Annotated in this window: 49 protein-coding genes (2 of these 49 cut by a window edge); 34 read left to right on the forward strand and 15 right to left on the reverse strand. The window is 57.6% G+C overall.

Translation table 11 applies throughout. The features are described 5' to 3' along the window. The 4 genes in view from ACHH0Z_RS05995 to ACHH0Z_RS06010 are tightly spaced (each overlapping or abutting the next) and all read left to right on the forward strand, a layout consistent with a single transcriptional unit that may run on beyond the window. Nucleotides 1-858 carry the 3' portion of an ABC transporter permease gene (locus ACHH0Z_RS05995; RefSeq protein WP_045410267.1) on the forward strand. Its footprint begins 165 nt before the window's first position, so only the last 858 of its 1,023 coding nucleotides appear in the window; the start codon falls outside the window, past its left edge; its stop codon occupies nucleotides 856-858. Beyond that, nucleotides 855-1,748, forward strand: coding sequence for a D,D-dipeptide ABC transporter permease (gene ddpC, locus ACHH0Z_RS06000; protein ID WP_008501703.1), 894 nt, complete (start codon nucleotides 855-857; stop codon nucleotides 1,746-1,748). The genes ACHH0Z_RS05995 and ddpC overlap by 4 nt, the downstream gene beginning before the upstream one ends. Next, a complete protein-coding gene (locus tag ACHH0Z_RS06005; protein WP_045370926.1) occupies nucleotides 1,748-2,734 on the forward strand; it encodes an ABC transporter ATP-binding protein in 987 nt (328 codons plus the stop codon). Before ddpC ends, ACHH0Z_RS06005 begins: the two co-directional genes overlap by 1 nt. After that, complete coding sequence (locus ACHH0Z_RS06010; protein WP_045410268.1) at nucleotides 2,727-3,656, forward strand: ABC transporter ATP-binding protein; 930 nt, start codon at nucleotides 2,727-2,729, stop codon at nucleotides 3,654-3,656. Before ACHH0Z_RS06005 ends, ACHH0Z_RS06010 begins: the two co-directional genes overlap by 8 nt. On the opposite strand, the gene ACHH0Z_RS06015 is transcribed toward ACHH0Z_RS06010, so the two are convergent. Continuing rightward, nucleotides 3,653-4,402: an SDR family NAD(P)-dependent oxidoreductase gene (locus ACHH0Z_RS06015; protein WP_039266458.1), complete on the reverse strand. Its 750-nt coding sequence runs from the start codon at nucleotides 4,400-4,402 to the stop codon at nucleotides 3,653-3,655. The genes ACHH0Z_RS06010 and ACHH0Z_RS06015 overlap by 4 nt on opposite strands. Nucleotides 4,403-4,518: 116 nt before the next feature. On the opposite strand from ACHH0Z_RS06015, the gene ACHH0Z_RS06020 reads away from it, so the two are divergent. Beyond that, nucleotides 4,519-5,424, forward strand: a complete 906-nt coding sequence (locus ACHH0Z_RS06020) for a LysR family transcriptional regulator (protein WP_044596480.1) — start codon at nucleotides 4,519-4,521, stop codon at nucleotides 5,422-5,424. 23 nt (nucleotides 5,425-5,447) lie between these two features. On the opposite strand, the gene ACHH0Z_RS06025 is transcribed toward ACHH0Z_RS06020, so the two are convergent. Further along, nucleotides 5,448-5,876: an OsmC family protein gene (locus ACHH0Z_RS06025; RefSeq protein ID WP_008501708.1), complete on the reverse strand. Its 429-nt coding sequence runs from the start codon at nucleotides 5,874-5,876 to the stop codon at nucleotides 5,448-5,450. Between the two features lie 115 nt (nucleotides 5,877-5,991). On the opposite strand from ACHH0Z_RS06025, the gene ACHH0Z_RS06030 reads away from it, so the two are divergent. After that, the gene (locus ACHH0Z_RS06030) at nucleotides 5,992-6,951 is read left to right on the forward strand and encodes a hypothetical protein (RefSeq protein ID WP_045410270.1); all 960 of its coding nucleotides are present in this window, start codon (nucleotides 5,992-5,994) and stop codon (nucleotides 6,949-6,951) included. Between the two features lie 19 nt (nucleotides 6,952-6,970). Here the strand turns inward: ACHH0Z_RS06030 and ACHH0Z_RS06035 are convergent, their stop codons facing one another. Then, complete coding sequence (locus tag ACHH0Z_RS06035) at nucleotides 6,971-7,846, reverse strand: LysR family transcriptional regulator (RefSeq protein ID WP_045410272.1); 876 nt, start codon at nucleotides 7,844-7,846, stop codon at nucleotides 6,971-6,973. Between the two features lie 110 nt (nucleotides 7,847-7,956). Between ACHH0Z_RS06035 and ACHH0Z_RS06040 the strand changes: the two genes are divergently transcribed. The 4 genes from ACHH0Z_RS06040 to ACHH0Z_RS06055 all read left to right on the forward strand — a co-directional run bounded on the left by ACHH0Z_RS06040 (nucleotide 7,957) and on the right by ACHH0Z_RS06055 (nucleotide 11,362). Continuing rightward, nucleotides 7,957-8,808, forward strand: a complete 852-nt coding sequence (locus tag ACHH0Z_RS06040; protein ID WP_025911005.1) for a Vmh family MBL fold metallo-hydrolase — start codon at nucleotides 7,957-7,959, stop codon at nucleotides 8,806-8,808. A 231-nt stretch (nucleotides 8,809-9,039) separates the two neighbouring features. After that, a complete protein-coding gene (gene bdm, locus ACHH0Z_RS06045) occupies nucleotides 9,040-9,255 on the forward strand; it encodes a biofilm-dependent modulation protein (RefSeq protein WP_013096534.1) in 216 nt (71 codons plus the stop codon). Nucleotides 9,256-9,350: 95 nt separating this feature from the next. Beyond that, on the forward strand, nucleotides 9,351-9,488 hold the full coding sequence (gene sra / locus ACHH0Z_RS06050) for a stationary-phase-induced ribosome-associated protein (protein ID WP_008501714.1): 138 nt from the start codon (nucleotides 9,351-9,353) through the stop codon (nucleotides 9,486-9,488). Nucleotides 9,489-9,664: 176 nt separating this feature from the next. After that, nucleotides 9,665-11,362 carry an NAD-dependent malic enzyme gene (locus ACHH0Z_RS06055; protein ID WP_044596484.1) on the forward strand — a complete coding sequence of 566 codons (1,698 nt, stop codon included), beginning with the start codon at nucleotides 9,665-9,667 and terminating at the stop codon, nucleotides 11,360-11,362. A gap of 586 nt (nucleotides 11,363-11,948) precedes the next feature. Here ACHH0Z_RS06055 and ACHH0Z_RS06060 read toward each other — a convergent pair. Continuing rightward, a complete protein-coding gene (locus ACHH0Z_RS06060; RefSeq protein WP_032622941.1) occupies nucleotides 11,949-12,476 on the reverse strand; it encodes a YrhA family protein in 528 nt (175 codons plus the stop codon). 3 nt (nucleotides 12,477-12,479) lie between these two features. Next, the gene (locus ACHH0Z_RS06065) at nucleotides 12,480-13,625 is read right to left on the reverse strand and encodes an HNH endonuclease signature motif containing protein (protein ID WP_039025266.1); all 1,146 of its coding nucleotides are present in this window, start codon (nucleotides 13,623-13,625) and stop codon (nucleotides 12,480-12,482) included. Between the two features lie 546 nt (nucleotides 13,626-14,171). Between ACHH0Z_RS06065 and ACHH0Z_RS06070 the strand changes: the two genes are divergently transcribed. From ACHH0Z_RS06070 to ACHH0Z_RS06105, 8 genes are all read left to right on the forward strand, one after another. Then, a complete protein-coding gene (locus ACHH0Z_RS06070) occupies nucleotides 14,172-15,881 on the forward strand; it encodes an ABC-F family ATP-binding cassette domain-containing protein (protein ID WP_008501718.1) in 1,710 nt (569 codons plus the stop codon). Between the two features lie 197 nt (nucleotides 15,882-16,078). Then, nucleotides 16,079-17,089 (forward strand): alcohol dehydrogenase AdhP, encoded by a 1,011-nt coding sequence (gene adhP / locus ACHH0Z_RS06075; protein WP_023327537.1) that lies wholly within the window; start codon nucleotides 16,079-16,081, stop codon nucleotides 17,087-17,089. Nucleotides 17,090-17,238: 149 nt separating this feature from the next. Further along, nucleotides 17,239-18,858 (forward strand): TIGR04028 family ABC transporter substrate-binding protein, encoded by a 1,620-nt coding sequence (locus tag ACHH0Z_RS06080; protein WP_045410274.1) that lies wholly within the window; start codon nucleotides 17,239-17,241, stop codon nucleotides 18,856-18,858. 10 nt (nucleotides 18,859-18,868) lie between these two features. Further along, nucleotides 18,869-19,813: an ABC transporter permease gene (locus ACHH0Z_RS06085; RefSeq protein ID WP_023327539.1), complete on the forward strand. Its 945-nt coding sequence runs from the start codon at nucleotides 18,869-18,871 to the stop codon at nucleotides 19,811-19,813. Continuing rightward, nucleotides 19,810-20,661, forward strand: coding sequence for an ABC transporter permease (locus ACHH0Z_RS06090; protein WP_023344202.1), 852 nt, complete (start codon nucleotides 19,810-19,812; stop codon nucleotides 20,659-20,661). Before ACHH0Z_RS06085 ends, ACHH0Z_RS06090 begins: the two co-directional genes overlap by 4 nt. Beyond that, on the forward strand, nucleotides 20,658-22,265 hold the full coding sequence (locus ACHH0Z_RS06095) for an ABC transporter ATP-binding protein (protein WP_045410276.1): 1,608 nt from the start codon (nucleotides 20,658-20,660) through the stop codon (nucleotides 22,263-22,265). The genes ACHH0Z_RS06090 and ACHH0Z_RS06095 overlap by 4 nt, the downstream gene beginning before the upstream one ends. After that, nucleotides 22,262-23,251, forward strand: a complete 990-nt coding sequence (locus tag ACHH0Z_RS06100; RefSeq protein ID WP_045410278.1) for a putative FMN-dependent luciferase-like monooxygenase — start codon at nucleotides 22,262-22,264, stop codon at nucleotides 23,249-23,251. Before ACHH0Z_RS06095 ends, ACHH0Z_RS06100 begins: the two co-directional genes overlap by 4 nt. Nucleotides 23,252-23,261: 10 nt before the next feature. Next, nucleotides 23,262-24,353, forward strand: a complete 1,092-nt coding sequence (locus ACHH0Z_RS06105; RefSeq protein ID WP_045410280.1) for an alkylhydroperoxidase domain protein — start codon at nucleotides 23,262-23,264, stop codon at nucleotides 24,351-24,353. Between the two features lie 6 nt (nucleotides 24,354-24,359). Here the strand turns inward: ACHH0Z_RS06105 and araJ are convergent, their stop codons facing one another. The 3 genes from araJ to ACHH0Z_RS06120 all read right to left on the reverse strand — a co-directional run bounded on the left by araJ (nucleotide 24,360) and on the right by ACHH0Z_RS06120 (nucleotide 26,599). Then, the gene (gene araJ, locus ACHH0Z_RS06110; RefSeq protein ID WP_045410281.1) at nucleotides 24,360-25,535 is read right to left on the reverse strand and encodes an MFS transporter AraJ; all 1,176 of its coding nucleotides are present in this window, start codon (nucleotides 25,533-25,535) and stop codon (nucleotides 24,360-24,362) included. 189 nt (nucleotides 25,536-25,724) lie between these two features. Then, the gene (locus ACHH0Z_RS06115; protein WP_045410283.1) at nucleotides 25,725-26,231 is read right to left on the reverse strand and encodes a YbjP/YqhG family protein; all 507 of its coding nucleotides are present in this window, start codon (nucleotides 26,229-26,231) and stop codon (nucleotides 25,725-25,727) included. After that, entirely contained in the window at nucleotides 26,231-26,599 is a 369-nt protein-coding gene (locus tag ACHH0Z_RS06120) for a hypothetical protein (protein WP_021240196.1), read from the reverse strand. The genes ACHH0Z_RS06115 and ACHH0Z_RS06120 overlap by 1 nt, the downstream gene beginning before the upstream one ends. A gap of 252 nt (nucleotides 26,600-26,851) precedes the next feature. Between ACHH0Z_RS06120 and ppk2 the strand changes: the two genes are divergently transcribed. After that, entirely contained in the window at nucleotides 26,852-27,670 is an 819-nt protein-coding gene (gene ppk2 / locus ACHH0Z_RS06125) for a polyphosphate kinase 2 (RefSeq protein WP_008501727.1), read from the forward strand. A gap of 58 nt (nucleotides 27,671-27,728) precedes the next feature. Here ppk2 and fdnI read toward each other — a convergent pair whose 3' ends face one another. Genes fdnI through fdnG form a run of 3 tightly spaced genes read right to left on the reverse strand, consistent with a single transcriptional unit; the run spans nucleotide 27,729 to nucleotide 32,321 of the window. Beyond that, nucleotides 27,729-28,385: a formate dehydrogenase-N subunit gamma gene (gene fdnI / locus ACHH0Z_RS06130; RefSeq protein WP_008501728.1), complete on the reverse strand. Its 657-nt coding sequence runs from the start codon at nucleotides 28,383-28,385 to the stop codon at nucleotides 27,729-27,731. Continuing rightward, on the reverse strand, nucleotides 28,378-29,262 hold the full coding sequence (gene fdxH / locus ACHH0Z_RS06135; protein ID WP_045410286.1) for a formate dehydrogenase subunit beta: 885 nt from the start codon (nucleotides 29,260-29,262) through the stop codon (nucleotides 28,378-28,380). Before fdxH ends, fdnI begins: the two co-directional genes overlap by 8 nt. An 11-nt stretch (nucleotides 29,263-29,273) precedes the next feature. Further along, entirely contained in the window at nucleotides 29,274-32,321 is a 3,048-nt protein-coding gene (gene fdnG, locus ACHH0Z_RS06140) for a formate dehydrogenase-N subunit alpha (protein ID WP_120256991.1), read from the reverse strand. Between the two features lie 220 nt (nucleotides 32,322-32,541). On the opposite strand from fdnG, the gene yddG reads away from it, so the two are divergent. Both yddG and ACHH0Z_RS06150 read left to right on the forward strand, forming a co-directional pair. Continuing rightward, a complete protein-coding gene (gene yddG / locus ACHH0Z_RS06145) occupies nucleotides 32,542-33,420 on the forward strand; it encodes an aromatic amino acid DMT transporter YddG (RefSeq protein WP_023292335.1) in 879 nt (292 codons plus the stop codon). Between the two features lie 629 nt (nucleotides 33,421-34,049). Continuing rightward, nucleotides 34,050-35,159: a porin OmpC gene (locus ACHH0Z_RS06150; RefSeq protein WP_008501733.1), complete on the forward strand. Its 1,110-nt coding sequence runs from the start codon at nucleotides 34,050-34,052 to the stop codon at nucleotides 35,157-35,159. Between the two features lie 52 nt (nucleotides 35,160-35,211). Here the strand turns inward: ACHH0Z_RS06150 and ACHH0Z_RS06155 are convergent, their stop codons facing one another. Beyond that, nucleotides 35,212-36,156 carry a LysR substrate-binding domain-containing protein gene (locus ACHH0Z_RS06155; protein WP_008501734.1) on the reverse strand — a complete coding sequence of 315 codons (945 nt, stop codon included), beginning with the start codon at nucleotides 36,154-36,156 and terminating at the stop codon, nucleotides 35,212-35,214. Between the two features lie 170 nt (nucleotides 36,157-36,326). Here ACHH0Z_RS06155 and ACHH0Z_RS06160 point away from each other — a divergent pair, with 170 nt between their 5' ends. From ACHH0Z_RS06160 to ACHH0Z_RS06190, 7 genes are read left to right on the forward strand one after another with little or no spacing between them, the layout of a single operon-like run. Beyond that, a complete protein-coding gene (locus tag ACHH0Z_RS06160; protein WP_025910974.1) occupies nucleotides 36,327-37,277 on the forward strand; it encodes a branched-chain amino acid ABC transporter permease in 951 nt (316 codons plus the stop codon). 8 nt (nucleotides 37,278-37,285) lie between these two features. Beyond that, entirely contained in the window at nucleotides 37,286-38,392 is a 1,107-nt protein-coding gene (locus ACHH0Z_RS06165) for a branched-chain amino acid ABC transporter permease (RefSeq protein WP_045410290.1), read from the forward strand. Further along, nucleotides 38,389-39,156 (forward strand): ABC transporter ATP-binding protein, encoded by a 768-nt coding sequence (locus ACHH0Z_RS06170; protein ID WP_045410292.1) that lies wholly within the window; start codon nucleotides 38,389-38,391, stop codon nucleotides 39,154-39,156. Before ACHH0Z_RS06165 ends, ACHH0Z_RS06170 begins: the two co-directional genes overlap by 4 nt. Continuing rightward, complete coding sequence (locus ACHH0Z_RS06175) at nucleotides 39,149-39,868, forward strand: ABC transporter ATP-binding protein (protein ID WP_025910970.1); 720 nt, start codon at nucleotides 39,149-39,151, stop codon at nucleotides 39,866-39,868. Before ACHH0Z_RS06170 ends, ACHH0Z_RS06175 begins: the two co-directional genes overlap by 8 nt. 28 nt (nucleotides 39,869-39,896) lie before the next feature. After that, nucleotides 39,897-41,054 carry a branched-chain amino acid ABC transporter substrate-binding protein gene (locus ACHH0Z_RS06180; protein WP_023344215.1) on the forward strand — a complete coding sequence of 386 codons (1,158 nt, stop codon included), beginning with the start codon at nucleotides 39,897-39,899 and terminating at the stop codon, nucleotides 41,052-41,054. 17 nt (nucleotides 41,055-41,071) lie between these two features. Then, the gene (locus ACHH0Z_RS06185; RefSeq protein ID WP_045352491.1) at nucleotides 41,072-41,554 is read left to right on the forward strand and encodes an L-2-amino-thiazoline-4-carboxylic acid hydrolase; all 483 of its coding nucleotides are present in this window, start codon (nucleotides 41,072-41,074) and stop codon (nucleotides 41,552-41,554) included. Next, entirely contained in the window at nucleotides 41,551-42,777 is a 1,227-nt protein-coding gene (locus tag ACHH0Z_RS06190) for a Zn-dependent hydrolase (protein ID WP_045410294.1), read from the forward strand. Before ACHH0Z_RS06185 ends, ACHH0Z_RS06190 begins: the two co-directional genes overlap by 4 nt. Nucleotides 42,778-42,843: 66 nt before the next feature. Here ACHH0Z_RS06190 and ACHH0Z_RS06195 read toward each other — a convergent pair whose 3' ends face one another. Beyond that, nucleotides 42,844-44,331: an MFS transporter gene (locus ACHH0Z_RS06195; RefSeq protein ID WP_021240210.1), complete on the reverse strand. Its 1,488-nt coding sequence runs from the start codon at nucleotides 44,329-44,331 to the stop codon at nucleotides 42,844-42,846. Between the two features lie 117 nt (nucleotides 44,332-44,448). Here ACHH0Z_RS06195 and ACHH0Z_RS06200 point away from each other — a divergent pair, with 117 nt between their 5' ends. The 6 genes from ACHH0Z_RS06200 to narI all read left to right on the forward strand — a co-directional run bounded on the left by ACHH0Z_RS06200 (nucleotide 44,449) and on the right by narI (nucleotide 53,301). Further along, nucleotides 44,449-45,024, forward strand: a complete 576-nt coding sequence (locus tag ACHH0Z_RS06200; RefSeq protein WP_395149504.1) for a TetR family transcriptional regulator — start codon at nucleotides 44,449-44,451, stop codon at nucleotides 45,022-45,024. Nucleotides 45,025-45,231: 207 nt separating this feature from the next. Next, nucleotides 45,232-46,620, forward strand: a complete 1,389-nt coding sequence (locus tag ACHH0Z_RS06205; protein ID WP_025910957.1) for a NarK family nitrate/nitrite MFS transporter — start codon at nucleotides 45,232-45,234, stop codon at nucleotides 46,618-46,620. A gap of 27 nt (nucleotides 46,621-46,647) precedes the next feature. Beyond that, nucleotides 46,648-50,388, forward strand: a complete 3,741-nt coding sequence (locus ACHH0Z_RS06210) for a nitrate reductase subunit alpha (RefSeq protein WP_045410295.1) — start codon at nucleotides 46,648-46,650, stop codon at nucleotides 50,386-50,388. Further along, on the forward strand, nucleotides 50,385-51,929 hold the full coding sequence (gene narH, locus ACHH0Z_RS06215) for a nitrate reductase subunit beta (protein ID WP_023327561.1): 1,545 nt from the start codon (nucleotides 50,385-50,387) through the stop codon (nucleotides 51,927-51,929). Before ACHH0Z_RS06210 ends, narH begins: the two co-directional genes overlap by 4 nt. After that, nucleotides 51,929-52,624, forward strand: coding sequence for a nitrate reductase molybdenum cofactor assembly chaperone (gene narW, locus ACHH0Z_RS06220; protein ID WP_045410297.1), 696 nt, complete (start codon nucleotides 51,929-51,931; stop codon nucleotides 52,622-52,624). The genes narH and narW overlap by 1 nt, the downstream gene beginning before the upstream one ends. After that, nucleotides 52,621-53,301 carry a respiratory nitrate reductase subunit gamma gene (narI, locus tag ACHH0Z_RS06225; RefSeq protein WP_014883923.1) on the forward strand — a complete coding sequence of 227 codons (681 nt, stop codon included), beginning with the start codon at nucleotides 52,621-52,623 and terminating at the stop codon, nucleotides 53,299-53,301. The genes narW and narI overlap by 4 nt, the downstream gene beginning before the upstream one ends. Before the next feature lie 81 nt (nucleotides 53,302-53,382). Here the strand turns inward: narI and ACHH0Z_RS06230 are convergent, their stop codons facing one another. Further along, nucleotides 53,383-54,822, reverse strand: coding sequence for an anion permease (locus ACHH0Z_RS06230; protein ID WP_045410299.1), 1,440 nt, complete (start codon nucleotides 54,820-54,822; stop codon nucleotides 53,383-53,385). Between the two features lie 96 nt (nucleotides 54,823-54,918). Further along, on the reverse strand, nucleotides 54,919-57,131 hold the 3' portion of the coding sequence (gene acnB / locus ACHH0Z_RS06235) for a bifunctional aconitate hydratase 2/2-methylisocitrate dehydratase (protein ID WP_045410300.1). 382 nt of this gene lie beyond the right edge of the window; only the last 2,213 of its 2,595 coding nucleotides appear in the window; its start codon lies beyond the right edge, outside the window; it ends in the stop codon at nucleotides 54,919-54,921.

Here is a 57,131-nt window from a genome sequence, read left to right on the forward strand (position 1 = left end):
CAGCTGGGGCTGGATCAGCCGCTCTACGTTCAGTTTGGCCGCTACGTGGACGCCCTGGCCCACGGTGATTTAGGCACCTCCATCCGTACCGGACGCCCGGTTGCGGAAGACCTGAAGGCCTTTTTCCCCGCCACGCTGGAGCTGGCCTTTTGTTCCCTCCTGCTGGCGCTGGTCATCGGCGTGCCGCTGGGAATTTTATCGGCGGTGTACCGCAACCGCTGGCTGGATCACCTGGTGCGTTTGATGGCGATGACCGGGATCTCCACCCCGGCCTTCTGGCTTGGGCTGGGCGTCATTGTGCTGTTCTACGGGCACCTGCAAATCCTGCCGGGCGGCGGCAGGCTGGACGACTGGCTCGATCCGCCGACGCACGTCACCGGCTTTTATCTGCTGGACGCGCTGCTGGAAGGCAACGGCGAGGTCTTTTTCAATGCGCTGCAGCACCTGATTTTACCCTCGCTGACGCTGGCATTTGTGCATCTCGGCATCGTGGCGCGTCAGGTCCGTTCCGCGATGCTGGAGCAGCTTAGCGAAGACTACATCCGCACGGCCCGCGCCAGCGGCCTGCCCGGCTGGTATATCGTCCTGCGCTACGCCCTGCCGAATGTGATGATCCCGTCAATTACCGTGCTCGGGCTGGCGCTGGGGGATCTGCTTTACGGGGCCGTGCTGACCGAAACCGTCTTTGCCTGGCCGGGCATGGGCGCCTGGGTGGTGACGTCCATTCAGGCGCTCGATTTCCCTGCCGTGATGGGCTTTGCCGTCGTTGTTTCGCTGGCCTACGTGCTGGTTAATCTGGTGGTCGATCTGCTTTACCTGTGGATTGACCCGCGAATCGGGCGCGGAGGTGCCGAATGATGTTAACGCAGGAAACGCCCGTCCCGGTGAAAACCGCCAGACAACGCATCAACTGGGCAAAGCTGTTCTGGATGCTGCGCCAAAGTCCGCTCACGATGGTTGGCGGCGTCATTATGCTGGTGATGCTTTTCATTATGGTGGCCGCACCGTGGATCGTGCCGCACGACCCGAACGCGCTGGATCTGACCGCGCGCCTGCAGGCGCCGTCCGCGCAGCACTGGTTTGGTACCGACGAGGTGGGCCGCGATCTGTTCAGCCGCGTGCTGGCGGGCAGCCAGCAGTCCATTACCGCCGGGCTGGCGGTGGTGGTAATTGCGGGCGGCATCGGTTCGCTGCTGGGCTGTCTGTCCGGCGTGCTGGGCGGGCGCGGCGACGCCGTCATCATGCGGGTGATGGACATTATGCTCTCGATACCTTCCCTGGTGCTGACCATGGCGCTGGCCGCCGCGCTCGGGCCAAGCCTGTTTAACGCCATGCTGGCGATTGCGATTGTCCGCATTCCGTTTTACGTCCGCCTGGCGCGCGGCCAAACCCTGGTGGTGCGCCAGTTTACCTACGTGCAGGCGGCCCGCACCTTTGGCGCATCCCGCTGGCATGTGATCCGCTGGCACATCCTGCGCAACGCCCTGCCGCCGCTGATCGTGCAGGCGTCGCTGGACATCGGCAGCGCCATCCTGATGGCCGCCACGCTGGGGTTTATTGGCCTGGGCGCGCAGCAGCCGACCGCCGAATGGGGCGCGATGGTGGCCGTCGGCCGTAACTACGTTCTGGACCAGTGGTGGTACTGCGCGTTTCCCGGAGCGGCGATTTTGATTACCGCCGTGGGCTTTAACCTGTTTGGGGATGGCATCCGCGATCTGCTGGATCCGAAGTCAGGAGGTAAACAGTGATGACCGACCCGGTTCTCAAGATTGAAGACCTGCATCTGAGCTTCCCGATTTTCCGCGGCGAGGTCCACGCGCTGAACCACGTCTCGCTGGAGATCGGCAGGGGTGAAATTGTCGGCGTGGTGGGCGAATCCGGTTCGGGTAAATCCGTGACCGCCATGCTCGCCATGCGTCTGCTGCCGGAAGGCAGCTACCGCATTCATCATGGTCAGGTGAAATTACTCGGCGAAAATGTCCTGACGGCGTCCGAGAAACAGCTTCGCCAGTGGCGCGGCGCAAAGGTCGCGATGATTTTTCAGGAGCCCATGACCGCCCTCAACCCGACGCGGCGGATTGGCAAACAGATGGTCGAGGTGATCCGCCAGCATCAACCGCTTTCCCGGCGTGAGGCGCAGCAGAAGGCGATTACCCTGCTGGAAGAGATGCAAATCCCGGACGCGAAAGCGGTCATGGCGCGCTATCCGTTTGAACTCTCCGGCGGCATGCGCCAGCGGGTGATGATCGCCCTTGCCTTCTCCTGCGAGCCGGAGCTGATCGTCGCCGACGAACCAACCACCGCGCTGGACGTCACCGTTCAGCTGCAGGTGCTGCGACTGCTGAAGCACAAGGCGCGGGCCAGCGGCACCTCGGTGCTGTTTATCAGCCACGATATGGCCGTGGTGTCCCAGCTCTGCGACAGAATGTACGTGATGTATGCGGGCAGCGTGATCGAGAGCGGCACCACGCAAACGCTGATCCACCAGCCCGTGCATCCCTACTCTATTGGCCTGCTGCAGTGCGCGCCGGAAAACGGCCAGCCGCGCGCCCCGCTTCCCGCCATCCCCGGCACGGTGCCCAACCTCAGCCAGCTTCCGCAGGGATGCGCATTCCGCGAGCGCTGCTTTGCCGCCGGGGCGAAATGCAGCGAAACGCCGCGCTTAGCGCCCACCGGCGCAGAGGGCCAACAGGCCGCCTGCTGGTATCCACAACGGGAGAAAGCCCATGTCTGATGTACTGCTGGAACTGGATAGCGTGCACGTGAACTTTGCGGCGCGCAAAAACTGGCTGGGCCGCGTGACGGAACGGGTCCATGCGCTCAACGGGCTCGACCTTGAGATCCGTCGGGGAGAAACGCTTGGCATTGTCGGGGAATCCGGCTGTGGGAAAAGCACCCTCGCCCAGCTGCTGATGGGCATGCTTAAGCCCAGCACCGGCGCCTGCCAGCGGGCGCACCACGCGGGCGGCATGCAGATGGTGTTTCAGGATCCGCTCTCCTCGCTTGACCCGCGCCTGCCGGTCTGGCGAATCATCACCGAGCCGGTGTGGGTGCAAAAGCGCAGCAGCGAGCGCGACCGCCGCCAGCTGGCTGAAAACCTGGCGCTGCAGGTAGGCATTCGCCCGGAATATCTCGACCGGCTTCCGCACGCCTTCTCCGGCGGGCAGCGCCAGCGCATCGCCATCGCCCGGGCGCTCTCGTCCGATCCGGATATCATCGTGCTCGATGAACCCACCAGCGCGCTGGATATTTCCGTGCAGGCGCAGATCCTCAACCTGCTGGTGACGCTACAACAGCAGCGTAATCTGACCTACGTGTTGATCTCGCATAACGTCTCGGTGGTCCGGCACATGAGCGACCGCGTGGCGGTGATGTACCTTGGGCAGATTGTGGAGCTGGGCAGCGCCGCGCAGGTGCTTGGCGAGCCGCGCCATCCTTACACCCGCCTGCTGCTCGATTCGGTTCCGCGCACTGGTGAACCGCTGGATGAGAAGCTGGCCTTACGCAAAACGGAGCTTCCCGGCAACCGCCGTCTGCCCGAAGGCTGTTTTTTCCGCGACCGATGCCCGATGGCCGCGCAGGGGTGCGAACGTCCTCAGCCGTTACAGCCCTCTCGCGAGGGCCGTGACGTCCGCTGCTGGCGCAGTCTGGGTTAGATTTGCGCCATCCCGCCGTCCACGAACAGCTCGATGGCGTTAATAAAGCTGGCCGCATCGGAGGCCAGAAACGCCACCGCTTTACCCACCTCACCCGGCGCGCCTAAACGGCCCAGCGGCACCTGAGCGGCCAGCGCGTCGTACAGCCCCTGGCGGTGTTCTTCCGGCACGAGGTCGCCGAGGCCAGGCGTTTTGATTGGGCCCGGGCTTACCACGTTGACGCGGATCCCACGGCCCTGCAAATCCAGCGCCCAGGAGCGGGCAAAGTTGCGCACGGCGGCCTTGCTGGCGCTGTAGACGCTAAAGTTTGCCGTCCCCTTAATGGACACCGTCGAGCCGGTCAGAATAATCGAGGATCCGGCGGAGAGCAGCGGCAGCGCCTTCTGTACCGTAAACAGCACCCCGCGGACGTTAGTGCCGAAAATCCGGTCAAACTGCTCTTCGGTGATCGCGCCCAGCGGCAGCATATCGCCGCCACCCGCATTGGCGAACAGAATATCGAGGCGGCCTTCTTCTTTGGCTATCCGGGCATAGACCTCGTCCAGGTCCGCCAGTTTTGACACGTCAGCGCGAATGCCCACTGCCGTTGAAGCGATTTCAGCCACCGCCGCGTCCAGCTCGGCCTGACGTCGTCCGGTGATGTACACCTTCGCGCCCTGTGCCGCCAGCTCCTGCGCCGTGGCAAGACCGATGCCGGTGCTGCCGCCGGTGACCAGTGCGATTTTTCCTGAGAGAGTCGTGTTCATGTCATTTACCTTTTGTTGGGTTTGCGTTGGACAAACTTTAGCCCTTGCGGGATTAGTGAAAAACCAGCAAAAATGAAAATGACTATTCACATACAGAAATAATCAGAGGGAGTCTCATGGATCAGCTCATGGCGATGCGCGCCTTTACCCGGGTGGTGGAAACCGGCAGCTTTACCCGCGCGGCGGACTCGCTGAACATGCCCATCGCCACGCTGAGCAAGCTGGTGAAATCGCTTGAGACGCACCTGGAGATACGCCTCCTGCACCGAACGACTCGCCGGGTGGTCGCGACGCCGGAAGGGATGGAATACTATGAAAAAGCGCTCAGGGTCTTGATAGATATCGAAGACATCGACACCGCGTTTCGCGTTTCCCGCGCGACGCCCAAAGGGCATTTGCGGGTTGACGTGGGCGGCTCCACCGCCCGGGACGTGCTCATCCCCCTGCTGCCGGATTTTATGCGGCGCTACCCGGATATCCGCATCGACCTTGGCGTGGCCGACCGGCCGGTCGATCTCATCAGCGGTAACGTAGACTGCGTGATCCGCGGCGGCCCGCTGGACGATTCGACCCTTATCGCTCGCCATATTGGTAACGCCGAAATGGTCACCTGCGCGACGCCGGGCTACCTGAAAAACCATGGCGTTCCAGCCTATCCACAGGAGCTGTGCAACGGCCACAAGCTCATTAGCTACCTGTCGCCCGTCACCGGGCGGGCGTTTCCCTTTCGCTTCAGGCGGCATGGCGAGGCGATGGAAATCAATATCCCCCATTATCTCGGCATAAATGAAAGTAATGCCCACCTGGCGGCGGCCGTGGCAGGATTGGGGATCGTGCAGACGTTTGAGTATTCGGCAAAGCCGTATTTACAGGCGGGAACGCTGGCGGCGATCCTGAGCGACTGGCGCCCTGCCGCCTATCCATTTCACGTGGTATACCCTCAGAATCGCCATCTGACGCACCGTCTGAAGGTGTTTATTGCCTGGCTGGCGGAGGTGTTTCCCGCCGCGCTGAAGGGATAGCCGGGCGCCAGCCCGGCTGAGGCTTAGTTAAGCGTATAGTCCAGCGTAATTTCGGCTTTCAGTAGCTGCGAAACCGGGCAGCCCGCTTTGGCTTTCTGAATAATACCGTCGAACTGCTGAGGGGCGATGCCGGGAACGGTCACCTTGCTCTTCAGGGCAACCTTGGTGATGGCAAAACCGCCGTCCGTTTTATCGAGGGAGACATCCGCGGTGGTATCAATGGCGTCGGCGGTATAGCCCGCTTCGCCGAGCATCAGCGACAGCGCCATCGAGAAGCAGGCCGCATGTGCCGCGCCGATCAGCTCTTCGGGGTTGGTCCCCTTTTCACCCTCAAAACGGGTATTAAAGCCATAAGGCTGTTGATTGAGAACGCCGCTCTCGGTGGAAACCGTTCCTTTACCGCGCTTAATGTCGCCAGACCAGTGTGCCGAACCGTGCTTATGAATAGTCATTCTTGCTCTCCTTTTGGCTTACAAAGGGTTAAGTATAGACTACGCATCTGACTGCCCCTGGAACACAGACAATTCCGGGACTTACACCTGCTGTACCGACAAAAAGGATAAACCTATGGCGCTAAAAATCAGGATGGCCGTTGCGATCGCTACCCTCGCTCTATCGTTGTCTTTGCAGGCGAAAACGCCCGAGAACTTTATCTATACCAGCTCCGGCGGGCTCGACGCGGCGTTCCCGCTCGTTGTGCGAAGCGATATCGGCGGCGTACAGATCGTCTACAACTGGCGCGCGCTTGAGCCTGAGAAGGATCGCTACGATTTCTCGCGCATTGAACGGGATCTCGCGCGTCTTAAGGCTGCCAGGAAAAAGCTTTTTATCCAGATTCAGGACCGTTTCTTTGAGGCGGACGCGCGCTACGTGCCGGATTATCTGATGCACGATAAGCAATACGGAGGCGGGATTGCACTGCAGTTCGATAACCCCGGCGAAGGGAAGCCAGTCGGTTCAGGCTGGGTGGCGCGTCAGTGGGATCCCGCGGTGCGCCAGCGCTACCAGGCGCTGCTGGCCGCCCTCGCGAAACGCTTTGATGGCGAGGTATATGGCGTAAACCTGCCTGAAACCGCCATCGATCTTGACGAAAAAAATCCGCCCGCCGGATTTACCTGCGACAGTTATTTTGCGGGAGAAATGGAAAACCTGGCCTTTGCGCGCAAGGCTTTTCAGAAATCACACGTGGTGCAATACGTGAACTTCTGGCCGTGCGAATGGGATAATGACCGCAACTACATGGGGCGTCTTTTTGCGTATGCCAGCGCCAACAATGTCGGCCTCGGTGGGCCGGACATTGTTCCCAACCGCAAGGCGCATATGAAGAATGCCTATCCTTTCTTCCATAAAAATAAACAGACGCTGCCGCTTATCGCCATGGCGGTTCAGGAACCGACCCTGACCTATAAGAACCCTGAGACCGGCAAGCCCTTCACCAAAGCAGAATTTGATCGGTTCGCGGAAAATTATCTCGGGGCGGATATTATTTTCTGGAGCACGGCCTCCCCCTGGCTAAAGGCTAAGTAAACGACGGCAAACGCCGCGCTCATGCCAGATAGCGGGCCAGCTCATCAAGGAACGCCCGCAGCGCGGCAGGCTGGTATTCCCGGGACTGATAAATGCCATGGATGGCCAGCGGCTTCGGCTCCAGCCCCTCCAGTACCGGCACCAGTAATCCCTGCTCCAGCGCGGCACGCGCCTCACGCTCCGGCAGCATGGCGATACCGCAGTGCTTAATCGCCGCGTCCATCAGCAGCGAAGAGATGCTGGCGCTCAGGTTGCCGCTGACGGCCACGCTCAGGCTTTCGCCCTCCGGCGTCAGGAAGTGCCAGGACTGCCCGGCAAAAAAGCTGTAGTGCAGGCAGTTATGCCGGGCTAGTTCTTCGGGGCTGCCGGGCGTGCCGTGCTGCGCCAGATAGTCCGGCGAGGCGCAAAGGACCGAGCGACACTCCCCCAGCCGACGGGCAATCATGCCGGGTTCAGGGTTATCGGTAATGCGTACGGCAACATCAATGCGTTCTCCCACCAGGCTGACCGGATGGTTGTTCACGTCCAGCTCAATGCGCAGCTGCGGGTAGCGCGAGAGCAGACCGGGCAGGACCGGCGCAATCAGGTGCATGGCGGTAAAGTGCGCGCAGGCCACCCGCAGGGTGCCAGACGGGAGATCTTTTTCCGACTGGCCTTCAATTTCCTGCGAGATCTGCGAGAGCGTTCGCGTTTTTTGCAGCACCTTTTCGCCTGCCGCGGTCAGCGTCAGCTTGCGCGTGGAGCGGTTTACCAGCCGCGTGCCCGCCCATTTCTCCATCTGCTCAAGGTAGCGGCTCACCATTGGGCGGGAAATACCCAGCGCGCGGGCCGCCGCGCTCAAACTTCCCAGCTCGCATATGCGGTTGTAAACCTGAGCGGCAATCACGCGATCCATATCAACTCCATCTGCTCGATTTATGAAACTAAGCATGTCTTGTTTCAGGAATTCTGGCAAATGCGAATTTCCGTACAATAGAGACATTCCTGAACAACAGAGACAACAGCATGAAATTCACTCACCTTGCCCTGCTTTCCACCCTTTTCACGCCGGCTGCTTTTGCCGCGCCGTTAAGCATTGATACCTATAACCCGCAGGAGAAAGGCATTTTCGCGGTCTCCTCCACGCTGGTCTCCGGCCCGAAAGAAGCGGTGCTGTTTGACGCGCAGTTCAGCGTGAAGGATGGCGAAGCGCTGGTAGAGAAAATTCGTCAAAGCGGTAAGACCCTGAACAAGATTGTGATCACCTCCGGCGATCCGGATTTCTATTTTGGCCTGCAGCCGCTGGTCAAAGCCTTCCCGAACGCCAAAGTGGTGGCCACGCAGCACGTGGTTGATCACATCAAGGCCACTAAAGACGCCAAGCTCGCCTTCTGGGGTCCGCAGATGAAAGACGGCGCGCCAACGGAGCTGGTCGTCCCGCAGGTGCTCGCCTCCACCACGTTTATGGTTGACGGGGAGAAGATCGACATCGAACAGCCTGACAGCTATGCGGCCTATGTATGGATCCCGTCCGCAAAGACCATCCTCGGCGGCACTGGCGTAGCCTGGGGGATTCACGTCTGGACGGCGGACACCCAGACAGCGGAAAGCCGTAAGCAGTGGCAGGAAACGCTGGTGAACATGGCGGCGCACAAACCCGAGCGCGTGATCCCGGGTCACTATCTGGGTACCCCGCCAGCCGGGACGGGTGCGATTGATTTTACCCGTGACTATCTCCAGCGCTTTGAAAAGGCCTTATCCGTTCATAAAGATTCTGCGGGCGTCATCAGCACCCTGAAAAAACAGTATCCGAATCTGGCTGAAGAGAGCTCGCTGGAATTAAGCGCTAAGGTGAATACCGGCGAAATGAAGTGGTAATTTAAACGCTGCTCCTGCTATTTTTTCGAGATAGCAGGAGCACCGTCATAATATTCTCTCAGCGCCACGTCGATTTACCCCCCATTTCAAAAGCACACAAAAGCATACACTTATGTCATTTTTATTTCTAAGATGAATCTGAGCCACAACCGGGAAAATATTTGCCATTCTGTTTGTGAATTAAATTTTTTGCGAGCCGTACCATTAAACAGACAACGACACGGAGGCAGCATGTTTACTTATTACCCGGCAAATACCGCAGCAGCACAACCTGAACTCGTTAACGCGATTGCACAGGGTCTTCACGCCGAGCACGGTGCTGTGACTGAAGATGACATTTTGATGGAACTGACCAAATGGGTGGAATCCACAGATAATGACATCCTCAGTGACATCTACCAGCAGACCATTAACTACGTCGTCAGCGGGCAAAACGCACCCTTGTAAAAACCTGCTAAGCTGGATCTGCAACCTAAGGGGTTACATTTCGTTTGCGTAAGCAAACTGGTCCTTAAAACTATCAACAGGATTGAGGAGTTAATATGAAATCGAACCGTCAGGCACGTCATATTCTGGGACTGAACTACAAGCTTTCTAATCAGCGCAAAGTGGTGATTGAAGGCGACCACGAAACCCAAGTCACTCACGCCACCGGCAGAAAACGCCACGCGGGCAAGTAAGTTCCAGACTGAGATCCAGAACACCATCGGTAATCCCGGTGGTGTTTTTGTTTATGTGTTGCGGTAATTAATATTTAGCTCCTTTATAATACCGCCGGACCGCACCCCATCGCACAGGCCAGAAAGATGACAAACAGCAGTGTCAGGGACGGATCTTCATAAAAAGAGTGAGTGACATGGACAACAAACTGAAAAAACATCGTTCCTTATACATCCCATACGCCGGACCGGTTTTACTCGAATTCCCCCTGCTCAACAAAGGCAGCGCCTTCAGCATGGAAGAGCGCAGCAGCTTTAACCTGCTGGGTCTACTGCCAGAAGTGGTTGAAACCATTGAAGAACAGGCAGAGCGCGCGTGGATCCAGTACCAAGGTTTCAAAACGGAAATCGACAAACACATCTATCTGCGCAACATCCAGGACACCAACGAAACCCTCTTCTATCGCCTGGTGCAAAACCATCTCGAAGAGATGATGCCGGTGATCTACACCCCGACGGTGGGTGCCGCCTGCGAGCGTTTCTCAGAGATCTACCGCCGCTCCCGCGGGGTATTCATCTCTTATCAGAACCGTCACAACATGGACGATATTCTGCAGAACGTGCCGAACCACAATATCAAAGTGATTGTGGTGACCGACGGCGAACGTATTCTTGGCCTCGGCGACCAGGGCATTGGCGGGATGGGGATCCCTATCGGTAAACTCTCTCTGTATACCGCCTGCGGCGGCATCAGCCCGGCGTATACCCTGCCGGTGGTGCTGGACGTCGGCACCAACAACCAGCAGTTGCTCAACGACCCGCTCTATATGGGCTGGCGCCATCCGCGTATTACCGACGACGAGTACTATCAGTTTGTCGACGACTTCATTCAGGCCGTGAAGCACCGCTGGCCGGACGTGCTGCTGCAGTTCGAAGACTTCGCGCAGAAAAACGCGATGCCGCTGCTGAACCGCTATCGCGATGAGATCTGCTCCTTTAACGACGATATCCAGGGCACCGCGGCCGTGACGGTGGGTACGCTCATCGCCGCCAGCCGTGCGGCGGGAAGCCAGCTGAGCTACCAGAAAATCGTCTTCCTTGGCGCAGGCTCCGCGGGCTGCGGTATTGCCGAGCAGATTATCGCCCAGACGCAGCGCGAAGGCTTAAGCGAAGAGCTGGCCCGCTCCCGCGTCTTTATGGTGGACCGTTTCGGCCTGCTGACCGACGGCATGCCGAACCTGCTGCCGTTCCAGACCAGGCTGGTGCAGAAACGCGAAAACCTGAAAAACTGGGATACCGACAACGAAGTCCTTTCCCTGCTGGACGTGGTGCGTAACGTGAAGCCGGATATTCTGATCGGCGTTTCCGGGCAAACCGGTCTCTTCACCGAAGAGATCATTCGCGAGATGCACAAGCACTGCGAGCGCCCTATCGTGATGCCGCTGTCTAACCCGACTTCCCGCGTGGAGGCGACGCCGCAGGACATCATCGCCTGGACCGAAGGTAACGCGCTGGTGGCCACCGGCAGCCCGTTCGATCCGGTGGTGTGGAAGGATAAAACCTATCCGATTGCCCAGTGCAACAACTCCTATATCTTCCCGGGCATTGGTTTGGGCGTTATCGCCTCCGGCGCGTCCCGCATCACCGATGAAATGCTGATGTCGGCGAGCGAAACCCTGGCGGGCCACTCGCCGCTGGTCAACGACGGCGAAGGTCTGGTTCTGCCCGAGCTGAAGGACATTCACAAGGTGTCGCGCGCTATCGCGTTTGCAGTGGGTAAAATGGCGCAGCAGCAGGGCGTGGCGGTGAAAACCTCTGCCGACGCGCTGCAGCAGGCCATCGACGACAACTTCTGGAAGCCTGAATACCGCAGCTATCGCCGTACGTCGATTTGATCCGCTCCGCCCGTTCCCTCTCCCGGTGGGAGAGGGTCGTATAAGACAAATTTAAAACAAAGGCTTATATTTTTAATCACTTACTCGAATAATAGTCATTGAAAAAAAATTGAATGGCTGCTGTTGTGGGTGTTGTAATGCCTCATTATCGTATGCATTCATCTTGCTGGAAGAAGCAACAAATAATTAGTGTACGTAAATCGGTAAGTCCCCACTGCAACGGTTTACGAAATGAGCATTATGATTGCTTATGATTGCTTATGATTGCTTATGATTGCTTATGATGTGGAAGTGTGGAGTTCAAAAGAGCTTTAAGCAATGATGATGTTGAGAAGTTAAAGCTTCTATTAAAAGTTGAAAAAATAAAATCCCGCCAAAAATGGCGGGATTTTTATTAATCTTCGACCTGGCCCGTTAAAACAAATTTCTGATACTCATCTTCACGCCAGCCCAGGAACGTTCCCTGCTGCGTCCTTACGGGGTTAGTGGCTTGCTTCCGGCAGCTACGTATGGCTGGATTGCTGAACCAATATATGGTGCGCTGGAATAAAATAGCAAAGGGACTCAATAGAGCCCCTTTTTATCTTCAAAGTTCTGTCGTTCTAATTATATACTTCAGAATGCCGTTGAATTCAATGAATGATTCTAGAACGCCAGGGGCAATCTTATCTCTAATTTCAAAGGTTTTACATTCCATATTATATAAAAAGTATGACATGCTATCTTCACCAATAACAATGTTATCTTTTAAGTCCGGATCAATGAATATTTCATTATCTCTATTATAAAAGTTCATTGTATAGATATTTGACCACAGCATTTCCCCATCAGCAATCTGACTGAACCCATATATCGTCGCTGCATTAAATTCTAAACCATCAATTTTTGTATAAAAATATTTAACCTCCTCCACTTCGTCAAATAATGTTTTTATGTCTTTGTGTATATTTTTCTTTATTTCATTCCAGTCTGCGGGAGGCACGTCGCTTTGAATAAATTCCTGTATTTCTTGAGGAAGCGGTGTTGCAATATTATAATGATATTTAATCATATTGTTTTTTAAAATTTCAACTGATTTATCAATATCTTGAAAACTTATATTTTCCATTTCCATCACCTATTTACTGAAAAATGTTCCATTTGGCATAGGCCATAATGTATCAATGCTTTGACCTGGCATCAAATCTTTAGTAACGGATTTTTGTGCCCCAGTTAATGCATTATGATATGGCTTTGTTTGTATTAGTATCAAATTTCCAAAACTGTTGTCGCCCCCATCATCAAGAGGTAATTTATGATGAACCTGCCAGGAATCAGGAACACCTCCATGTGCCATTAATTCAATTTGAGAAGTATTAAAGTAATGATCAATACCTGGTTCGACTGATAAGCTTTTCATAAAATTTTTTCTGACTGTATTATCAAATTCTTTTCTAAGTGATAAATATTCATCACGTGGTCTGCGTAAGTAATTTATTTGTTCAACTTTTACATTCTGTAAGAAGACTTTTGTATTTTTTGTTTTCCCTAAAAATCCTGTTAGTTCTTCAGCCATCGCAGGATTTTTTACCAAAAGAATTGATGCAGCAGCTATACCCATTCCAATGTTAGTATCGGTCATAACGCCTTTATAACCTTCTAAAGCTTCTCCACCCAGTTGTTCAGCAGTCTTTCTAAATCCCTCAACGTTACCATTATAAACGCCGCCAGCGGCTAACAGACGCCCTACATTCTTGTTATTTATGGTCTTTGCTGACTGAGCATGTTGCTCAGGTTCAACATATCCAGGTGCGCCATACTGTATTTTCTGTGTAGGACGTGGTTTGATACGTTGATTACGCTCCAGCACTACATGATATGCGCTCAACACTGAATCACGGAATGAACATTCCCAAGAACCAGGCATAAACGGCTCGTAAACTATTTCACCGTTATCATCAAAAGAAAAAGGGTTATTATACCAAGTCCAATGTTTATCTGTATCTACAGCAACTATTCGACCGAGCAACAACTCCCTTTCTAAATCATCATAAATCGGATCATAGTACGTTAAAGGTTGCCTTTTAAATTTCTCACCAAAATGCCTATCGCCATTCCATTTTCTATTAGGTATATCAAAATATAACCTTGACTTATACGCGCTGTAGTCTAACACATAGTAATAACATGCCAATTCCAAGCCCCGCTTTGGACTCACTATATTTTCGAAGTCCAAAAGAGTAGCATCTCGCTCAAAGTCATAGATCTCACATAATCTGAACATAGTATCCCTCTATTTTTTAATCGTTATAAATGACTACAGCAATAGAGGAAATAAATATCAGCTTTATGATGCATATCATACTGGATTAACTTAAATAAAATCCGAATTGTTGAATTTTGCAATCCGGAATTTATATACTTCAAAATGCTATTTTTACTCTTCTTTTTAATCAGCGTGTTACAACAATTCTGCGATTAAATTATAGCCAGCGAGTTTGCATATCTCTCTCCCTGTGGGTCAGGGTGAGGGCAACAAACCGCACCCTCGAATACCCACTAGCCAAACCCCTTTTCCCCCGCTACACTCCTTTCATCCATTAACCCACTGAATATACAAGGAGGCCAATTATGCTGTATCGTGAAATTTTCAATGTTTCACATACATTTGGTGATCGCACCCGCTCAAGCGTTATCGGTATCGTGCTGCGATAACTTCGGCTTGAGCGAAGACACCAACCCCTGAAATCCCTTCTCTCGGGCTTACTGAGTTATCGTCAGCGATGTTTGACGAGGCATAAACATGCCTGTAACTCTTGGGTAAGCAACAATGAGCACTTTACTCACTGCACAATCTTTACGCGTTGATACGGCGTTTGGCACGCTCTTCGACTCACTCTCCTTTACGCTGAAAAAAGGCGACCGCATTGGCCTGCTGGGCGACAACGGCTGCGGTAAAAGTACGCTGCTGAAGGTGCTGGACGGCACGGATTCCCCTGCTGCCGGAACGGTAGCGCTGGCCGGGCATTGCCTGATGGCGCGCGTGGAGCAACATCTCCCGGACGCTATTTTACCGCTCACCATGCTGGATGCCGTCCTGGCCCAGCTGCCCGTAGCGGAACGGGACAGCCTGCGCTGGAAAGCCGAAACGCTGCTGGCAGGCATGGGCTTTACGCCGCAGGATATGATGCTGTACTCCGCCACGCTGAGCGGCGGGCAGCACACCCGCCTGCTGCTGGCCCGGGCGCTGATTCACGAGCCGGACCTGCTCCTGCTGGATGAACCCAGCAACCACCTTGACCTGCCGACCATGCTCTGGCTGGAGCACTTTTTACAGACCTGGTCGGGCAGCTTTGTGCTGGTCTCGCATGACAGACAGCTGCTGGATGCCGTCACCAACGGCAGCTGGATCCTGCGCGATAAAACACTGCACTACTTTGCCCTTCCCTGCACGGCGGCACGTCAGGCGCTGGAAGCCAAAGATGAGACCGACGCGCAGCGCCACAAGGCGGAGCAAAAGGAGATCGACCGCGTGACCGCCAGCGCCAAACGTCTGGCGACCTGGGGTAAGGTTTACGATAACGAAGACCTGGCCCGCAAAGCCAAACAGATGGAAAAACAGGTCGAACGGCTCAAAGAGAGCCAGACCGCGCTCACGGCGGGCAGCCCGTGGACGTTAACCCTGCGCGGCGACGCGCTGCGGGCTGACCGTCTGCTGGAGATGGAAAACCTCGGCGTCCCGCCCGCGCCTGGGCTACCGCCGCTGTTTAACATCGAAACGGCGCGGCTGAAAAGCGGCGATCGCGTGGCGATTGTCGGTCGTAACGGCTGCGGTAAATCGTCGTTGATGAAGCTTATCTGGCGACATTTTTCCGATGAACCGGCGGACAGCGGGCTGAAAATCCATCCGCGCGTCTCGCCGGGCTACTACGACCAAACGTTGCATCAGCTGCCGGACAACGCCACGCTGCTCGACGCGCTGGAGCCTTTTGCACCGGATCCGCAGAACCGCAAAATGGCGCTCATCAGCGCCGGGTTCCCGTGGTCCCGCCATGGGCAGAAAGTCAGCACGCTCAGCGGCGGCGAACGCTCGCGCCTGCTGTTCGTGGGCCTGACGCTTGCCCGCTACAGCCTGCTGATGCTGGATGAGCCCACCAACCACCTGGACATGGAAGGCAAAGAGGCGCTGGCGCACACCCTTCAACAGTTCGAAGGCGGCGTCCTGCTGGTCAGCCATGACCGTCAGTTAATTAGCCAAAGCTGCAACCGTTTCTGGCTGATTGAGGACGGTACGCTGAGCGAATGGCACGATGCAGAAGCGGTGTTTGAGCGGCTGCGTGAACGCGCGGGGCTGGTGACAGCCACTGCGCCCGCTGTCGCCGCGACGGTTCACCCCTCGCCGCATGACGATCTGCTTGAGCGGCTGATCGCGCTGGAAACGCTGCTGGAAGACGATCTGGCGCGCAAGCCAAAGCATCAAAAGCCGCAGCTCCAGGCGCAATGGCGTAAAGAGATTGAGGAGATAGAAGCCCAGCTGTAAGTCTGCGCCCGGCGAGCACCTCGCCGGGCCAGCATTTTCCCCCCTTAATTATTAGAGGATCGCCGTATTCTTAATCTGAAATCGAATCAAATGATGACATTATGTTGCCGCAGCCTTGCATTACCAGGCTAATGTATTAATCCTTAAGGGGTATTACACCTGCTATGCAGATTCTTATCATGAACAAGGAGATACACATGAAGGCTGCTGTTGTCACTCAGGACCACCAGGTCAGCGTCACCGAAAAAACCTTACGCCCGCTAAAGCATGGGGAAGCCCTGCTGAAGATGGAGTGCTGTGGCGTATGCCATACCGATCTTCACGTGAAGAACGGTGATTTTGGCGACAAGACCGGGGTTATCCTGGGCCATGAAGGAATTGGTATCGTGAAAGAAGTCGGCCCTGGCGTGAAGTCGCTGAAAGTCGGCGACCGCGCAAGCGTGGCCTGGTTCTTTGAAGGCTGCGGCCACTGCGAATACTGTAATTCCGGCAACGAAACCCTGTGCCGTGACGTGAAAAACGCCGGTTACTCCGTTGACGGCGGCATGGCGGAAGAGTGCATCGTCACCGCGGATTACGCGGTAAAAGTGCCGGACGGTCTGGATTCGGCGGCGGCCAGCAGCATTACCTGCGCTGGCGTGACCACCTACAAAGCGGTGAAGGTGTCGGGTATTAAGCCGGGCCAGTGGATTGCGATTTACGGTCTGGGCGGGCTGGGCAACCTTGCGCTGCAGTACGCCAAAAACGTCTTTAACGCCAAAGTCATCGCCCTTGACGTTAACGACGAACAGCTGAAGCTGGCGGCCAGCATGGGCGCGGACCTCACCATCAACTCCCGCAGCGAAGATGCCGCTAAGATTGTGCAGGAAAAAACCGGCGGCGCGCATGCCGCAGTCGTCACTGCCGTCGCAAAAGCAGCATTCAACTCTGCCGTTGATGCCGTGCGTGCCGGTGGCCGCGTGGTCGCGGTTGGCCTGCCGCCGGAAGCGATGAGCCTCGATATTCCGCGTCTGGTGCTGGACGGCATTCAGGTGGTGGGTTCGCTGGTCGGCACCCGCCAGGACCTGCAGGAAGCGTTCCAGTTCGCCGCTGAAGGTAAAGTGGTGCCGAAAGTAACGATGCGTCCGATCGAGGACATCAACGCCATCTTTAAAGAGATGGAACAGGGCCAGATCCGTGGCCGTATGGTGATCGACTTACGTTCGTAATCGTTCACCGTTCATCACCGCTCCTCTCCGGGGCGGTTTTTTTATAGCCATTTTCCGGCAATCCTTATCTTAATTCCTTTGTTCCCTTGTTTTCCCCCGCGCCCGATGATGAATCCGACGCTAACAAGAAGATAACAAAGGAATTCACCATGCAAACCCCATTTCGTCTGCCGCTGCTGACGGCGCTGATTCTGACGACCACCGCCGCCTGGTCCGCGGATGCGCCTGTTAAAGGCGGCACGCTGATTTATCTGGAGCAACAGGCGCACACCAACCTCTATCCGCCTGCCGGCGGCTTCTACCCGAACGGCGGCATTCTGAACCAGATCACCGACAAACTGACGTGGCAAAACCCAAAGACGCTGCAGGTCGAACCGTGGGTGGCCGAAAGCTGGACCACCAACGCCGATAAAACCGAATACACCTTCAAAATTCGCCCGGGGATCACCTTCTCCGACGGCACGCCGCTGGACGCCAACGCCGTAGCAAAAAACTTTGATACCTACGGCTTAGGCAACAAGGCGCAGCGCCTGCCGGTGTCAGAAGTGATCAATAACTACGATCGCAGCGAAGTGGTCGACCCGCTGACCGTGAAGTTCTACTTCAAAAAACCGTCACCGGGGTTCCTGCAGGGCACGGCCACGATTGGCTCGGGCCTGGTCTCGCTCAGCACGCTGAAGCGCAACTTTGAAGAGCTGGGTGACGCCCGGCATATCATCGGCTCCGGCCCGTTTGTGGTGAAGGACGAGAAGCTGGGTCGCGAAGTGACGCTGGAAGCGCGTAAGGACTACCAGTGGGGGCCAAAAAATCTGGCGCAACAGGGGCCAGCCAATCTTGATGGCATCAAGTTTATCGTGACTCAGGAAGACAGCGTGCGCGTCGGCGCCCTGCTGGCCGGTCAGGCCGACTTTATTCGCCAGGTGCAGGCGTATGACGAAAAGCAGGCGACAGACCAGGGCTATAAAATCTACGCCGCCCCAACGCGCGGGGTGAACGACAGCATCAGCTTCCGCCCGGATAACCCGCTGGTCTCCGATATTCGCGTCCGCCAGGCGCTGCTGCATGCCACCAATGCAAAACAGGTGGTTGAGACCCTCTTCTCGGCTAACTATCCGCAGGCGAAGTCGGTGATTGCCGATTCCGCCGCTGGCTTTGTCGATCTCAGCGACAAATTGTCCTTTGACCCGGCTAAATCTAACCAGCTGCTGGACGAGGCGGGCTGGAAAGCGGGCAGCGACGGCATCCGCGCCAAAGACGGCCAGCGGCTGGCGCTGACGGTATATGAATCCCTGCCGCAGCCGCAAAATAAAGAGGTGCTGCAGCTGGTTGCCCAGCAGTGGCGTCAGGTGGGCGTGGCGCTGAGCGTGAAAGCCGGTGACGCAGGCAGCCGCACGCTGGATAACCTTGATCCGCTGAAGACCCCGTTAACCGTCTCCGAAGTGGGCCGCGCCGATCCTGACGTGGTGAAAAGCATGTTCTACCCCGCTAACCGCGACGCGCTGCTGCAAAAAGGCGGCTCCAGTGACAAGGTCAAAAGCTTCCGTGACGACAAGCTGAATGCGCTGCTGGTGGATATCTCCGCCGAAGTCGACCCGCAAAAACGCCTGCAGCTGACCGGCGATGCCCAGCGCTACCTGCTGGATAACGCCTACGTCATTCCGATTTTCGAGGAGCCGCAGGTCTTTGCCGGTGCGCCGTGGCTGAAAGGCGTCAGTTTTGAAGCGGTCGGCCGCCCGTCGTTCTACGGCGCGTGGCTTGAGAAACACTGAGGAGCTGACGATGCGCCACGCACTTCTTCAACGCTTTGGGCACGGGCTGCTGGTGTTGTGGGCCGCCTTTACCCTCTCGTTCGTGTTGCTCCAGGTGCTGCCGGGCGACGCGGTGCTGATTAAATTTCAGAACCCCGACCTGGGCTTGAGCCCGGCGCAAATCGAGGAGATGCGCGTGGCCTACGGCGCGGACAGCCCGCTGTGGCAGCAATACGGCCACACGCTGCTGGCGATGCTGCGCGGGGATTTCGGCTACTCGTTACAGGCAGGCGTGCCGGTCAGCGAGCTGATTGCCAGCAATCTGCCGGATACCCTGAGCCTCGCCCTGCCCGCCTTTTTACTCGCGGTCCTGCTGGCGTTTGCGCTGGCCTTTGCGTCGCGCCTGCCGGGTCTGCGCTGGCTAAGTAATACCCTACAGTCGCTGCCGGTCCTGTTTATCTCCTTACCGACGTTCTGGCTGGGGATTGCCCTCATCCAGCTCTTTTCTTTCCAGCTGCGGCTGATACCGGTGATTAACCCGACGCCGCTGCAGGGGCTGATCCTGCCGATCGTGACCGTCGCGATCCCGATCTCCGCCCCGCTGGCGCAAATCCTGATGCGCAGCCTGGACCAGGTGGCGACGCAGCCGTTTGTCGCCGTGGCCCGCGCCAAAGGGCTGAGTGAAACCGCCGTCCTGTGGCGTCACGTCACCGGCAACGCGCTGCTGCCGGTACTCAATATTGCCGGGCTGCTGCTGGGCGAGCTGATTGCCGGAGCACTGATCACCGAAACCGTATTTGGCCGCAGCGGGCTCGGGCAGCTAACCCAGCAGGCGGTAAATAACCAGGACATCGCCGTGCTTCAGGCGGTGGTGATGATTTCCGCCCTCGGCTTTGTCCTGATCAATCTGCTGGTGGACCTGCTGATGCCGCTGCTGGATCCCCGTCTGCAAACCGTTACCGGAGGTGCATCATGAGCCTGGTCGATTACGCTGCCGCGGCGCGAAAACGCGTTCCCGGCTGGCAGGGCGTCGCGTGGCAGCCGGGACTGTGGCTGGCGTGGGCGGTGATTATTCTCGCGGTTTTTGCCGCCGTGGCGCCCGGCCTGTTAACCCACTACAGCCCGATTGAGGGCATCGCCGGAGCGCAACGTCTGGCGCCGCAGGCGGGCCACTGGCTCGGCACCGATCAGCTTGGCCGCGATGTTTACACCCGTATTGTGTACGGTGCGTCCCACTCCCTGAGCGCGGCGCTCGCTGCCGTCACGATGGGGCTGGTGGTGGGCACCGGTCTCGGGGTGATCGCCGGGGCGTTCGCAGGACGCGTCGAGTCTTTCCTGATGCGTTTTGTCGACGTGCTGTTGTCCATTCCGTCTCTGCTGCTCTCGCTGACGGTCATTATTCTGCTCGGGTTTGGCACCGTTAACGCCGCCATTGCCGTCGGCGTGGCTTCTATTGCCAGCTTCGCCCGCCTCGCGCGCGGTGAAGTGGTGCGCATCCGCCATACGGATTATGTCGAGGCGGCGTTCGGCAGCGGCGGGACGTTCCTGGCGGTGCTGTGGCGACACATCCTGCCCAACGCCTTAACCGCCGTCCTTGCCTTTGCCACGCTGCAGTTTGGTCAGGCCATTCTGGCCCTCTCCACGCTGAGCTTTCTCGGCTACGGCACCCCGCCGCCCGTACCGGAATGGGGCTTATTGATCGCCGAAGGCCGTAACTATCTCTCTACCGCCTGGTGGCTAACCACCTTCCCCGGCGTGGTCGTCATCGCCGTCGTGCTGGCCACCAACCGTATCAGCCAGCAGTTCAGCGGAGGCCTGAAATGACCGTACTCTCGGTAGAAAACCTGACCATCAGCTACCGTACCGCGCGCCAGTGGCGCGAGGTGGTGCATAACGTCAGCTTCGCCCTTCGGCGGGGGGAAATGCTGGCCTTTGTCGGCGAATCCGGTTCCGGCAAAACGACCACGGCGCAGGCGATCATTGGCCTGCTGGCGGATAACGCCCGTCGGGATGCGGGGAAAATCGTGCTCAACGGCGAGGAGATTAGCCGGTGGTCAGCGAAGCGTCTCGATACCCTTCGCGGCGCGCGAATCAGCCTGGTTCCGCAGGATCCGGGTAATTCACTCAATCCGGTAAAGACGATCGGCGCGCAGGTCGGGGAAATTATTCAGCTGCACCAGAAGATGACTCACGCCCAACGCGACGAGCAGGTGCTCGCCCTGCTGAAAAAGGTCGGCCTGAGCCACCCCGAACAGCGCATGAAGCAGTATCCGCATCAGCTCTCCGGCGGGATGAAACAGCGCGTGCTGATTGCCATCGCCATTGCCCTGAGCCCGGACGTCATCATTGCCGATGAGCCCACCAGCGCGCTGGACGTGACGGTGCAAAAACGCATTCTCGACCTGCTGGATATCCTGCGCCGGGAATCGGGCACCGCCGTTCTGTTTGTCACCCACGATCTGGCCCTGGCAGCCCAGCGCGCGGACAGGCTGCTGGTGTTTCGCAACGGTGAGGTTCAGGAGCACGGCGACACCGCCGATATCGTCCGCACGCCGCAGCACGCCTACACCCGTCAGCTGCTGAGCGATCTTCAGGGCCAGCGCCTGACCATCGCCCCGGTAGCCGGTCTCCCGCTCGCGTCACCGGCCATTCGCGCCCGCGCCATCAGCAAACGGTTCTCGCTGGGTAAAGGTCATCAGCTTCAGGCGCTGGATCGGGTGACGTTTGACGTCAGACGCGGCAGCACGCATGCGCTGGTCGGTGAATCCGGCTCCGGGAAAACCACCCTCGCCCGTATTTTGCTGGGTTTTGAACAGGCGGATAACGGACAGGTCATTATTGATGACATTGATGCCACCGACCTCAGCCGCGAGGCCCGCCGTCAGCTGCGCCAGAAGATCCAGTTTGTTTACCAGAACCCGTTCGCCTCTCTCGACCCGCGTCAGACGCTGTTCGAGATCATCGAAGAGCCCCTGAAGAACTTTTCTCGCCTCGCCAAGGCGGAGCGAAAGGCCCGGGTGGAGACCGTGGCGCAGCGGGTTGCCCTGCCCGTCGAACTCCTGACCCGCACCGCCAGAGAGCTTTCAGGCGGGCAGCGCCAGCGCGTGGCCATCGCCCGGGCGTTGATCCTGGAGCCGACCATTCTGGTGCTGGACGAAGCCACCTCCGCGCTGGACGTCACCGTCCAGGCGCAGATCCTGGCGCTGCTTCAGCAGCTGCAGCAGCAGTTGGGGTTGACCTACCTGTTCATCACGCACGATCTCTCTACCGTTCGCCGGATCGCCCACAGCGTCACGGTGCTGCGCAGCGGTCAGGTGGTCGAACACGGTGACGTCGAGACCTTATTCACGTCACCGCAGAACGACTATACCCGCGAGCTGATTGCCGCCATTCCCCATTTTTCACCCGCTACGGAGGAGTTCGCATGACGCGAAAACGCCTGGGATTTTTCACCCGCCTGCTTGACGACGCCACGCCGAAAGAGCGCTATCGACTGGCTACAGAACAGATCCGCCACGCCGAACGCCACGGTTTTGACAGCGCCTGGATTGCCCAGCACCACTTCCACGAAAGTGAAGGCGGCCTGCCGTCGCCGCTGCTGTTTCTGGCCCACGTGGCGGCGCATACCGAAACCATTCGGCTGGGCACGGCCATCATCACCCTGCCGATGGAAAACCCGCTGCGCGTGGCGGAAGATGCGGCGGTGCTGGATTTACTCGCCGATGGACGTCTCGAAGTCGGTTTTGGTTCGGGCGGCACGCCGACCTCTTTCCTGCCGTTCGGACTGACGTTTGAACAACGCGGCGCGGCCTTTGCCGACCATTTACATGTGATCCAGAGCGCCTGGCGCGGGGATTCGCTTACCCATCCGGATAACCACCTCTACCCGCCAGCGCCACAGCTGGCTGACAGGATCTGGATTGCCACCTTTTCCGTCGACGGCGCCGTTCGCGCCGCACGGGCCGGACACGGGTTAATGCTCTCCCGCACGCAGCCGCGTCCGGCAGACCAGTTGGATCTCACGCTCGACGCGATCCAGAACCCGATTGTGGATGCCTACCTTGAGGCCCTGCCTGCCGGTATCGCACCGCGTATTCTGGCCTCCCGTACGGCATTCGTCGCCGACAGCGATGACTATGCGCTGAAGGTTGCGACGCCGGGTCTCACCAGACAGGCCCAGCAGCATCGCGCTGCCGGACACGCGGTTAAGGGTGACACCGTCACCGATTTTCGTCGCCAGTTCGACGCCCACATCGGTTCGCCCGAGATGGTGCTGCGTTCGCTGCAGGCCGATTCCGTCCTCCGGCGCGCCACGGACATCTCATTCCAGGTCCATTCGGTCGAGCCCACCCATCGCGACACCCTGCGCTCTATCGAACTGATCGCCGAACATATTGCCCCCCACATCCTTTGAGGAGACACCTATGTCATTAAGTCAGGACATTCTCGCCGAGCTGGCGGAAATCAAACCCGGTTCCCCTCTGGCAGAGGCGCGCGCCACGCGGGACGCCGCCACGCGCCACGCCCAGGGCAGCTACGAAATCTTATTTACTCAGCAGGATAGCGATTTTGCGCTGGACGAGCGCTTTGCCGTCGCGGCAAAAGTTGCGAGGTGGCACAACGCGGAGGCGCTGGCCGCGCACTATGCGGGGTTTGGCCTGGCAGACCCGACCTCAGACCGTCTGACCCCGGCGCTCAATTTCGCGCGCCTGCTGACCTTCTCCCCCGTCGAAGCCACGCCGACATCGTTAAGGGCGCTGACCCAGGCGGGTTGGAGCAAGGAAGGCATCGTGACGCTGGCGCAGCTTATCGCCTTTGTCAGCTTTCAGAGCCGACTGATTGCCGGCCTGCGGCTGCTGAACGACAGGCCTGTCGCCACAAGCGATGCGCCGGTGGCGGCAGGCGTCTGGCACACGAACGCCACCACGGCCACCGGGAAGGCGGCTCCCGTCGCCTTCACCCAGCAGGAGCTGGGCTGGGAGCCGTGGATCGCCGCCAAACCGCTGGCGGATTTTCGTGATGACGAGGTTGCGATCCTGGCGAAGTTTGGCCACACCGATTCCGACTATTTCCGCCTGCTGGGGCGCAACCTGCCGGTGCTTGAACAGCGCACGCTAACGGATAAAGGGATTTTTTATACGCCGGGGGGGTTGCCGCGCGCCGAGCGCGAGCTGGCGGCAACGGTCGCCAGTAAAATCAACGGCTGCATTTACTGCGCATCTGTCCATGCGCGGAAAGCCAGCCAGCTGTCTAAGGATGACGCGGCGGTAGAGGCCCTGCTGGCCGTGCGTCCGGGACAGTCCCTGAGCGAGGGGCAGTCTGCGCGCTGGCAGGCGGAGATTAATTTTGCGGCAGCGCTGTCGGTAACCCCGCCTGCCGCCACGCCGCTGCACCTTGCCGCGCTGGAAAAAGAGGGGCTGGACACCTTAGCCCAGCTTGATCTGGTGCAGTCCGCCGCGTTCTTCGCCTGGGCCAACCGCCTGATGCTGACCCTGGGCGAGCCCTGGCTAGCCTGAATTCCATCAGGCTAGCGCGCGAGCGTTAGCCTGAGCCTGTCTGGCACGCAGGTAACCGTAGATCAGTAATGCACTCATGGCCGAGAACGAGAGTAACGCCGCAGGCAGCGTGACGTAGCGCCAGCTAAAGCCGAGGGTAATCATCATCCCGCCAAAGTACGCCCCGATCGCACTGCCGAGATTAAACGCCATCTGCCCTCCGGCCGCCCCCAGCATCTCGCCGCCCTTCGCATTTTGCAGAAGCAGGATTTGCAGCGGCGCGGAGAGCGCGAACAGCCCGGCGCAGCAGATAAAGCCCATCACCAGCGAGGCCGTTTTCAGTTCACCAAAGGCGAAAAGCAGCAGCAGCGAGGCAACAATCACCATGTCGGTGGTGGCCGCAATGCGCAGCGGACTAAAACGCCCCGAGAGCTTGCCGCTCAGCAGATTGCCCAACACCATGCCAAGGCCCATCAGCATCATGATGATCGTCATCATGCCTTCAGAAAAGCCAGAAAGGTTGACCATAAACGGCTTAACGAAGCTGAACCACGCGAATACACCGGCGTTGCCAAACATGGTGGCGGCAAAAATCAGCCAGGGCTCCGGTTTCTTCAGGAACTGGAACTGCTCGGTCAGTTTAATTTCTGATTTGTCATGAATGTCCGGCACCCAGATCAGCACCGAGAGGATCACCAGCGCATCGAACAGGGCTATCAGGAAAAAGGTATAACGCCAGCTGAACTGATGCCCCAGCCAGGTGCCGAGCGGCACACCCACCAGGTTGGCGACGGTCATTCCGGCGATCATCCCGGCCACCGCGACCGTCACCTTCCCCGGCGGCGCAATTTTAGACAGAATAATCGCCCCGACGCCGAAAATCGCGCCGTGCGGGAAACCGGAAATCAGCCGCCCCAGCGCCAGCCAGAAATATGACGTAGAAAACGTAAACAGGGCGTTGCCAACAGCGCACATCGCCACCAGAAACAGCAGCGTGGTTTTTAACGAGAACTTGCCGGAGAAGAGCGCCACAATCGGGGCGCCAATCACCACGCCGAAGGCATAAAACGAGATCATATTCCCGGCGGAGGGAATCGAAATACCGGTGTCATGCGCCAGCTCGGTTAACACGCCCATGATGCCAAATTCAGCCATGCCCAGGCCAAATGTGCCAAGCGCCAACGAAAATATTGTCTTTTTCATACCTCAACCAAGGGTTAATCACTCGCAGCGGGCATTATTGAATAATCTTGTATGGTGAGCCAGTTCAAATCAGATGGCTGACAGGTTAATCCATTGATTCAGGGTTTTTCTCCAACTGCTACGCGGTGGGATTGGCAAACAAAAAGCCCCGGCAGGCGTCAGGGCTTTAAAGGGTTTAAGGTCTGGCTTTTACGGTGTGCTTTCTGCCGCTGCTTTAGCGCGTGTAATCGCGCCAGCATCGAAAATTGGGTGCTCGTGATTATTCGTTACGTCACGAACGCGGTAAATTTTCCATGCATCATCTTCACGACGAAGAAATACCTCAAGATGGATGCTTCTCCCGTTACCCGCCCCTTCAATGACGTGGACTACTTCACCGTTTAAAAATGGTCTGGCGTTTTCCACTCGTAACGCAGGTATCCATTCACGGGAGTAATCTTGTGTATACGTAAAATAGTCAGACTCTATTAACTCTTGTTCAGAGATTTCCTGAATAGCATTGATACGAGCAATAGTATCAGCAGAAACATATTTACGCAGTTCGTCGGCAGGATAAGGCCTGGCTTCATCGCTGCCGAATACGGAAAGATAGGATTTATAAAATGATTCAGTAGCGTCTTGTGCACTACGTTCTTGATTAGCAGCCGAACTACATCCCACCAGCAACATAACGAATGATAACAATATCCTTTTCATCAATGCATCCTGTAAATTTTAAAGGATGGTTGCATTTTGCGGTATCCAGGCCCCGGATACATACTTTTTTGAACGAAATCAGAAATCCATTGTGTACCGTCATACATAGTCATGTGACCTATGCCATTTCCACCAGGGTATGGCTGTATCACGGCCACATCACCAGCAATTAACGTTGAACCGGGCGGCAGCTCACTGAATCCAGCACGTAATAATTCAACCCCATAATCTTTTGCATAATCTGTGTTCGCTACCTTAACACCGCCAGCCAGAATGGCAAGGCGGGTAAACTTAGCACATTCACTATGAGAGCGTCCCAGAGCGTGTGAACGGAGATACGAAACCGCAGCGTCTTTATTCCAACTCATTCTTAGTTCCTTTAAGTAAATAAGAATGAAATTATCACATTAACCACACATAGAGTGTGGGATTAAATGTGCTGATTTTATTGCATCTGCATAGGGAAACAGGTGCTTAGCACCTTCGTTAATACCTCTGTATCTGCTTAAAAAAGTGTCGAGACATTAATTACCTAAAAACAATACGCATAATATCAGGTGGATTACACTTCATAGTGCGGCCTCGCTTTTTCCACGCCGGACAACCTGAGGATGACAATCATGGGAAGCAAAAAGAAAACCCCTGTCGCTGTTGATGTCGTATCGAATGCACCGCTTAAGACCAAAGAGTATGAAAAAGAGCTCCGCCGCCTGCACGTCGAACTGGTTAAGCTCCAGCAGTGGGTCGTCGCCAAAGGGTTAAAAGTGTGTATTGTTTTTGAAGGACGTGATGGCGCCGGCAAAGGCGGCACCATTAAAGCGATCACCGAGCGCGTCAGCCCGCGCGTGTTTCGCGTTGTTGCGCTCCCTGCTCCGACTGAAAAGGAAAAAAGCCAGCTTTACTTCCAGCGCTATGTGCCCCACCTGCCTTCGGCGGGCGAAATCGTGATCTTCGATCGCAGCTGGTATAACCGCGCGGGCGTTGAGCGGGTGATGGGGTTCTGCACGGAAGAACAGGCAGAGAAATTTTTGGACGGCGCGCCGGTTATGGAAAAAGCGATGGTCGATGCCGGGATTATCCTGCTGAAGTACTGGCTGGAGGTGACGCCGAAAGAGCAGGAGCGACGCCTGCGCGACCGTATTAACGATGGGCGTAAGATCTGGAAGCTGTCGCCGATGGATATTAAGTCTTTTAACCTGTGGGATGAGTATACCCTTGCGCGCGACGCCATGTTTGAAGCCACCGATACCGCCTGGGCGCCGTGGTTTGTGGCGCGTTCAGAGGATAAAAAACGCGTGCGCCTGAATATTATTTCGCATCTGCTTTCGCAGATCCCGTATAAAGAAATTCACGTCGACAAGGTGGATTTACCGAAGCGCAAAATCGGCAAGGTCAAACCCACGAAATACCCGTTCCGGTATGTGGAGGAGCGGTTCTGATTTGAAGAGTAGGCCCGCGCAAGCGCAGCGCCGCCGGGCAAAGCCGACGGCGCAGGTTTTACTTCATCCCTTCCGTACTTTCCTGTTTTGCTTCCAGTCGCTCCACGTCACGGTACCAGCGCGGGTGGTGTTTCTGCGCCCAGCGGCGGCTCACCTTCCCTTCAATCATGCCTTTAATCGATCCTTTCACCCAGAACGCCATATACATATGGATCAGGATGGCGTGAATCAGAATGATGGCCGACGTCGCGTGGATCAGCAGCGCGTAGCGAATCACCTGTATCGGGAAGTAGTGTGCAAAATACGGACGCCAGATCATCACCCCGGTCACCAGCAGCACAAAAATCATGCTCATGATGGTCCAGAACATCATCTTCTGCCCGGCGTTGTATTTCCCCACCTTCGCGACTTTGTGCTCGTTACCCTTCAGGACTTCAACAATCCCTTTCACCCAAGGGATATCCTGCTTGTCCGGAATATTGTGATGGACGAAGCGCACGAACATAAACATCAGCACCACGAAAATCAGCACGCCGAAGAACGGGTGCAGAATGCGCCCCATCTGCGGCGTACCGAAGGTTTCGGTCAGCCACTGCAGCGTCGGGAAGAAGAACGAAATTCCCGATACCGCCACCAGGAAGAAGCAGATAACTACCGTCCAGTGACAGGCGCGATCGACAAATTTGGTGCGCACTATCATTTTCGACTTACTCATGATGCTCCTCCTCGTCGTCATCCGCCTCTTTGTTTGGCCCGATACCGATGTAGTGATAAATCAGCCCGGCAAAGGTAGCGATAAAGCCCGCCGCGGAGAGCGGCTTGAGCGCACCTTTCCACAGGTTGATGGAGGTATCGATCGCAGGATCCTTCGGCAGGTTGTGGTACAGCTCCGGCTGGTCGCTATGGTGCAGCACATACATCACGTGCGTACCGCCCACGCCCTGCGGGTTGTAAACGCCCGCTTTGTCGTAGCCCCGCGCTTTGAGCTTATCGACGCGTTCCTGCGCCACGTCCAGCATCTCTTTTTTGGTGCCAAAGTGAATGGCGCCGGTTGGACAGGTCTTCACGCAGGCAGGCTCCTGCCCGACGCTGACGCGGTCCACGCACAGGGTGCATTTGTATACCCGGTTATCCTCTTTATTGAGGCGCGGGATATTAAACGGGCAGCCCGCGATGCAGTACCCGCAGCCGATGCAGTTGTCCTGCTGGAAATCGACGATCCCGTTGGCGTACTGAATAATTGCCCCGGCAGACGGGCACGCCTTCAGGCAGCCCGGATCTTCACAGTGCATGCAGCCGTCTTTGCGGATCAGCCACTCCAGCCTGCCGTTCTGGTCGGTTTCGCTAAAGCGCATCACCGTCCAGGATTTGGCACTCAGATCCGCCGGATTGTCGTACACCCCAACGCAGTGCCCTACCTCGTCGCGAATATCGTTCCACTCCGAACAGGCCACCTGACAGGCCTTACAGCCCACGCAGGAGGAGACGTCGATAAGCTTGGCGACCTCTGCCTTGTAGTCCCGCGCGCGGGGCGCGGGCGTTATGGGGTTGGTCGCGGAGCGTTTAATAATGTCTTGTGTTTCCATCGCCATTTAATCGCTCCTTACGCTTTCTCGATGTTGACCAGAAACGCTTTATACTCCGGCGTTTGCGAGTTGGAATCGCCGACGTTTGGCGTCAGGGTATTGGCGATGTAGCCTTTCTGCGCCACCCCTTCAAAGCCCCAGTGCAGCGGGATACCGACGGTTTCCACCAGCTGGCCGTGCACGTTCAGCGACTGCAGGCGGCGGGTGACCACCGCCACCGCGCGGATAAAGCCGCGCTTGCTGCTCACCTTCACGCGGTCGCCGTTGGCAATGCCCTTCGCTTTCGCCAGCGTTTCGCTTATCTCCACAAACTGTTCCGGCTGCGCGATGGCGTTAAGCCGCGCGTGCTTGGTCCAGGTATGGAAATGCTCGGTCAGGCGGTAGGTCGTCCCTACGTACGGGAACTTGTCCTTTTTGCCCAGGCGCAGCACGTCCTCTTCGTAGATCCGCACCACCGGGCTGGAGACCACGTTCGGGTGCAGCGGGTTGGTGCCGAGCGGCGTTTCCATCGGCTCGTAGTGTTCCGGGAACGGCCCTTCCGCCAGCTTGTTGAGGGCAAACAGGCGCCCCAGCCCTTCCGGCTGCATGATAAACGGCCCGGTGTTGCTGCCCGGCGCGGCGGTGCTGTAGTCCGGGATGTCGTTCCCCGTCCACTTCGTCCCGTTCCACTGGATCAGCATGCGCTTCGGATCCCACGGCTTGCCGTTCACGTCGGCGGACGCACGGTTGTACAGCACGCGACGGTTCAGCGGCCATGCCCAAGCCCAGCCCAGCGTGTTGCCCAGGCCTGACGGGTCAGCGTTGTCGCGGTTGGCCATCTGGTTACCCTGCTCCGTCCAGCTGCCGGTGTAGATCCAGCAGGATGATGCCGTGGTACCGTCGTCACGCAGCAGCGCGAAGCTGTTCAGCAGCTGGCCTTTCTTCGCCACCAGGTTGCCGTTCGCGTCATACAGATCCGCCAGCGCCACGCCGTTGTTCTCTTTCGCGACCTCTTCGGATTCAGGACGATCCGGCTGCTTGTAGTGCCAGCTCATCTTCAGCAGCGGCTCAGCGCCTTTGCCGCCTTCGGTGCGGTACATTTCGCGCAGGCGGTGGTAAATCCCGGCCAGGATTTCGCCGTCGTTTCGCGCTTCGCCCGGGGCGTCCTGGCCTTTCCAGTGCCACTGCAGCCAGCGGCCGGAGTTGGCAATAGAGCCGTCCTCTTCCGCAAAGCAGGTGGACGGCAGGCGGAATACTTCGGTCTGAATCGAGGCCGGATCGACATCGTTCGATTCCCCGTGGTTCTGCCAGAAGGTGGAGGTCTCGGTCACCAGCGGATCGATAACCACCATGTACTTCAGCTTGCTCAGGCTGCGAACGACTTTGTTTTTGTCCGGGAAGGAGGCCACCGGGTTGAAGCCCTGGCAGATATACCCCGTGACGTCGCCCTTATCCATCATGTTGAAATACTTGATGACGTCATAAGCCTGATCCCACTTCGGCAGCCACTCAAAGCCCCAGTCGTTCTCTTTCTGCGCCGCATCGCCGTAGAAGGATTTCATCAGGCTGACGTAGAACTTCGGATAGTTGCTCCAGTAGTTCACCTGATCCGGCAGCGTCGCTTTTGGCGTATTGGCCTCAAGATATGCTTGCAGATCGGCCTGCTTTTCAGACGGCAGCGTCAGGTAGCCCGGCAGGCTGGTTGAGAGCAGACCGAGATCGGTCAGGCCCTGAATGTTTGAGTGGCCGCGCAGCGCGTTCACGCCGCCGCCTGCCATCCCCATGTTGCCGAGCAGCAGCTGGATCATCGCCATGGTGCGGATGTTCTGCGCGCCCACGGTGTGCTGCGTCCAGCCCAGCGCGTACAGGAACGTGGTGGTTCTGTCGGCGGCGCTGGTGGAAGCCAGCACTTCACACACCTTCAGGAAGTCCGCTTTCGGCGTGCCGCAGATGTTCTCCACGACGTCCGGCGTATAGCGGGAGACGTGCTGCTTCAGCAGGTTCCACACGCAGCGCGGATGCGTGAGCGTTTCATCGCGCATCGCATAGCCGTTTTCATCGAACTGATAGTTCCAGGACGTTTTATCGTATTGACGTTTTTCGGCGTCATAGCCGCTAAACAGCCCGTCTTCGAAGGCAAAATCATCCCGCACCAGCAGGTTCGCGTTGGTGTAGTGCTTAACGTAGTCCGCGTTGATTTTGTTGTTTTCGATCAGGTACAGCAGCACGCCGGACAGGAACGTAATGTCCGTACCGGAGCGGATCGGCGCATAGATATCGGCCACCGATGCCGTACGCGTAAAGCGCGGATCGACGACGATAAGCGTCGCATCGTTGTTGTTTTTCGCTTCCATCGCCCAGCGGAACCCCACCGGATGGGCTTCAGCGGCGTTACCGCCCATCACCACGACGACGTTCGCGTTTTTGATATCAACCCAGTGGTTGGTCATCGCACCGCGACCAAATGTTGGAGCAAGACTTGCTACCGTTGGTCCGTGTCAGACGCGCGCCTGGTTGTCTACCGCCAGCATGCCGAGCGAGCGCACAAATTTTTGCGTCAGCATGCCGGTTTCATTACTGGCCGCCGAGGCGCATAGCATGCCGGTGGAAAGCCAGCGGTTGACCGTCACGCCCTGCGCGTTCTTTTCAATAAAGTTGGCGTCGCGGTCGGCTTTCATCAATTTCGCAATACGGGAGAAGGCCTCATCCCAGGAGATACGCTGCCATTTGTCGGAGCCCGGCGCGCGGTATTCGGGGTAGCGCAGGCGGTTTTCGCTGTGGACGTAGTCCAGCAGCCCCGCCCCTTTCGGGCATAACGCCCCGCGGCTCACCGGATGATCCGGATCCCCTTCAATGTGATAAATCGCTTCTCTGGCGTTCTTCGCGCCATCGCCCAGGCTATACATCAAAAGCCCACAACCCACGGAGCAGTATGTGCAGGTGTTACGGATCTCTTTGGCGCGCAGCAGTTTATAGTTGCGTGCCTGAGCCAGCGCCATTTTGGGAGCAAATCCCAGCATTGCGGCTGTTGTTCCGGCCATACCGCCCGCGCAGATTTTAAAAAATTGTCTGCGGCTGACGTCCATTGCTGTCCTCGTTATCTGAAAAGACTTCGCGCCGCAAACTAACAGCAAAGCCCCTGATTTTTTTGCGTCAAATCAAGGTCATCAGCCTTCCCCCCCTTAATAGTCACCTCCGCAACGTTTCATTACCCCTTTTTGATTAACGGCTTAAGAGAATAATTCACGACAGCGACAGGCGTAATGCGATACATTTTTCCTTTAATTTTTATTGTGATGGCGAGTAATGGACAGAAAGAGAGCAACGCTTATTGGGCTGGCGGCAATACTGTTATGGAGCACCATGGTCGGCCTTATTCGCAGTGTGAGTGAGGGATTGGGGCCTGTTGGCGGTGCAGCGATGATCTACACCCTCAGCGGATTACTGTGTCTGGTGACGGTAGGATTTCCTGATATCCGACGGTTTTCTCCCCGCTATCTTATTGCCGGCAGCGTTTTATTTGTCAGCTACGAAATATGTCTGGCGCTGTCGCTGGGCTATGCCGCAACGCGATCGCAGGCGATTGAAGTGGGCATGGTCAATTACCTTTGGCCGAGCCTGACGATCGTATTTGCGATTTTGTTCAACGGGCAAAAGTCTACCCTGTGGGTGATCCCCGGCTTGCTCATTTCGCTGCTGGGCGTGTGCTGGGTATTGGGCGGCGAAGAAGGATTACACCTTGAGGAAATAACCCGGAATGTCGTTTCCAGCCCTCTGAGCTATGCGCTGGCGTTTGCCGGGGCCTTTATCTGGGCCGCCTATTGCACCGTCACCAGCAAATTTGCGAAAGGGCAAAACGGCATCACCCTGTTTGTTTTGCTGACCGCGCTGAGTCTGTGGGTGAAATATGCCCTGAGCGATCAGCCCGACATGGTGTTCACGCTTCCGGTAGTCGTGAAGCTGGTTATGTGCGGTATCGCGCTTGGGTTTGGTTACGCCGCCTGGAATATTGGCATCCTGCACGGTAACGTCACGGTTCTGGCTGCCGTATCCTATTTTACCCCCGTGCTTTCTGCCGCGCTTGCCGCCGCGGTGCTAAGCTCCCCCCTTTCATTCTCGTTCTGGCAAGGCGCGCTGATGGTTTGCGCCGGGTCGTTGCTCTGCTGGTACGCCACACGAAAATAACGCTGCTCGACTGGCCGGGGGAATTTCAACCCGGCAACATAATTAACATAAATTTAAAATGTGATCAGACATCAGAATATTTATCATGATAATAGAGCGTCTGTTTAAGTTCGGTTTATATTGAACGCCTTCTGTAAAGGCACCTGAAGCGAGCTGACACAAACTGACAACCCAATGAAATTAGTGAGTAATGAATATTAACGCTCAGGATAGCATGGTGTGCAATAATTCAGCTCTGACAGTTTTATGATAATATGCGGAATAGACGCCTAAAAATTAAAACAACCCATTGTTTTTAAAGAAAAGCAGCAATACCACCCTCATTAAACCCTCGGAAATTGCGAAATTTAACGCGATAAACAAAAACCATCAGAAATTATAGTAAAAGCAATAATCCCACTGACTAAATAACTATTAATCGTATAAATTCCGACCACATTGTTTGAATGATCGCCTTCTCAGACGATCGAGATCACACTAATTGAAATTATCTCTAATATTTTGAAACTTATTATTGAAATAAGACTACGAGATTTTTAAGAATAGCATGCCATTGACGAACAGCCTCGTTTAGAAATCGTTCAAAGTGGTTCAGGAAATACCGAAAAAAAATATAAGGAACATTTAAGATGAAACTTAAATTAGTTGCAGTGGCAGTCACTTCCATGCTGGCAGCAGGCGTTGTTAACGCTGCCGAAATTTACAACAAAGACGGTAACAAGCTGGATCTGTACGGTAAAGTGACAGGTCTGCACTATTTCTCTGATGATGCTGGCGCAGATGGCGATAAAACCTACATGCGTATCGGCTTCAAGGGTGAAACCCAGGTTAACGATCAGCTGTCCGGTTACGGCCAGTGGGAATACCAGATTCAGGGCAACAAAGACGAAGGCGACAACCAGTCCTGGACTCGTGTGGCGTTTGCAGGTCTGAAGTTCGCGGAAGCAGGTTCATTCGATTACGGTCGTAACTACGGCGTGATTTACGACGTGACCTCCTGGACTGACGTTCTGCCAGAATTCGGCGGTGACACCTATGGTGCCGACAACTTCCTGCAGTCTCGTGCTAACGGCGTGGCAACCTACCGTAATCAGGACTTCTTTGGTCTGGTTGACGGCCTGAACTTTGCTCTGCAGTATCAAGGTAAAAACGGCAGCGTAAGTGGTGAAAACACCAGCGGTCGCAGCCTGCTGAACCAGAACGGTGACGGCTATGGCGCATCCCTGACTTACGATCTGGGCGAAGGCTTCAGCGTAGGTGGTGCAATGTCCTCCTCCCGTCGTACCGCTGACCAGAATGCGGCTGGCGTATACGGTGAAGGCGACCGCGCAGAAGTATACAGCGGCGGTGTGAAATACGACGCGAACAACATTTACCTCGCGGCACAGTACTCTCAGACCTACAATGCAACCCGTTTCGGTACCTCTAACAACAAGCGTACCGACATTTACGGCTTTGCAAATAAGGCGCAAAACTTCGAAGTTGTGGCCCAGTATCAGTTCGACTTTGGCCTGCGTCCGTCTATCGCTTACCTGCAGTCTAAAGGCAAAGACATCGAAAACTTCGGCGACCAGGATCTGGTGAAATACATCGATGTTGGCACGACCTATTATTTTAACAAAAACATGTCCACCTACGTGGATTACAAAATCAACCTGCTCGATGACAACAAGTTCACTCGCCAGGCAGGCATCGGTACCGACAACATCGTAGCGCTGGGTCTGACCTACCAGTTCTAAATCTTGTCTCTCCAAAAGCCAGCTGAACAGCTGGCTTTTTTATCGCCCTCTTTTACCCGCCAGACGACTCCCCGCCCGCTGCCCGCCGCAGCCAGTTTTGCAGCAGCTTGCCGTCCTCGGTCATCTCTGAATCTGAGCGCACGCAGAGGTAGTAGTCGCGTCCGTCATCAATCGGTAGGTCAAAGATCTTCACCAGCTCGCCGCTCTCAAGATACGGCGCAATCAGCGGCTCCCGCATCAGCGCACACCCCAGACCCGCCTGTACGCCCGCCAGCGTCAGCAGACCGTCCTCAAACATTGGACCGCTGCGGCGAACGGGACGCTTCACCCCCTGCTGTACAAACCACTGCGCCCACGTCGTGCGCTCCTCATCGTGCAGCAGCGGCATCTGCAGCAGTTGCTCAGGCGTGTCGATATGGCCGTGAATGCGCAAAAACGCGCGGCTGCACACCGGCACCATCTGTCCGGAAATCAGCTTTTCACTCTGATAGCCCGCCCACTGGCCGTTGCCAAAACGAATCGACATATCCGATGCGTCGCTCAGATAGTTACGATGGTTGGCATACACCACGTTGATCTCGGTCTGCGGGTTGGCGCGCATAAACGCAGGCAAGCGCGGGATAAACCACCCCATACCAAAAAGCGGGATCAGGCTGATGGTGACCTGACGCGTTTGCGCCTGCTCCGCCAGGTGCTCCGTCGCCTGGCGCAGCACGTTAAACGCCGCACGGATCGAGCGGTAGTATTCACGCCCGTGCTGGCTCAGCACCAGCCTGCGCCCCTGACGCTCCGTCAGCGGCATTTGCAGGTACCCTTCGAGCACCCTGAGCTGATGGCTGACGGCCGACGGAGAAATGTCCAGCTCCTGCGCGGCCAGCGTGACGCTGCCCAGCCGGGCGATGGCCTCAAAGGCACGCACAGCCCGAAGCGGCGGATCGTTTGCAAGGCGACTTTCTGCATACGCAGGCAGGCCAACCAATTGTTCTGTTTTATTCATATGTTGATTTCTTTAGGCTTTTCACCCAAAAATAGGTCTTCATTATATTTATATAAATCATAAAGATAGAACAATATCTATTTATCATAAGAAATAATAGATGCGTATTTTACAATTTTATTCATTTATTGGATGGTAGCCGCAGAACGAGCACTTTGCGGGTACAGACGTTGGATACACTCATACAACAACTGATCAACGGTGTGATGCTGGGAAGCATCTACGCGCTGATCGCGCTGGGCTATACCATGGTGTATGGCATTTTGCGCATTATTAACTTTGCTCACGGCGATATTCTGATGGTCGGCGCGCTCACCACGCTCTCCGCCATTAACGCCCTGAATACCACCTTCCCGCATATGCCGCAGCTGTTGCAGCTCGGCGTTGCCCTGATGATTGCCATGGCCGTCTGCGCCCTGCTGGCGATGGCCGTGGAACGCTTTGCCTACCGTCGACTGCGCAACGCGCCGCGCCTCGCGCCGCTGATCTCGGGTATCGGCGTTTCGGTCCTGCTGCAAACCGTGGCGATGATTATCTGGACGCGCAACCCGCTGATGTTCCCGCAGATCCTGCCGATGGACCCTATCGCCGTCACGTCCGGCAGCGAAGCGCATCCTCCTGCCATCGTCACCGTCACCGGTATCGTCACCGTTGTCCTGGCGCTGGCGGTGATGACCGGGCTCTGGCTACTGGTGGAATATACCCGTCTGGGGCGCGGCATGCGCGCCGTGGCGGAAAACCCGCGCGTGGCCACGCTGATGGGGGTTAACCCAAACGCCATTATTACCCTGACGTTTGCCATTGGCGGCGTATTTGCCGCGCTGGCAGGCGTGATGATGGCCAGCAACTACGGTAACGCCAGCTTCTCGATGGGCTTTTTGCCCGGGATCAAGGCCTTTACCGCCGCCGTGCTGGGGGGCATTGGCAACATTCGGGGCGCCATGATTGGCGGCATCCTGCTCGGCATTATCGAAGCGCTGGGCGCAGGCTACCTGGGTGAACTGACCCACGGCGTATTTGGCAGCAACTATCAGGATGTCTTTGCCTTTATGGTGCTGATCCTGGTGCTGGTCTTCCGTCCGGCTGGCCTGCTGGGCGAGCGCGTGGCGAACAGGGCGTAAGGAATTCCATGACAACACTTCAACTCCAGACCCCGGCGACGACGCGCAAATTCTGGTCAGGCATGAGCCTGTTCTGCTTCGCGCTGCTGATTGCGCCTGTGGTGGCCACGCAGCTAGGCGGCAACTACTGGGTGCGCGTTATCGACTTCGCCCTGCTCTACATCATGCTGGCGCTCGGGCTTAATATTGTGGTCGGCTATACCGGCCTGCTGGACATGGGCTTTATCGCCTTTTACGCGGTCGGCGCCTACCTCGCGGCACTGATGGCCTCCCCGCACCTGCTGGAGGTGTTTCCGATCCTCGGCGTCTGGTTCCCGGACGGGCTGCACACCTCGTATCTGCTCATTATCCCGCTGGCCGCCCTCGTCGCGGCCGTCTGCGGGATGTTACTCGGTGCGCCCACGCTCAAGCTGCGCGGGGACTACCTGGCGATAGTGACCCTTGGCTTTGGCGAAATTATCCGCATCCTGATGCGTAACCTCGACCGTCCGGTGAACATCACCAACGGCGCAAAGGGCATAACCGGAGTGGATACGCTGAACCTGTTCGGCCTGAAGTTTAGCGGCGTATACCACTGGTTTGGTTTCAAAGTACCCGCGCTGTGGCTGTGGTACTACCTGCTGATGCTGGTGATTATCGCGATCGTCTTCGTCTGCCTGCGCCTGCAGCATTCCCGTATCGGCCGCGCCTGGCACGCCATCCGCGAGGATGAAGATGTGGCGCGCGCGATGGGCATCAACGTGCGTAACTATAAGCTGCTCGCCTTTGCGATGGGCGCCTCCTTTGGCGGCGTGGCGGGTGCGCTTTTCGGCGCGTTTCAGGGCTTTGTCTCCCCGGAATCCTTCACGTTACAGGAATCGATTGCCGTACTGGCGATGGTGGTGCTGGGCGGTATGGGGCACATTCCGGGCGTGATCCTGGGCGCGGTACTGCTTACCGCCCTGCCGGAACTGCTGCGCAGCCAGGCAGCGCCGGTGCAGCAGGCGCTGTTCGGTACGGTGCTGATTGACCCTGAAGTGCTGCGCCAGCTGTTTTACGGCCTGGCGCTGATGCTGGTGATGCTGGTGCGCCCGTCCGGCATCTGGCCGGTACGCCACAAGGAGGTGAAGGCATGAGTCTGTTAACCGTACGCAACATGAGAAAACGCTTCGGCGGGCTGACTGCCGTGGATGACGTTTCGATTACCGTGAACAGAGGCGAGATCTACGGGCTGATCGGCCCCAACGGCGCGGGAAAAACCACCTGCTTTAACCTCATCACCGGCCTTTATCCGGCGGACAGCGGCGAATTTTCGATTGCCGATAAGCCCTACTTCCCGAAGCAGATAGAGAAAGTGACCGCCGCCGGGATTGCCCGCACCTTCCAGAACGTGCGCCTCTTCAACGAGATGTCGGTGCTGGAAAACGTGATGGTGGGCCGCCACGTGCGCACCCGTAACGGCCTGTGGGCCGCGCTGAGCCGCCACAAACGCGCCCGCGAGGAAGAGAAGCAGACCCGCGAGCTGGCCTGGCACTGGCTGGACTATACCGGCATTGCGCAGTTCGCCCACTATCGCGCCTGCGACCTGGCCTATGGTCATCAGCGTCGCCTTGAAATCGCCCGCGCGCTGGCAACGGATCCGCTGCTGCTGGCGCTGGATGAACCCGCTGCCGGGATGAACGCGGCGGAAAAAGTGGCGCTCGGCGAGCTGCTCATCCGCATTCGCGATGACGGCAAAACCCTGCTGATGATTGAGCATGACGTCAAGCTGGTGATGGGCATCTGCGACCGCCTGACGGTGCTTGATTACGGCAAAACGCTCGCCAGCGGCACGCCGGAAAGCGTGCGGCGCGACCCGGCAGTGGTCGCCGCCTGGCTTGGAGGTAACGCCCATGTCTGAATTACTGAAGGTGGAACGTCTGGACGTGCATTACGGCGGCATTCAGGCCGTACGCGATGTCTCCTTTACCCTGCGCGAGGGCGAACAGGCTACGCTGATCGGCGCGAACGGCGCGGGGAAAAGCTCCACCGTGCGCGCCATTACCGGGCTGGAAAGCTTTAGCGGCAGCATTGACTTCAGCGGTAAAGCTGTACGTAAACAGAGCCCGGAGACCCTGCTTCGCGACGGGCTGGTGATGGTCCCGGAGGGCCGCGGGATCTTCTCCCGCATGACGGTGCTGGAAAACCTGCAGATGGGCGCCTGGCTCAGGCGTGACACTGTCACCGTCAGGCGCGAGATGAACGAAATTTTCGAGCGCTTCCCGCGTTTGGGCGAACGCCAGCATCAGCTTGCCGGGCTGCTGTCCGGCGGCGAGCAACAGCTGCTGGCCCTTAACCGCGCCCTGCTCAGCCGCCCGCGCCTGCTGATCCTCGACGAGCCGTCAATGGGCCTTGCCCCGAAGATGGTCGAGAACATTTTTGCCGTTATTGCCGGGCTGCGCGAGCGCGGCGTCGCCCTGCTGCTTATCGAACAAAACGCCCGGCTCGCGCTGGAGGTGACCGACAGCGCGTGGGTGATGGACAGCGGCAGCATTGTTCATCATGGCGAATCGAAAGCGCTGCTCAACGACGACCAGATTGCACAGATTTATTTGGGCGAAATGCCCGTTTAACCACACCAGCCAACATCAGGGAAATACAATGAAAACAGTAAAAATCAGTGCGCTCAGCGCCGCTATTCTGCTCGGCAGCTTTGCCTCAACGTCCGCGTGGGCCGCTGACGGTGAAACCGTGGTCATCGGTCTGGCAGGCCCGCTGACCGGCCCGTCTGCCCGTATCGGGAAAGATCTGGAGAACGGCGCGCAGCTGGCTATCGATGACATCAACAAGCAGCACCCGACCATCGGCGGCAAAGCGGTGACCTTCAAACTGCAGTCCGAAGACGATCAGTCCGACCCGCGCACCGCCGTAGCCGTCGCGCAGCGTCTGGTGGATAGCGGCGTGGCAGGCGTGGTCGGTCACTGGAATACCGGCACCAGCATTCCGGCGGCCCGCATTTATCACGATGCGGGTATCGCCCAGGTGGCGCCGGTCGCAACCGGTCATGCCTATACCCAACAGGGTTTTGACACCAGCTTCCGCGTGATGGGCCACGACGATGACGGCGGTCAGCTCGCCGGTCAGTACGCGGTTAACACCCTGAAAGCCAAACGCATTGCGGTGATCGACGACCGTACCGCCTTCGGTCAGGGTCTGGCAGACCAGTTTATTAAATCGCTGGAAGCGCAGGGCGTGAAAATTGTCGATCGTCAGTACGTGGATGACAAAACGGTCGATTTCAGCGCCGTACTGACCGCCATCCGCAGTAAAAACGCCGATCTGATCTTCTTCGGCGGCGTCGACAGCCAGGCCGCACCGCTGGCGCGCCGCATCAAACAGCTGGGCATGAACGCCACGCTGATGGGCGCAGGCGGATTCGTCAGCCAGACGTTCCTCAAGCTGGCGCAGAAAGAAGGCGAAGGCGTTGTGGCGCTGGAGCCGGGTCTGCCCGTTGACCAGATGCCGGGTGGTAAAGCGTTCGAGCAGGCGTACCAGTCCCGCTACCACACCCATATCGAACTGCACGCCCCGTTCGCCTATGACGCCACCCGCGTGCTGGTGGCGGCGATGGAAAAAGCAGACTCCGTTGAGCCGTCCGACTATCTGCCCGCCCTGCGCGCCATCAGCTATTCCGGCGTTACCGGACAGATCGCGTTTGATAAAGAGGGCAACCTGAAATCGCCGTCGTTCACGGTCTATAAGGTTGTCGACGGCAAATGGCAGCCGCAGACCGTGCTGGGCGGCGCAAAAGCGAAGTAACGCAGCGAGGCAATGTGATGAGTGATAATAACGAGCTGGGCATTCTCGCCCGCCGCAAAATTGAAGCCGAAATTATTAAGCCAATTTATGAAATCCTGGTGCGCGAGATAGGGAAAGCCCGCGCCCAGGCGGTGATTGGTGAGGCCATTGAGCAGGCCGCGATTGATGCTGGCAAAGGGTTTGCCAGCAAAGAACCCAACGGCGCGAACATCAAGAGCTTTATCGCCCTGCAGTATCTGTGGGAGAAAGATAATGCCCTGGAGGTGAAGGTGATTGACGCCGACGACCAGCAGTACAACTACAACGTGACCCGCTGTCGCTACGCGGAGATGTACCACGAGATGGGGCTGGGCGAAATTGGTCACCTGCTCTCCTGCGCGCGCGATGAAAAATTCATCGTGGGCTATGCGCCCGACGTAGAGCTAACCCGCACCACGACCATTATGCAGGGCGGCGCGTGCTGTGATTTCCGCTACCGCTGCAGTAAGGACAAGCCATGATCCGCGTCAACGCCGAACGGCTGTGGTCAACGCTTGAGATGATGGCGCAGATCGGCGGCACGCCCGCCGGTGGCGTCACCCGTCTGGCACTGAGCGAGGAAGATCGCGTTGCGCGTCATCTGCTTCGCGACTGGGCGCTGGACGCCGGTTTTACCTGTGACGTCGACAGCATGGGCAATATGTTTATCCGTCGTGCGGGGAAAAATCCGCAGCTTGCCCCGGTCTTGACCGGTTCGCACGTGGATACGCAGCCGCTGGGGGGGAACTACGACGGGGTTTACGGCGTGCTGGCCGGGCTAGAGCTGCTGCGAACGCTCAACGACCATCACATTGAGACGGAACGTGACGTTGTGCTGGTCAACTGGACCAACGAAGAAGGCGCGCGCTTCGCGCCAGCCATGCTCTCTTCAGGGGTCTGGACGGGGCAATTTAGCGAAGCGTACGCCCATGCCCGCGCGGATAGCAACGGTATCACCGTGGGTGAAGCCCTGGAAAGCATCGGCTACCGGGGTGAAGCCCCTGCCCGCGCGTTTCCGGTTCACGCCTGCTACGAGCTGCACATCGAGCAGGGCCCGATTCTGGAGGACGAAGGTCTGGATATCGGGCTCGTCCGCGCGGCAATGGGCCAGCGCTGGTTTACCCTGACGCTGGACGGGTTTGCCGCCCACGCGGGCACCACGCCGATGCACAGCCGACGCGACGCGCTGACCGCCTTCGCGGAGCTGGCGCTGAAGGTGGAGGAGATTGGCTATCGGCATGCGCCGGACGGACGGGCGACGATCGGTATGGCGCAGGTTACGCCAAACTCGCGCAACGTCGTGCCGTCTCGGGTGGTCTGCAGCGTGGAGTTTCGCCATCCGGCGCTGACGGCGCTGGATGCCATGGAGGCGGCGCTGCATAAGGTGGCTGAAAGCCTGAGCCTGCGCGGGGTGGCGGCTGTCGTTGAGCGCATCTTTGACTACGCGCCCATCGCGTTTGATGCCGAATGTCTGGCCCGCACGGAGAAGGCCGTGGCGGAACTGGGCTACTCGGCGAAACCGATGGTCTCCGGCGCGGGACACGACACCTGCTATGTGAGCAAAATTGCCCCTGCCAGCATGATTTTTATCCCCTGCGTGAAGGGCATCAGCCATAACGAAGCGGAAAGGATCCTGCCGGAGTGGTCGGAAAAAGGGGCGAACGTGCTGTTGTACAGCGTGTTGGCCGCGGCCCAGGAAAAATAAACCGGGTGGCGCGGCTCGGACAACCGCGCCCGTAGGCCCGGTAAGCGCAGCGCCACCGGGCGTGTTTTACCCCTTCGGCACCTTCGCCAGGCTGAACCAGATCCCCACTGCCAGCAACAGCAGCATTCCGCCCGCACTCCCCAGCGCCACGCTGTGGGAAGTAATAAACGCACTTTTCGCCGCCTCAATCACCGGCTCCGCGAGGGACGGCGTCAGTTCCTGCGCCACCTTCATCGCTTCACCAATCGATGACGAGGCTTTATCGACGAGCGAGGCATGCAGCCCCTGCGGCAGCGCAATCGACGCCGAGAAGCTGCGGGTCAACAGCAGGCCAAAAATGGCGATCCCCAGCCCGGCCCCCAGCTCATAGGACATGGTTTCAATGGCTCCGGCGGCAGCCGCCTTCTCTTTCGGCGCGGCCGCCATAATGGCCGAGGTCGAGGCCAGCAGCGCGCTGGCGGCACTGAAGCCGAGCAGCACCATCAGCCCCCACGCCTGCCACTGCTGCGTGCTGAAGTCGAGCGTCGACAGGCCGATAAAGCTGACCGCGCTCAGCCCCATGCCACCCGCAGCGACAATGCGTAGCCCCAGACGGCCCACCAGCACACCGGCAATCGGTCCGCTGAACCCGCTGGCCACCATTACCGGGAGCATAAACATGCCCGCCTCGAACGGCGTAAAGCCATGGACAAACTGCAGCTCCTGCGCCATCAGCAATTCAAAGCCCACCAGGGCGATCATCGCCGTCATCGCCATTACCACGCCGCTTAAAATGATGCGGTGACAGAACAGGCGCATGTCGATCATCGGCACGCGGGCGCGCAGCTGGATGCGCACAAAAATAAACAGCATCACGGCACCCGTCAGCAGGGTACACGCCACCAGCCACGGTGCCAGAGCGCCCTTAAGCGCGGTTTTGGCGCTGTAGACCAGCAGCAAAATCGCCACAATCAGCATGATGGCATGGCTGATATTCAGCGGCTGCTCCGGTCGGCCCTGCTGACGGGGGACAAAACGCGCGGCCAGCGACACCACCACCAGCACAATCGGTACGTTGATCAAAAACACCGATCCCCAGTAAAAATGCTCCAGCAGCATACCGCCAATCAGCGGGCCAAACGCTGCCCCGCCGGAACCGACCGCCGCCCAGACGCCGAGCGCGATGTTGCGATCTTTCGCGTCGGTAAAGAGCGTGCGGATCCCCGCCAGAGTGGCAGGAATGATCATGGCCGCACCAATCGCCAGCGAGGCGCGCGCCGCGATCAGCCACCCTGCTGAGGGGGCAAACGCTGCCGCCAGCGATGACAGGCCAAACAGCGTACTGCCGATCATCAACAACCGTTTAAAACCGATGCGGTCACCCAGGGCGCCCATCGGCAGCACCATTCCCGCCATCACCAGCGAGTAAATATCGATGATCCACAATAATTCATTGCCGCTGGCGCCCAGCGTCATGCTCAATGTCGGCGCCGCTACGTGCAGCACCGTCGCGTCAATCGCCACCGGGATATACACCAGCACGATAATCACTAACGCTAACCACTGACGAAACATAAATTTCCTTTTCATCTCAAACCTGGACACATGTCCAGATTGCGATCCTACGTAAAGTTGAACGCGTGTCCAGCTTTTTGTTACACTCGTTTCATTCCTATTGAGAGTAGTGAAAAAATGCAATATTTGAGCAAGGAAGAGAGACGGGAAGCGATCCTGCAGGCCGCGATGCGCGTGGCGCTGGCCGAGGGGCTGGCAGCCATGACGGTACGGCGAATTGCCGCTGAAGCGGGCGTCGCGACCGGACAGGTCCACCACCACTTCGCCTCCGGCGGCGAGCTAAAATCGCTGGCCTTTGTGCGCGTGATCCGCGAGCTGCTGGATGCCGACGTGGTGGGTGAAAACGCCAGCTGGCGGGAACGGCTGCACAGCATGCTCGGCAGTGACGACGGCGGGCTTGAGCCTTACATTCGCCTCTGGCGGGAAGCTCAAATTCTCGCCAGCCGGGATCCTGAAATCAACGCGGCTTACGCCCTGACCATGGAGATGTGGCATCAGGAGACCGTGGCGATTATCCGCGCCGGGGCGGAGGCCAACTCCTTTACGCTTACCGATCGCGCGGAAAATATTGCCTGGCGATTGATCGGGCTGGTTTGTGGGCTTGACGGGATCACGATTTTAAATATGCCCGAAATGGACGATGCGGCGTTTAATAAGCATCTCGATAAACTTATCTCCCTCGAATTGGGTTAATACTCCCAACGGAGTATTATTTACCACGAGTTTTACAATTAGTAACACATTAAGCGAACCCATATTTCCTTTCGAATCTCAGGGGTTCGCTTTTTTATCTATCCTTTCAGTTGTATCTAAAAACATCCAATAAACCAACCAGCATACACACATCTATCTAACTGTTTTCATTTGTTTTCTCTTCATTCTGGCGAGCAAGAGGGTGATATGTCACAACAAAGTGAGAAGAGTAATCCGCATCTGTTAAGTAACTGGAAACCGGAAAATGTGCAATTTTGGGAAAACAAAGGAAAACATATCGCGCGAAGAAACCTGTGGATTTCTGTCGCCTGTTTGCTGTTAGCGTTTTGCGTCTGGATGTTATTTAGCGCCATTGCCGTCAATCTGAATAAAGTCGGATTTAATTTCACCACCGATCAACTTTTTATGCTAACGGCATTACCTTCTCTCTCCGGCGCGATATTGCGCGTCCCCTATTCGTTTATGGTGCCCATATTTGGCGGACGATACTGGACGGTATTGAGTACCGTCATCCTGATCATTCCCTGCGTCTGGCTGGGGATGGCCATTCAGAACACCGCGACGCCTTACTGGATCTTTATCGTGATTGCCCTGCTCTGCGGCTTTGCAGGCGCCAACTTTGCCTCCAGCATGGGCAACATCAGCTTCTTCTTCCCCAAGGCAAAACAGGGTAGCGCGCTCGGTATTAACGGCGGGCTCGGCAACCTGGGCGTCAGCGTGATGCAGCTGGTCGCGCCGCTGGTGATCTTCCTGCCGATGTTTACCTTCCTGGGCGTGGAGGGCGTACCGCAGGATGACGGTTCCACCCTGTGGCTGGCCAATGCGGCCTGGATATGGGCACCGCTGCTGCTGCTGGCCACCCTTGCGGCCTTCTTTGGAATGAACGATATCGCCAGCTCCAAGGCCTCTATCGCCAGCCAGCTCCCGGTGCTGAAGCGCTTTCATCTCTGGCTGCTGAGCCTTCTCTATCTGGCGACCTTCGGCTCGTTTATCGGCTTCTCGGCGGGCTTTGCCATGCTGTCAAAAACCCAGTTTCCGGACGTCAACATTCTGCACCTCGCCTTCTTTGGCCCCCTAATCGGTGCGCTGGCGCGATCAGCGGGCGGGATGATCTCTGACAAACTGGGCGGCGTCCGGGTCACGCTGATTAACTTCGTTTTTATGGCCCTCTTCAGCGCCCTGATCTTCCTGACGCTGCCCGGCTCTGGCTCCGGCAGCTTTGTCGCGTTCTATCTGGTCTTTATGGGGCTGTTCCTCACCGCCGGGCTCGGTAGCGGGTCGACCTTCCAGATGATCGCGATTATTTTCCGCCAAATCACGCTCGACCGCGTCAAAAAGCAGGGCGGCACGGACGAGCAGGCGCAGCACGAAGCGGTGACAGAGACCGCCGCCGCGCTGGGCTTTATCTCCGCTATCGGCGCCGTTGGCGGGTTCTTCATTCCCAAAGCCTTTGGCACCTCGCTGGCAATGACCGGATCGCCGGTCGGCGCCATGAAGGTGTTCCTCGTGTTTTACATCGTCTGCGTGCTCGTTACCTGGCTGGTGTATGGCCGCAAATCCGCAAAACAAGAATAACTACACGTCCGAAGCAGGAGAAATGTCATGAGCAAACTGTTGGATCGCTTTCGTTATTTCAAAACAAAGGGGGACAGCTTCGCCAACGGGCACGGGCAGGTATATAACACCAACCGCGACTGGGAGGACGGCTACCGTCAGCGCTGGCAGTTCGACAAGATCGTGCGCTCCACCCACGGCGTGAACTGTACCGGTTCCTGCAGCTGGAAGATTTACGTTAAAAATGGCCTCGTGACCTGGGAAACCCAGCAGACCGACTATCCGCGCACCCGCCCTGACCTGCCCAACCACGAACCGCGCGGCTGCCCGCGTGGCGCAAGCTACTCGTGGTATCTCTATAGCGCCAACCGTCTTAAATACCCGCTGGTGCGCCGCAGGCTGATTGAGCTCTGGCGCGAGGCGCTGGCGCAGCATACCGATCCGGTGCTGGCCTGGGACGCCATCCAGAGCGATCCGCAAAAGGCGCAAAGCTACAGGAAGGCGCGGGGTAAAGGCGGGTTTATCCGCTCGAACTGGAAAGAGCTGAACCAGCTGATTGCCGCCGCCAACGTCTGGACCATCAAAAACTATGGTCCGGACCGCGTGGCCGGTTTTTCCCCTATTCCGGCGATGTCGATGGTCTCCTACGCCGCCGGCACGCGCTATCTTTCCCTGCTGGGCGGTACCTGCCTGAGCTTCTACGACTGGTACTGCGACCTGCCGCCGGCGTCGCCGATGACCTGGGGCGAGCAGACCGACGTGCCGGAGTCCGCCGACTGGTACAACTCCAGCTACATCATCGCCTGGGGCTCGAACGTGCCGCAGACCCGAACCCCGGACGCCCATTTCTTCACCGAGGTGCGCTACAAGGGCACCAAAACCGTCGCCATCACGCCGGACTTCTCGGAAGTCGCGAAGCTTAGCGACCAGTGGCTGTCCCCCAAACAGGGCACCGACAGCGCCCTCGCCATGGCGATGGGCCACGTGATCCTCAAAGAATTTCACCTCGATAACCCGAGCGACTACTTCCTTAACTACTGCCGCCGCTATACCGACATGCCGATGCTGGTGCTGCTGGACGAGCAGGAAGACGGTCGCGTGGTGCCGGGACGTATGCTGCGCGCCTCGGACCTGGTTGACGGGCTGGGGGAAGCCAATAACCCGGAGTGGAAGACCGTCGCCTTTGATATTGCCGGAAATCTGGTGGTGCCAAACGGCTCCATCGGCTTCCGCTGGGGAGAAAAAGGCAAATGGAACCTGGAGCCACAGGCTGCGGGCCACGACACCGAACTGACGCTGTCGCTGCTCATCACCCACGACAGCGTGGCGGACGTCGCCTTCCCCTACTTTGGCGGCAACGAGAACCCGCATTTCCGCAGCGTGAAGCAGGATCCGGTGCTGACGCGCCGCGTGCCGAGCAAAACCCTGACCCTCGCCGACGGCAGCGAGAAACGCGTGGTCAGCGTTTACGATCTGGTGCTGGCGAACTACGGTCTCGATCGCGGTCTGGAGGACAGCAACGCCGCAGAGAGCTATGACCAGGTCAAAGCCTATACCCCCGCCTGGGGCGAGCAGATCACCGGCGTGCCCGCCCGGCTGATTGAAAAAATTGCCCGCGAGTTCGCCGACACGGCGCACAAAACGCACGGTCGCTCGATGATCATTCTGGGTGCCGGGGTGAACCACTGGTACCACATGGACATGAACTACCGCGGGATGATCAACATGCTGGTCTTCTGCGGCTGCGTCGGGCAGAGCGGCGGCGGCTGGTCCCACTATGTCGGCCAGGAGAAGCTGCGCCCGCAAACCGGCTGGCTGCCGCTGGCCTTCGCGCTGGACTGGAACCGCCCGCCGCGCCAGATGAATAGCACTTCGTTCTTCTACAACCACGCCAGCCAGTGGCGCTACGAGAAGCTCACCGCGCAGGAGCTGCTCTCCCCGCTGGCGGACGCCTCGAGGTTCACCGGCCACCTCATTGATTTTAACGTCCGCGCCGAGCGTATGGGCTGGCTGCCGTCGGCGCCGCAGCTCAACCTCAACCCGCTGCACATCAAAGCCCGCGCGGACGCGGCGGGCATCACGCCGCAGGAGTACACCGTTCAGGCGTTAAAATCGGGCGATATCCGCTTCGCCTGCGAGCAGCCGGACAACGGCAAGAACCATCCGCGCAACCTGTTCGTCTGGCGCTCTAACCTGCTCGGCTCGTCCGGGAAAGGCCACGAGTACATGCTAAAATACCTGCTCGGCACCGAGAGCGGGATTCAGGGCGAGGATTTGGGCTCAACCGATGACGTGAAGCCTGAGGAAGTGGAATGGCTGACCGCCGCCATTGAGGGCAAGCTCGACCTGCTGGTGACGCTCGACTTCCGCATGTCCAGCACCTGCCTGTTCTCGGATATCGTCCTGCCGACCGCCACCTGGTATGAAAAAGACGATATGAATACCTCGGACATGCATCCGTTTATTCACCCGCTCTCGGCCGCCGTCGACCCGGCGTGGGAGTCCCGCAGCGACTGGGAGATCTACAAGGGCATCGCCAAAGTCTTCTCCGAGGTCTGCGTCGGGCATCTCGGCACCGAAACCGATGTGGTGCTACAGCCGCTACAGCATGACTCCCCGGCGGAGCTGTCGCAGCCGTTTGATATTCAGGACTGGCGCAAAGGGGAATGCGATTTGATCCCCGGTAAAACGGCGCCGAACATCGCGGTCGTCGAGCGGAACTACCCGGAAACGTACGAACGCTTCACAGCCCTCGGCCCGCTGATGGACACGCTCGGCAACGGCGGGAAAGGCATATCGTGGAACACGCAGAGCGAGGTCGATTTCCTCGGCAAGCTCAACTACGTCAAGCTCGACGGCCCGGCGAAAGGCCGCCCGCGCATTGAAACCGCCATTGACGCCTCGGAGGTGATCCTCGCCCTTGCGCCGGAAACCAACGGCCAGGTGGCGGTGAAGGCCTGGGAAGCGCTTGGCGAGCTGACCGGGCGCGATCACACCCATCTGGCGCTGAACAAGGAAGATGAGAAGATCCGCTTCCGCGATATCCAGGCGCAGCCGCGTAAAATCATCTCCAGCCCGACCTGGTCCGGCCTGGAGAGCGAGCACGTCTCCTATAACGCGGGCTATACCAACGTTCACGAGCTGATCCCGTGGCGCACGCTGTCTGGCCGCCAGCAGCTGTATCAGGATCATCCCTGGATGCGCGCGTTCGGAGAGAGCCTGGTGGCCTATCGTCCACCGATTGACACCCGCAGCGTCACCCATATGCGCGAGATCCCGCCGAACGGCTTCCCGGAAAAAGCGCTCAACTTCCTGACGCCGCACCAGAAATGGGGCATTCACTCCACCTACAGCGAAAACCTGCTGATGCAGACCCTGTCGCGCGGCGGGCCCATCGTCTGGATCAGCGAAACCGACGCCCGCGAGCTGGGCATTGAGGACAACGACTGGATCGAGGCCTTCAACGCCAACGGCGCCCTCACCGCCCGCGCGGTAGTCAGCCAGCGCGTGCCGCCGGGCATGACCATGATGTACCACGCTCAGGAGCGCATCCTGAACATTCCGGGTTCCGAGGTGACCGGACGGCGCGGCGGGATCCACAACTCTGTCACCCGCGTCTGCCCGAAACCGACGCATATGATCGGCGGCTACGCCCAGCTGGCGTACAGCTTCAACTATTACGGCACCGTCGGCTCCAACCGCGACGAGTTCATCATGATCCGCAAAATGAAAAACATTAACTGGCTGGACGGCGAAGGTCGGGATCAGGTCCAGGAGGCGAAAAAATGAAAATACGCTCACAGGTTGGCATGGTTCTGAATCTCGATAAATGCATCGGCTGCCACACCTGCTCGGTCACCTGTAAGAACGTCTGGACCGGGCGTGAAGGGATGGAATATGCGTGGTTTAACAACGTCGAAACCAAACCGGGCATCGGCTACCCGAAAAACTGGGAAGATCAGGAGGAGTGGCAAGGCGGCTGGATCCGCGGCATTCACGGCAAGCTGACGCCGCGTCTCGGCGGCAAGATGGGCGTGCTGTCGAAGATTTTCGCTAACCCCGTCCTGCCGCAGATTGACGATTACTATGAGCCCTTTACCTTTGACTATCAGGATCTGCACCGCGCGCCGGAGGGGGATCATCTCCCTACTGCCCGCCCGCGCTCGCTGATTGACGGCAAGCGCATGGACAAAATCGTCTGGGGCCCCAACTGGGAGGAGCTGCTGGGGGGCGAGTTCGAAAAACGCGCCCGCGACCGCAACTTCCAGAAGATCCAGAAAGAGATGTACGGCCAGTTCGAAAACACCTTCATGATGTACCTGCCGCGCCTGTGCGAGCACTGTCTCAACCCGAGCTGCGTCGCCACCTGCCCGAGCGGCGCGATTTACAAGCGCGAAGAGGACGGCATTGTGCTGATCGACCAGGACAAATGCCGCGGCTGGCGCCTGTGCATCAGCGGCTGTCCCTACAAGAAAATCTACTTCAACTGGAAGAGCGGCAAGTCAGAAAAATGCATCTTCTGCTACCCGCGCATTGAGTCCGGCCAGCCGACCGTCTGCTCGGAAACCTGCGTCGGGCGCATCCGCTACCTCGGCGTGCTGCTGTATGACGCGGACCGTATTGAAGAGGCGGCCAGCACCGAGCATGAAACCGATCTGTACGAGCGCCAGTGCGACGTGTTCCTCAACCCGAACGATCCGGCGGTGATTGAGGAAGCGCTGAAGCAGGGTATTCCGCAGAACGTGATTGACGCCGCCCAGCGTTCCCCGGTCTACAAAATGGCGATGGACTGGAAACTGGCTCTGCCGCTGCACCCGGAATACCGCACCCTGCCGATGGTCTGGTACGTGCCGCCGCTGTCGCCGATTCAGTCCTACGCGGACGCCGGCGGCCTGCCGCAGAGCGACGGCGTTCTTCCCGCAGTCGAAAGCCTGCGCATTCCGGTGCAGTATCTGGCGAACATGCTCAGCGCGGGCGATACCGGCCCGGTGCTGCGCGCCCTGAAGCGCATGATGGCAATGCGTCACTACAAGCGTTCCCAGACCGTGGAAGGCGTGACCGATACCCGCGCCATTGAAGAGGTCGGCCTGACCGAAGCGCAGGTTGAGGAGATGTACCGCTATCTCGCCATCGCTAACTACGAAGACCGCTTCGTGATCCCGACCAGCCACCGCGAAATGGCGCGCGACGCCTTCCCGGAGAAAAACGGCTGCGGCTTCACCTTCGGCGACGGCTGCCACGGCTCCGATACGAAATTCAACCTCTTCAACAGCAGCCGCATCGACGCGATCAACATCACCGAGGTGCGCGAAAATGGGGAGGGAGAGTAATGCAGATCCTCAAAATCATCGCGCTGCTGATCGAGTATCCCGATGAGACCCTGTGGGAAAACCGTGATGAAGCGCTTTCGTTAATTGCGCAGGACGCGCCCATGATGCTGCCGTTTGCCCGCCAGCACCTGAGCGCCCCGCTGCTGGATAAACAGGCCGAATGGTGTGAGGTGTTTGAGCGCGGTCGCGCAACGTCCCTGCTGCTGTTCGAGCACGTTCACGCCGAGTCCCGCGATCGCGGTCAGGCGATGGTCGATCTGATGAGCCAGTATGAGAAAGCCGGTCTGGTGCTGGACTGCCGCGAGCTGCCGGACTATCTGCCGCTGTACCTGGAATACCTGAGCATCGTGACCGACGACGAGGCGCGTGAAGGATTGCAAAATGTCGCGCCGATCCTGGCGCTGATTGGTGGTCGCCTCAAGCAGCGCGGCGTGGCGCACTATCAGCTGTTTGACGCCCTGCTGACGATGGCCGGTACGCGGCTTTCCAGCGACAGCGTGGCGAAACAGGTGTCCGGTGAAAAACGGGATGATACCCGTCAGGCGCTGGACGCCGTGTGGGAAGAGGAACAGGTGAAGTTTATCGAAGACAACGCCACATCGTGCGACAGCTCGCCGATGCAGCAATATCAACGACGCTTTAGCCAGGACGTCGCGCCGCAGTACGTGGACGTCAGCGCCGGAGGCCCAAAATGACACACTACCTGAACGTGTTTTTCTATGACATTTATCCGTACATCTGCGCCACCGTGTTTTTCCTCGGTAGCTGGTTGCGCTACGACTACGGACAGTACACCTGGCGCGCCTCGTCAAGCCAGATGCTCAGCAAGCGCGGGATGAACTGGGCCTCTAACCTGTTTCATATCGGGATTCTGGGGATCTTCTTCGGGCACCTGTTCGGCATGTTAACCCCGCACTGGATGTACGCCTGGTTTTTACCCGTCGCGGTTAAGCAGCAGTTGGCCATGATTGCGGGCGGAATTTGCGGCGTGCTGACGCTGATCGGCGGGTCGATGCTGCTGATTCGCCGCTTGTTCAACCAGCGGGTGCGTGCCACCTCCACCACGCCGGATATCATCATTATGAGTATCCTGCTGATACAGTGCATTCTGGGGCTATCGACCATTCCTTTCTCCGCGCAATATCCTGACGGAAGCGAGATGATGAAGCTGGTGGGCTGGGCGCAGGGGATTGTGACGTTTAAGGGCGGTTCATCAGAAATGCTGAGCGGCGTGGCGCCGATCTTCCGCGTGCATCTGGTGCTGGGGATGACGATCTTCCTCATCTTCCCCTTCACCCGCCTGGTGCACGTGTGGAGCGCGCCGTTTGAGTACTTTACGCGGCGGTATCAGGTGGTGAGATCGCGCCGTTGATTTGTCGGGTGGCGGCTACGCCTTACCCGACCTACGTTCACACGCACGTAGGCCCGGTCAGGTGTAGACGCCACCGGGCGATTAATACTGCAGCATACCGTGCTGCATCAGGAAACCCCACCACGGAATGCCGAGGAACATGTGGATCAGAAACGTGCATAGCGCCACGACGGTGCCAATCGTCCACCATGACTTAATATCGTTATACCCCGAGGCGAAGATAATGGGTCCTGCCGCGCCGCCATAGTGCGTGATACAGCCGCCATACGAGTTGGAAAACAGAATGGCAAGCGCCAGCAGGACGGGCGCCGTTCCGGTGACGAGACCTACGGTGGCAAACACCGGCACCATGGCCGCGACGTATGCCCCGCCGGAGGCAAAGAAATAGCGAACCAGGACGCTGAGAAACACGATAATCACGATGGTCATATTACCGGCGCTGAGAAAATCCAGATGAGCAGAGAGGAAATCAGCCAGCCAGCGGAAAAAGCCCTCCTTGCTCAGGGTGGCGCTCAGACCGATGATGCCCCCGTACCACATCAGGGTATTCCAGCCGCCCTTATTTTTTTGAACATCGCTCCAGCCGATAATATTAAACAGCAGCGCTGCCCCCATCGCGATAATGGCGACGGCGGATTCATTTAGCCCAAGGTGACGAGAGAAGATCCAACCGAGTAACGCGGCGATAAAAATCACCACCAGCCCTTTCTCTTTGATGCTCATTGCCCCGAGGCTTTGCAGACCGTTGGTCGCAATTGCGACATTATCAATATGTTTAATTTCCGGGGAAGCAACCCGGTAGCAAATATAGGGAATGATACACAGCATCAATAACCCCAGCGGGGCACCCGCCAGCATCCAGCCGATCCAGCTAATATGAATATGGAAAATATCTGAAATGAGCTGAAGCGCTAACGCGTTCCCGGCAAAGCCCGTTAAAAACATATAGCTGGTCGTTTTAGTGACCATATAGACATTGACCATTAAATAACGTCCGGCCTTGCGCGGTGACTCTTGTGGTGTTGACCCCAATACGGTCGCGATACTGTTAATAATAGGGAAAACCACCCCACCTGCCCGCGCGATATTTGAGGGAGTGGCAGGTGCCAGAACCAAATCCAGCAAGGCGGTTACATAGCCCAGCCTCAGCGTCGTGCTGCCAAATTTCAGGATAAACCAGTAGGCAAGCCGTTTCCCCAGACCGGTGGTGACAAACGCCGCGCTAAGCGTAAAGGCGCTGAACACCAGCCAGGTGGTGCCGGAAGCGTATCCGCTCAGCACATCCATTGATTTGACGGGTGAATCCGGGAATTTTGTCACGGTAAAACAGGTTAACGCGACCGCGACGAGCATGATGACGGGTTCGGGATAAGGTTTAATGACCAGGCCAACGATAGCGGATAAATATATTCCTGCCAGTATCCACGCCTCTTTGGTTAATCCATCAGGCGGAGGGATAAATATTGATAATAATATTATTACGGCAAGTAAGATTGTTTTTAAAACATTGGATTTAAGCATATCTCACCCATGAGAAAAGGGTCCCTGAATGGCAGAGGATTCTCCTGAGAGACGCCTCTGCCGGATAAATACATTTGCTAAATAAATAATAAGAAACTACACGCTAACAACCGGAATATTATCACGCTCTGTGATTTGATATTCGGTCAGGGTGTCAAAACTGAGATAACGATAGATATTTTCATGCGCGCCGTGAAGTTTATCGGTATAGCGAAAATACTCGTCAACGGTGGGCATTTTACCCAGGATGGCCGCGACGCTGCTTAATTCTGCCGAGGCAAGGAAAACGCTGGCATTCGTTCCCAGACGATGCGGGAAATTTCGGGTTGACGTCGATACCACGTGGCTCCCTTCGCGCACCCTCGCCTGGTTCCCCATGCAGAGGGAGCAGCCCGCGGGCTCGATTCGCGCTCCCGACTTTATAAACTGGCTAAAATAGCCCTCACGGGAAAGCTGCCGGGCATCCATTTTGGTCGGAGGCGCGATCCACAGCCGCGCCTGGCTTTCACCGGCATCGGCCAGGATTTCACCCGCAGCGCGGAAATGACCGATGTTGGTCATGCAGGAGCCAATAAAGACCTCCTCTATTGGCGTGTTGGCCACCTCAGAAAGTAAGCGAGCATCATCCGGATCGTTTGGCGCGCAGACCACCGGTTCGGTGATTTCATTGAGATCAATCTCAATGACTGCGGCATATTCCGCATCAGGATCGGCCGAAAGCAGCGACGGGTTAGCCAGCCACGCCTCGATTTCAGCGATGCGTCGTTCAAGCGTGTCGGCGTTCTCATATCCCTGCTTAACCATCCAGCGCAGCAGGGCCGCGTTGGAACGCAGGTATTGTGCGACCTTGTCCTCCGACAGGCGCATCACGCAAGCGGCAGCAGACCGTTCAGCGGAGGCGTCAGCCAGCTCAAACGCCTGCTCTGCACTCAGTGTTTCCAGCCCTTCAATTTCAAGGATCCGGCCCGAGAAAATATTGCGCTTATTCTTTTTCTCGACCGTCAACAGGCCCTGCTTTCTGGCGTAAAGCGGAATGGCGTGAACCAGGTCGCGCAGGGTGATCCCTTTCTGCATCTCGCCCGTAAAGCGAACCAGCACCGATTCCGGCATATCCAGCGGCATAATGCCCGTTGCCGCGGCGAACGCCACCAGTCCGGAGCCGCCCGGGAAGGAGATCCCCAGCGGGAAGCGGGTATGGGAGTCGGCACCGGTGCCCACCGTATCCGGCAGCAGCATGCGGTTAAGCCAGGAGTGGATAATGCCGTCCCCCGGTTTCAGCGCGACCCCGTTACGACGGGTGATAAACTGCGGCAGCGTTTCATGCAGCCGAACATCCACCGGCTTTGGATACGCAGAGGTGTGGCAAAAAGACTGCATCACCAGATCGGCTGAAAACGTCAGGCACGCCAGATCGGTCAGCTCATCACGCGTCATCCCGCCGGTGGTATCCTGTGAACCGACTGTCGAAATCTTTGGCTCGCAATACTGCCCGGGACGGATCCCCGCGACGCCGCAGGCTTTACCAACCATCTTCTGGGCCAGCGTAAAACCGGCGGTGGAAGGCGCAGGCGCCGCAGGCTTACGGAAGACATCTGAAGGCGCGAGCTTCAGCGATTCCCGCGCTTTCGCCGTCAGGCTGCGACCGATAATCAACGGGATCCGCCCGCCGGCACGCACTTCATCCAGCAGCACCTCGGTTTTAAGCGTAAAGGTCGTCACCAGACGCTGGCTTTCGGTCTCACGAATTTCGCCTTTCCAGGGATAAAGATCGATCAGCATCCCGGTCGTCAGCGTGGAGACATCCATCTCTACCGGCAAGGCACCGGAATCTTCGAGCGTATTAAAGAAAATGGGGGCAATCTTGCCGCCAAACACAAACCCGCCGTTGCGTTTATTCGGCACGAAAGGAATATCGTTCCCGATGTGCCATAAGATGGAGTTGGTGGCGGATTTACGTGACGATCCCGTTCCCACAACGTCACCAACATAGACCAGCGGCCAGCCAGCCGCTTTTAATTCTGCCAGCTGGCGCAGCGGCCCGCGCGCGCCGGGTTCATCCGGCTCAACCCCTTCCCGGGCGTTACTGAGCATGGAGAGCGCATGCATCGGAATATCCGGCCGTGACCACGCCTCCGGCGCCGGAGACAAATCGTCAGTATTGGTCTCACCGGGCACCTTAAACACCTTCAGGGTGATTTTTTCAGCCATCGCCGGGCGGCGGGTAAACCATTCGGCATTCGCCCACGCGTGAAGCACCGCTTTCGCATGGACGTTACCGGCCATCGCTTTGGTTTCAAGCTGGCTGAATT

It is taken from the genome of Enterobacter cloacae complex sp. 2024EL-00227, from assembly GCF_043945315.1.
GTDB lineage: Bacteria > Pseudomonadota > Gammaproteobacteria > Enterobacterales > Enterobacteriaceae > Enterobacter > Enterobacter roggenkampii.

Excerpts from the sequence above, each read along its gene's own strand:
- ddpC (WP_008501703.1), top strand. The coding sequence starts at position 855 with ATGATGTTAACGCAGGAAACGCCCGTCCCGGTGAAAACCGCCAGACAA.
- ACHH0Z_RS06005 (WP_045370926.1), top strand. The coding sequence starts at position 1,748 with ATGACCGACCCGGTTCTCAAGATTGAAGACCTGCATCTGAGCTTCCCG.
- ACHH0Z_RS06010 (WP_045410268.1), top strand. The coding sequence starts at position 2,727 with ATGTCTGATGTACTGCTGGAACTGGATAGCGTGCACGTGAACTTTGCG.
- ACHH0Z_RS06015 (WP_039266458.1), bottom strand. The coding sequence starts at position 4,402 with ATGAACACGACTCTCTCAGGAAAAATCGCACTGGTCACCGGCGGCAGC.
- ACHH0Z_RS06020 (WP_044596480.1), top strand. The coding sequence starts at position 4,519 with ATGGATCAGCTCATGGCGATGCGCGCCTTTACCCGGGTGGTGGAAACC.
- ACHH0Z_RS06025 (WP_008501708.1), bottom strand. The coding sequence starts at position 5,876 with ATGACTATTCATAAGCACGGTTCGGCACACTGGTCTGGCGACATTAAG.
- ACHH0Z_RS06030 (WP_045410270.1), top strand. The coding sequence starts at position 5,992 with ATGGCGCTAAAAATCAGGATGGCCGTTGCGATCGCTACCCTCGCTCTA.
- ACHH0Z_RS06035 (WP_045410272.1), bottom strand. The coding sequence starts at position 7,846 with ATGGATCGCGTGATTGCCGCTCAGGTTTACAACCGCATATGCGAGCTG.
- ACHH0Z_RS06040 (WP_025911005.1), top strand. The coding sequence starts at position 7,957 with ATGAAATTCACTCACCTTGCCCTGCTTTCCACCCTTTTCACGCCGGCT.
- bdm (WP_013096534.1), top strand. The coding sequence starts at position 9,040 with ATGTTTACTTATTACCCGGCAAATACCGCAGCAGCACAACCTGAACTC.
- sra (WP_008501714.1), top strand. The coding sequence starts at position 9,351 with ATGAAATCGAACCGTCAGGCACGTCATATTCTGGGACTGAACTACAAG.
- ACHH0Z_RS06055 (WP_044596484.1), top strand. The coding sequence starts at position 9,665 with ATGGACAACAAACTGAAAAAACATCGTTCCTTATACATCCCATACGCC.
- ACHH0Z_RS06060 (WP_032622941.1), bottom strand. The coding sequence starts at position 12,476 with ATGGAAATGGAAAATATAAGTTTTCAAGATATTGATAAATCAGTTGAA.
- ACHH0Z_RS06065 (WP_039025266.1), bottom strand. The coding sequence starts at position 13,625 with ATGTTCAGATTATGTGAGATCTATGACTTTGAGCGAGATGCTACTCTT.
- ACHH0Z_RS06070 (WP_008501718.1), top strand. The coding sequence starts at position 14,172 with ATGAGCACTTTACTCACTGCACAATCTTTACGCGTTGATACGGCGTTT.
- adhP (WP_023327537.1), top strand. The coding sequence starts at position 16,079 with ATGAAGGCTGCTGTTGTCACTCAGGACCACCAGGTCAGCGTCACCGAA.
- ACHH0Z_RS06080 (WP_045410274.1), top strand. The coding sequence starts at position 17,239 with ATGCAAACCCCATTTCGTCTGCCGCTGCTGACGGCGCTGATTCTGACG.
- ACHH0Z_RS06085 (WP_023327539.1), top strand. The coding sequence starts at position 18,869 with ATGCGCCACGCACTTCTTCAACGCTTTGGGCACGGGCTGCTGGTGTTG.
- ACHH0Z_RS06090 (WP_023344202.1), top strand. The coding sequence starts at position 19,810 with ATGAGCCTGGTCGATTACGCTGCCGCGGCGCGAAAACGCGTTCCCGGC.
- ACHH0Z_RS06095 (WP_045410276.1), top strand. The coding sequence starts at position 20,658 with ATGACCGTACTCTCGGTAGAAAACCTGACCATCAGCTACCGTACCGCG.
- ACHH0Z_RS06100 (WP_045410278.1), top strand. The coding sequence starts at position 22,262 with ATGACGCGAAAACGCCTGGGATTTTTCACCCGCCTGCTTGACGACGCC.
- ACHH0Z_RS06105 (WP_045410280.1), top strand. The coding sequence starts at position 23,262 with ATGTCATTAAGTCAGGACATTCTCGCCGAGCTGGCGGAAATCAAACCC.
- araJ (WP_045410281.1), bottom strand. The coding sequence starts at position 25,535 with ATGAAAAAGACAATATTTTCGTTGGCGCTTGGCACATTTGGCCTGGGC.
- ACHH0Z_RS06115 (WP_045410283.1), bottom strand. The coding sequence starts at position 26,231 with ATGAAAAGGATATTGTTATCATTCGTTATGTTGCTGGTGGGATGTAGT.
- ACHH0Z_RS06120 (WP_021240196.1), bottom strand. The coding sequence starts at position 26,599 with ATGAGTTGGAATAAAGACGCTGCGGTTTCGTATCTCCGTTCACACGCT.
- ppk2 (WP_008501727.1), top strand. The coding sequence starts at position 26,852 with ATGGGAAGCAAAAAGAAAACCCCTGTCGCTGTTGATGTCGTATCGAAT.
- fdnI (WP_008501728.1), bottom strand. The coding sequence starts at position 28,385 with ATGAGTAAGTCGAAAATGATAGTGCGCACCAAATTTGTCGATCGCGCC.
- fdxH (WP_045410286.1), bottom strand. The coding sequence starts at position 29,262 with ATGGCGATGGAAACACAAGACATTATTAAACGCTCCGCGACCAACCCC.
- yddG (WP_023292335.1), top strand. The coding sequence starts at position 32,542 with ATGGACAGAAAGAGAGCAACGCTTATTGGGCTGGCGGCAATACTGTTA.
- ACHH0Z_RS06150 (WP_008501733.1), top strand. The coding sequence starts at position 34,050 with ATGAAACTTAAATTAGTTGCAGTGGCAGTCACTTCCATGCTGGCAGCA.
- ACHH0Z_RS06155 (WP_008501734.1), bottom strand. The coding sequence starts at position 36,156 with ATGAATAAAACAGAACAATTGGTTGGCCTGCCTGCGTATGCAGAAAGT.
- ACHH0Z_RS06165 (WP_045410290.1), top strand. The coding sequence starts at position 37,286 with ATGACAACACTTCAACTCCAGACCCCGGCGACGACGCGCAAATTCTGG.
- ACHH0Z_RS06170 (WP_045410292.1), top strand. The coding sequence starts at position 38,389 with ATGAGTCTGTTAACCGTACGCAACATGAGAAAACGCTTCGGCGGGCTG.
- ACHH0Z_RS06175 (WP_025910970.1), top strand. The coding sequence starts at position 39,149 with ATGTCTGAATTACTGAAGGTGGAACGTCTGGACGTGCATTACGGCGGC.
- ACHH0Z_RS06180 (WP_023344215.1), top strand. The coding sequence starts at position 39,897 with ATGAAAACAGTAAAAATCAGTGCGCTCAGCGCCGCTATTCTGCTCGGC.
- ACHH0Z_RS06185 (WP_045352491.1), top strand. The coding sequence starts at position 41,072 with ATGAGTGATAATAACGAGCTGGGCATTCTCGCCCGCCGCAAAATTGAA.
- ACHH0Z_RS06190 (WP_045410294.1), top strand. The coding sequence starts at position 41,551 with ATGATCCGCGTCAACGCCGAACGGCTGTGGTCAACGCTTGAGATGATG.
- ACHH0Z_RS06195 (WP_021240210.1), bottom strand. The coding sequence starts at position 44,331 with ATGTTTCGTCAGTGGTTAGCGTTAGTGATTATCGTGCTGGTGTATATC.
- ACHH0Z_RS06200 (WP_395149504.1), top strand. The coding sequence starts at position 44,449 with ATGCAATATTTGAGCAAGGAAGAGAGACGGGAAGCGATCCTGCAGGCC.
- ACHH0Z_RS06205 (WP_025910957.1), top strand. The coding sequence starts at position 45,232 with ATGTCACAACAAAGTGAGAAGAGTAATCCGCATCTGTTAAGTAACTGG.
- ACHH0Z_RS06210 (WP_045410295.1), top strand. The coding sequence starts at position 46,648 with ATGAGCAAACTGTTGGATCGCTTTCGTTATTTCAAAACAAAGGGGGAC.
- narH (WP_023327561.1), top strand. The coding sequence starts at position 50,385 with ATGAAAATACGCTCACAGGTTGGCATGGTTCTGAATCTCGATAAATGC.
- narW (WP_045410297.1), top strand. The coding sequence starts at position 51,929 with ATGCAGATCCTCAAAATCATCGCGCTGCTGATCGAGTATCCCGATGAG.
- narI (WP_014883923.1), top strand. The coding sequence starts at position 52,621 with ATGACACACTACCTGAACGTGTTTTTCTATGACATTTATCCGTACATC.
- ACHH0Z_RS06230 (WP_045410299.1), bottom strand. The coding sequence starts at position 54,822 with ATGCTTAAATCCAATGTTTTAAAAACAATCTTACTTGCCGTAATAATA.